Consider the following 47,457-nt stretch of genomic DNA (forward strand, 5'->3'; position numbering starts at 1 on the left):
GAGATGGAAGCGGATGCCCATGCCTTCCATGATTTCCCGGCGCGTTTCGACCACGTGCTTCTCGAGCTTGAAAGGCGGAATGCCATAGGTCAGCAGGCCGCCGATGCGCGGATACTTGTCGAAGACATGCGCCTCGACGCCGTGGCGAGTTAGCCGGTCGGCACAACCCAGGCCGGCCGGTCCGGCGCCGACGACGGCGACTTTCTTCCCGGTCGGCTGAACGTGGGACAGATCCGGGCGCCAGCCCTGCTTGATGGCTTCGTCGGTGATGTATTTCTCGACCGAGCCGATGGTGACCGCGCCCAGGCCGTCGTTGAGCGTGCAGGCGCCTTCGCATAGACGATCCTGGGGGCAAATGCGTCCGCACATCTCCGGCAGGGCGTTGGTCTGGTGGCACAGGTCGGCGGCCTCGAACAGGCGCCCCTGGCGGACCAGGCGCAGCCAGTCGGGGATGTAGTTGTGCACCGGGCACTTCCACTCGCAATACGGGTTGCCACAGTCGATGCAGCGCGCCGACTGGTCTTCGGCGCCGTCTTCATCGTACTGCCCGTAAATCTCACCCCACTCGCGCACGCGAATCGGGATCGGCACCTCTTCAGGATTGGTGCGCGGGCTATTCAGAAAGTGCAAATTGCTTGGTTTGTCCATAACTTTTTTAAATTAAATGTCCACAGATGAACACAGATGAACACGGATAAAACAGTTCGCCTGGATGGTTTGACCGAAGAACCGATTGGTCGACTGATCAGCCAAGGCCGATTCGAGCCTCTTGTTTTCCCATCTGTGTTTATCTGTGTTCATCTGTGGACAAAAAGGTTTTGATTTAGCTTAGGCCGCGTTACGCAGCGAGGCGATCAGGTCGTCGAGGTCGGCGGCCTTGGGCTTGACCAGCCAGAACTTCGGCAGCATGCGGCGGAAGTCGTCGAGGACTTCGACGGCGTGCCGGCTGCCGGTGAGTTCGTGGTGACGCATGATCAGGTTACGCAGGTGGTGCACGTGGTTTTCCATGCTCTCGGGCGCGATGTGGTGGATGTCGATCAGCTCGTGGTTGTAGCGGTCCACGAAACCGCGGTCGAGATCGAGCACATAGGCGAAGCCGCCGGTCATGCCGGCACCGAAGTTGATGCCGGTCTTGCCGAGCACGACCACCATACCGCCCGTCATGTATTCGCAGCAGTGGTCGCCGGCGCCCTCGATGACGGCTACCGCGCCTGAGTTACGTACGGCGAAGCGCTCGCCGGCGGTGCCTTCGGCGAACAACTCGCCGCCGGTGGCGCCGTACAGGCAGGTGTTGCCCATGACCGGTGTTTCGCAGGCGGTATATTGGATGCCCGAAGGAACGCGCAGGACGATGCGCCCGCCGGTCATGCCTTTTCCGACGTAGTCGTTGGCCTCGCCGGTGAGCGTCAACTCCAGGCCGCCGGCATTGAAGGCGCCGAAGCTCTGCCCGGCCGTGCCGGTGAACGCCAGGCTGAGGGGGGATTCGGCCATACCCTGGTTGCCGTGATGGCGGGCGATAAAGCCGGAAAGACGTGCGCCGATCGAACGATCACTGTTGCGAATGGCGTACTCGAAACGCCCGCCCGCCAGGTTTTTGACCGCCCCGGCGGTATCGTCCTCGATCTTCTGCGCCAGCTCACCCTTGTCGTGCGGCGGGTTGCGTTCGGCGACACAGAAGCGCTCGGCGCCCGATTCCAGGCCGGTTTCGGCCAGCAGCGGCGAGAGATCGAGACGGTTCTGTCGCTCGGTCAGCCCCTCGATGCGTTCCAGGTACTCGGTGCGGCCGATCAGGTCCTCCAGTTTCGACACGCCCAGTTCGGCCAGGATGGCCCTGACGTCCTCGGCGACGAAGCGGAAGAAGTTGATTACCATCTCGGGCAGGCCGATGAAATGCTTTTTGCGCAGCACCTCGTGCTGCGTGGCCACACCCGTGGCGCAGTTGTTGAGATGGCAGATGCGCAGGTACTTGCAGCCGATGGCGATCATCGGCGCGGTGCCGAAGCCGAAGCTTTCGGCCCCCAGGATGGCGGCCTTGACCACGTCCACGGCGGTCTTGAGGCCGCCGTCGGCCTGGATGCGCACCTGGCCCCTGAGGTCGTTGGCCATCAGCACCTGGCGGACTTCCGACAGGCCCAGCTCCCACGGCGCGCCGGCGTACTTCACTGAAGTCAGCGGGCTCGCGCCGGTGCCGCCGTCGTAGCCGGAGACCGTGATCAGGTCGGCATAGGCCTTGACCACGCCGGCGGCGACCGTGCCGATGCCCGGCTCGGATACCAGTTTGACCGAGACCAGCGCCTCGGGGTTGACCTGCTTGAGGTCGAAGATCAGCTGCGCCAGGTCTTCGATGGAATAAATGTCGTGGTGCGGCGGCGGCGAGATCAGGCCCACGCCCGGCGTGGCGTAGCGCAGTCGGGCGATCAGCTTGTCGACCTTGTGGCCGGGCAGCTGGCCGCCCTCGCCGGGCTTGGCGCCCTGGGCGATCTTGATCTGGATGACTTCGGCGTTGATCAGGTATTCCGGCGTCACGCCGAAACGGCCCGAGGCGATCTGCTTGATCTTGGAACGCTTCTCGGTGCCGTAACGCAGCGGGTCCTCGCCGCCTTCGCCGGAGTTCGAGCGCGCCCCGATGCGGTTCATGGCGATCGCGATCGCCTCGTGCGCCTCCGGTGACAGGGCACCGAGGCTCATGCCGGCCGAATCGAAGCGCTTGAAGATCGACTCGACGGGTTCGACCGCGTCGAGTTCGATCGGCTCATTCGGGCTGGTGATCTTCAGCAGGTCGCGCAGGGTCGCCGGCTCGCGGTCGTTGACCAGGCGGGTGTATTCATCCCAGGCGGCGCGATCGGTGTTCTGGGTGGCGCGGTGCAGGGCGGTGACCACGTCGGGATTCCAGGCGTGATACTCACCGTGGTCGACGTAGCGGTAGAGGCCGCCGTGCTCGATCGGCACGCGCTTCTCCCAGGCCCAGCGCGCGAGCTTGCGCTGGTCGTCATGCAGGTCGGTGAAGGTCGCGCCCTGGATACGGCTGACCGCCCCGGGGAAACACAGATCAACGACCTCGTCGGCCAGGCCGACAAGTTCGAACAACTGCGCACCGCGGTAGGAGCCGATAGTCGAGATCCCCATCTTCGACAGGATCTTGTAAAGGCCCTTGCGGATGCCCCGGCGGTAGGCGCGCCCGAGCTGCAGGGCTTCGTCGCGCGGATGCTCGAACTCGCCGGCGTTGGCCATGGCCTGCAGGGTCTGGTAGACGAGATAGGGATAGACGGCCGTTGCGCCGAAGCCGATCAGGCAGGCGAAGTGGTGCGGGTCCCGGGCCGTGGCGGTCTCCACGATCAAGTTGCAAAGCGGGCGCTGGCCGGTTTCGAGCAGGTGATGGTGGATCGCGCCGGTGGCCAGCAGGGCGTGGACCGGCAGGTGATCGTGCTTGAGGTAGCGATCGGAGATCAGCAGGATCAGGGTGCCGTTGTTCACCGCTTCCTCGGCCTGCCGGCACAAATCGCGCAGCGCTTCTTCGAGCGGCTGGTCGGCCGGCACGTTGAGGTCGAGAAACTCCGAGGGCAGGCCGAACTGCGGCGTATTGATCAGCTGCCGCAGTTTGCGCTGTGACAGCACGGGCGAGTTCAGCACCACGCGGTCGGCCAGCTCGGGACCGGGCTCGAACACATTGCCCTTGCGGCCGATACCGGTCTCGAGCGACATCACGATCTTCTCTCGCAGGCTGTCGATCGCGGGATTGGTCACCTGGGCGAACTGCTGCCGGAAGCAGTCGAACAGTGAGCGTACCTTGGTCGAGAGTACGGGCATGGGCGTGTCGTCGCCCATCGAGCCCACAGCCTCGGCCTGGGTATTGGCCAGCACTGCGACGACCTCGCGCCGTTCTTCGCGCGAGAAGTTGAACATCTTCTGGTAGCTGGCCAGGGTGTCGGTATCGAAAGGCTCGGCGGCCATGTGCACGTCGACCAGCTCCGAGTCGAGGTACTTCACGCCCGATTTCAGCCAGTCCTGCCATGGATGCAGATTCTTGAGCTGCTTGTCGACGCCGCGATGGTCGAGCAGTTCACCGGTGGCCAGGTCCGCGACCAGGATCTGTCCCGGCCCCAGCCGGCCGCGGGCGGCGACCTGTTCGATCGGCACGTCGACCACGCCGGTCTCGGACGCGACGATCAGACGATTGTCGGTGGTCTTGGTCCAGCGCGCCGGTCTGAGTCCGTTGCGGTCGAGCGCGCAAACCGCGTGCCGGCCGTCGCACATCACCAGGCCGGCCGGGCCGTCCCAGGCTTCCTGGTGGAAGGCGAAGAATTCGTGGAAGGCACGCAAATCGGCATCGAGGTTGTCGTCGGTTTGCCAGGCCGGCGGAATCAGAATGCGCACCGCCTGGGGCATATCCATGCCACCGGCGACGAGCAGCTCGAGCATGTTGTCGAGCGAGCTGGAATCCGAACCCTGCATGCCCACCGGCGGGTCGATTTCGCCCAGCTCGGTCAGTAGTGGTGAGGCCAGCAGCTTGCGCCGGGCGCGCGCCCAGTGGCGGTTGCCACGGATGGTGTTGATCTCGCCGTTGTGGGCCAGCATCCGGAAGGGCTGGGCCAGCGACCACTTGGGCAGGGTGTTGGTGGAGAAACGCTGGTGAAAAACCGCCACCGAAGTGGCCATGCGCTTATCGGCCAGGTCCGGGTAGAAGGTGGCCAGGTATTCGGGCATCACCATGCCCTTGTAGCTGATCGTGCGGGCCGAAAGGCTGGCGATGTAGTCCGGCTTGTCACCGGCGGACTGCTCGCAGCGACGGCGGGCCAGCAGGAGTCGCCGCTCGAAATCGTCGTCGTCGATGGTATCGGCCGGGGTGACAAAGACCTGCTCGATGCGCGGGAGCGTGGCGCGGGCGGTCTCGCCGCAGGCTTCCGGGTCGACCGGCACTCGGCGCCATCCGGCAACAGCGAGCTCTCGGCCCATGATTTCGTTTACGAGAACCGCCTTCTGATCGGCGGCTCGATCGTCGTGATGGTCGAGGAAAATCGTGCCGACGGCGAACTGCTCGCCCAGCTCGATGCCCGCCTCCTGGGCAACCGCTCGCAGGAACTCGGTCGGCATTTTCAGCAGCAAGCCACAGCCGTCACCGGTCTTGCCGTCGGGCGCGACCGCTCCACGATGCGTCAGGCGCACCAGGGCTTGAACCGCATCAGCCACGGTGTCGTGACGGGCGGCATCATCCAGTCGGGCGATCAGCCCGAATCCACAGGAATCTTTTTCGAAATCAGGATGATGCAGTGTCTTCAAGCAAGCCTCCAGCCGCGTTGCCCCGTCGAGGGCATACGTTGGCGTATGTTCGGGGAACCCAATAGGATACCGTGTTCGATGTTCTGATGCGTCGGGATTGCCGCATTTGCCTTGATAGTGGCCTCTGGAAGCCCAACAATCAATATCGAAACTCATTCAAGCAGGTCCCTACACCCATGTCTCTAGACCCCGCCGTTCGGGAAAAGATCGAATCGCAGATTGCCTCGCACCGCGTGGTGCTCTACATGAAGGGCACGCCGAAGATGCCGCAGTGCGGCTTTTCGGCCCGCACCGCCGGCATCCTCGACCAGCTGCTGGAAGGCGATTACGCTACTTACAACGTGCTCGAGGACGACAATATCCGCGAGGGCATCAAGGTCTTCGGTGACTGGCCGACCATTCCGCAGCTGTATGTCGACGGCGAGCTGGTCGGTGGCAACGACATCATCGGCGAGATGTTCAACACCGGCGAGCTGCACGAAATGTTCGGGCTGGAAAAGCCCGACCGCACGCCGCCGGAGATTACGATTACCGACAAGGCGGCCGGAAAGATTCGCGAATTTCTGGAGGCTTATCCGGGCAATCACCTGCATTTCGCCATCGATTCGGGTTGGGACGCCCAGTTCCAGGTCGGACCGAAGGAAGGCAGCGAGATCGAGACCGAGTCGAATGGCATTACCGTGCTGATGGATCTCGCCAGCGCACAGCGCGCCAAGGGTGCGACCGTCGACTGGGTCGAGACCGTCCAGGGCGAGGGTCTCAAGCTCGACCTGCCGGGTGCGCCGGCGCCGGTCAAGCAAATGACGCCGGCCGAACTTCAGGAACGCATCAATTCAGGCGAACGCATCCTGGTAATCGATACCCGCAACGAGGCCGACCGCGGCGAAAAGCCGCTGGATTTCGCCGAGCCCCTGGATGCCGACTTGATGGCCAAGCTTAAGGACGGCGATCCCAACCAGCCGCTGGTGTTCGTATGCAATGTCGGCCAGACCTCGCAGCAGTACGCCGAGCACTACCGCAAGCAGGGCTACACGCAGGTTTATAACCTCGAAGGCGGGGCGCAGGCGATTCTCGGCTGATTGCAGCCGGCGGCCTGCTTTAATCGGTTGGCACCTCGTATGGGTGCGACTGCTCGTCGCGGTGCGGGTTTCGACACTTCAAAGGCTGTTTCGCCCGGCCTGCTTCGCAGGCTCTTGCGGCGAATTCCTTTTACCTCGCGCGGTAAAAGGAATCCAAAAGCGCGCTGAAAAGAGTACGGATGCGCCGCAGGACCAACAAGACGCGCAGGCTTCAGTATTTTGTTTCTAACTTCGCTCCTGCTCCGTCTAGACACTTGGTGTCTTCGACGTCCCTTGGGCGTAATCTGCATTCTGACGGCCCGACCTCGATCAACCCGGCTTTGGCTGTGCCATTGGAGATGACGTCAGGTGAATGCGCCCTGGCTTCAAACCCTTAGCACGGACGTCGAAGCCTCGCTTTCGAGGTCGTGAGGCTGGGTGCGGGCCAGTCCAATCGGACGTCGTAAGCCCGCCTGTGTCTCAGAGATTTCAAACGAAACCCCAGACAAAATACTGAAGCCGCTCCCCGGTGGGACTCCCGAAACGAGTCCGCCATCTTTTCAGCGCGCTTTTGGCTACTTTTTTCGCGCGAGAAAAAAGTTGCTCGCCGCAAGAGCTTGCGAAGCAAGCCGGGCGAAACAGCAGTTGACTTGTCGGGGCCACCACTGCGTGCAGCGGTAAAGAACAACCTAGCGCCAGGTAACCGGACGCCTCATAGAAACATCCTGCGGAGCAGGCGGGCGGAACCGCTTTTGACTTTGATTTGTCGAGGCCAGCCAACCCGGCGGTAGCAAAACACTGCCCAGCGGCACAGGCATCAACGAGCCAGCCTGCTGGGCAAGCGCAACGGGCGCATGATCACCGGCCGCCCGTGGCGGCGCGGTTGGGCGTTTGCGTTTTCGGTCAGCCTCTAGCGTGCTGTCGATGCCATCGCCGTGTGATCGCAAGTATCGACAGGATCAGCAGCACCGCGAAGGGCAGGCCCAGCGTGGGCACCGGAAGCGGCGCCGGACTGGTGCCGCGCAGGCCGACACGATCCGGACTGGAGGGCGAATTGCTGAAGATCAGAATCTCGCCAGTAAACGATCCGGACCATGATGTCGGCGACATCCTTGCCTCGATCATGCAGCTTTCCCCGGGTGCGATCGTGGCCGGTAGCGGGTAACAGCTGCCGCCGGTGATCTCGAACGGTGGTTGGGGGTTGTCGATGTCGTCGATGACCAGGTCGGCGTCTCCGGCATTGCTGATCGTGATCGACCGGGGTTCACTGGACGTGCCGAATGCCTGCTCCCCGAAATCGACGTTGTCGAGGCTCAGGACTGTTTCCGCCTGCGTGCCGTTGCCTTGCAGTTCGAATTGGTGAGGCCCGTCGGGAGCGTTGCTCTTGAGCGCGATTGACTGGGAAGCCTCTCCAGTTGCCGCGGGGCTGAAGCTGTAGCCGAGCGTGCAGGTGGCGCCCGGGGTCAGTGTGAACGGTGCGCTTCCGCAGGTGCCGTCGGCTGCGGCGAACGGCGCGATTGGTGACGTTGCGCTTTCGACTCGTAGCTCGGCGTCTCCGCTGTTCTCGATGGAGACGCTGATTGGGCTGCTTCCGGTTCCGACTTCCTGATTACCGAAATCGAGCACGCCCGGGTCGAGCACCAGGCCGGCCTGGATGCCGTTGCCCTGCAGCTGAATCTCGTGCGGCGCATCCGGTGCATTGCTCTCGAGCGTAACGGTCTCGGTTGCGGGTCCGGGTGCATCGGGGGAGAAGGTATATTCGAGCGTACAACTGCTGCCCGCCGGCAGACTGAACGGCGGTGTGGCGCAACTGCCATCGGCTGTGGAGAACGACGCGCCCGCGGCGCTGATGCTGTCCACTTCGAGATCCGCGGGGCCGCCGTTCTCCAGCAAGATGCTAAGTGGGTCGCTGGTGGTACCGACTTCCCGGTTGCCGAAATCGAGGGAATCCGGGGTCAGCCCGATCGACGGGTAGCACTGGGCCAGGTCGGTCTCGGAAAATGCGATCTCCGTGGACCCGCGCACCTCTGCACTGCCGGGGTGGAGTGCCGCTGCCGCCGCCGCGAACGCCTGATGGAGCGTAATCGTTTCCCCGATCGAAGTCAGAAAGACCCCCGATTCCTCTCCATCCAGACTATTGCCTTCGGTAACTTCCGCTGGGCCGAACGCAAGCGGCATCTCCACACCGTTCACCTCGATGCCGCCGGGGCCGGTGACATCGACACTATAGTCGTAGCTTCCGGGAGGCGGATCGAGACTGGCGGAGGCTTCCGCCAGCGGATTCTGGCCACCGATGATGGCGCCCGCGGCTGCCTGACCCGAGGCGGTCACGGACAGACTGTGTTCGTGCGCATACTGATAGCAGACCGGGTCACCCACAACCTCGCCTTCGTCTGCTTCGATCTCCCAAATGCCGATTTGCTCGGACTCCAGCGTACTGGCTATTTCCGGGGAGGCTTCAGAAGTTTCGATGTTGACTTCGAAATCAATCGAAAAGAGGACATCGTCGGGATTGGCTCTCATCGAATCCTGACCGGGCGCCGGCTCGTGCTGTCCGTTACGGATCAGTTCGGACCGATGATCGATGAGCTTGAGCGTGGCAGCTTGGGCGCTACCTGCGAGCGCAGCGGCGGCGATGACCGGCAGCAGGGCCGGTACGATTCGAAACGTCATGGTGATGTTCCCCCTGTTCTCGATTGTTTTTCTGGTAACCGCCGGCGGCAGTTGCAAAAAGTCTAGCACCACCCTGGCGTGATGTCTCCCGGCGCCAGTCAGAGAGAAAACTCGGCGACCACCGGTGCATGATCGCTGGGCCGTTCGTTTTTGCGCGGCTCCTTGTCCACGTAGCTGGTCGTGCAGGTCATCTTCAGGGCGTCGGAACAAAGCACCAGGTCGATGCGCAGACCTAGGCCGCGGCGGAAAGCCGCGGCGCGGTAGTCCCACCATGAAAACGTGTCTTCAGGCTGTTCGAACAGGCGGAAACTGTCGTGCAGGCCGAGATCGAGCATGGCCTTGAGCGCGTCGCGCTCGGGTGTCGAGCAGAGTATCTTTTCGTGCCAGGCCTCGGGGTCGTGCACGTCGCGATCGTCCGGGGCAATGTTGAAATCTCCCATCACGACGAGTTTGTCGTGGCGGGTGAGCTCGTCGGCGATCCACTTGCGGACCGCCTCCAGCCAGGCCAGCTTGTAGTCGTATTTGTCGGAGCCGACTTCCTTGCCGTTGACCACGTAGAGATTGATGACGCGCACGTTGCCGACGGTGCCGGCGATGACGCGCTTTTGTTCGTCGGGAAAGTCGGGGATCTCGGTCATGACGTCGAGTGGTTGCTCGCGCGCGAGCAGCGCGACGCCGTTGTAGGTCGGCTGGCCGGCGTAGGCGACGTGATAACCGGCTTCCTCGATGGCCTCGACCGGGAAGTTCTCGTCGGTCAGCTTGGTCTCCTGCAGCCCGAGCACGTCCGGGTGCTGGTGTTCCAGCCATTCGAGCACCTGCGGCAGGCGCACCTTGAGTGAATTGAGGTTCCAGCTTGCGATTTTCATGGGGCAAAAGTGTACCCGATCATGTGTTCAGAGACTCCCTAGTGACCGCAGCGTTTCAGAGTCGCTTCCAGATCCCCGGCCAGGGGTAGCCGATGGTCGTTAGGGTGCAGGGCCACGCGTAACGGCAGCCGGCGGGCGAGCAGGCGATTGAATGCATTGGAGACTTTCAGTACCGGCCCTTGCCACGCGCTGGCGGCCTCGAATCCGATCAGGGCGCTGCGTCGGAATTGGCCGGTAGCGACGTCGAGATAGCCGCTCATGGTTTCAACGCGAGCGAATCCGGTCGGCCGGATTTCGGCGGCGGTCACCGGCCCCAGCGCCCAGGCCGGTGGCACATAAAGCTCCGGTGCGGGCAGATTATGGTCGTCGAACCATTGCTGATTGCGCGTCATCAGATCGATGATTTCTGAGGATGTCAGGGCCAGGTGCTCGGCGCAGTCGCGCGAGATGAACAGGCTATGCAGTCGGTGCTTGAGCCCGCGGATGTGGCGGGCGCGGTGTGCCCAGCCGTGGCCGGCGAGCGGATGGCCCTCCACCGCCCAGGCGCGCAAACGGTCCAGGGCCGAATCCGTCCACTCCTTGCCGGGCACGACCAATAGCGTGACCGGGCCCGGACAATGCCGTTCGATCAGCTCGAGTTGTTCGGCCACCCGATCGAGCGTTTCGGGCATGACGTCGTGGATGGAGATGTCAGGCCGCACGGGCCACCTCGACCAAGGTCTCGAGCCAGGCCCGCCGGCCTTCATCCCGGATGGCGGCGTAGGCGGCCACGCCTTGATCGGCCCGCGCATGCCGCTCTTCCTTTGGTAATTCGACCAGGGCGTCCAGGGCACGCACCATGGCGTCGGAATGGTCCGGGTCGAAGCGATACAGCACCGGATCGAGCTGCGGCCATTCGCCGATGCCGCAGTGCGTCGACACCAGCGCGGGCCGGGCGCAGGCAATGGCTTCCAGCGCCACCGTACCGAAGGATTCGACATCCGACGGCAGGACCAGCGCGTCGTGTTCGGCCAGCAAGTCCGGTATGGATTCTCGCCGGACCCAGCCGAGGTGGCGGATGTTTTCGTGCTCGCGCGCGGCGGCTGCGACAGTCTCGGTGAGCGGGCCCTGGCCGGCGAAGCTGAACGTGAGCCCGGGGCGCCTGGCCGCGGCATCGAGCAGGCGATCGATGCGTTTTTCGGCGGCCAGGCGGCCGACGAAGAGAATCTTTTCCACCGGGCCGGACTTTGGTTCCGGCGAACGGTCGAAGCGCCCCGGCAGCAGGGTGGCCGCCAGTTCGGCACGGCGCGCGCCCAGATTCCTGGCCAGTTCCACCATGCTGCCGGAATGGGCCAGCGTCAGGGCGGCGCGCTCGAACAGCTTGCGGTTGCGCGATTCCAGGTAGCGCGTCGCCACGGCGGTCATCAGGCGGCCCCAGTAGAGTTCGCTGAGCGCCTCGAAGTGGGTGTGGAAGCCGTAGATGAAGGGAATGCCGCGGCGTCGCGCGAGCCTCGCGCCGGTCATGCCGTAGGGGCCGGGCGTGGCGATGATGACGATATGGGGCTTGAGTCGGTCAAAGTCGCGCGCCATGCGCCAGCCGGCCGGCAGTGCGGCTTGCTGTGTCCTGTCGCCGGGCAGCGGAAAGCTTATCAGGGGTTTCGGACCGTGCCCGGGGGCGATCAGTTCGATGGCTTCGACCGAGTCGCCGATTTGCTCGATCAGGTCGCCGTAATAGGAACCCACGCCGTTGCGCTCGATCGCCGCGTCGCAGCAGATCAACACGCGCAGTCGGTCGGCGTCAGTCACGGGAGGCGAATCGGTCGCGGCTGAAGTCATGACGGGCAAGGATATCGGCAAATTGCTCTTTCAGCCATGCCGGGTCGAGCTTGCTGTCGCTGAGCTCGTGTTTGTGCGCTGAGCGGTGCTGTCGCGACTCCTGCGCGCGAGCTTGCAGCCGCTTCGCGAACGACGGGGCGGGATCGACCTGAAGCCGGTCCAGGGTCTGCGTGACGGCCGCTTCGAGATGCGCCCGGATTTCGACATTGTTGAGCAGGGCGATGCGATCGGCCGGCAGGCGGTCGGCCTTCTCGAACAGGTTGTCGAAGTAGAAGGCGAACAGTTCGGCGAAATGTTCGTTGAAGCGTTGCGGCGCGCCATCGCTGGCGAAGAATCGCAGTGAGTCGGAAAGGGTGCTCAGCTGCGAGGACAGCGCGCGTTCGGGTTCGCGCAGGCAGACGATGAATCGAGCATCGGGGAAGGTTTGCGACAGGCTGCCGACCATGCCGGCGAAGGAGGCGTTCTTCGACAGGAAACGGTGCTCCTGGCCGTGTACATACAGGTGACGCTGAACGGTGCGGTGGTAGTAATCGAGCTGCCTTCTCCGGAAGTGGACATCGTCATCGGTGTCCAGCCGGGCCATGCGCCACAGGTCCGGGCTGTCGGGGAACAGCACGACCAGCACGAAGCAGGTCATCGGCGGCAGCAGGCAGAAGAAGTCTTCCTCGGGCTGGTCGAGACGCACCGGGTGGGTGTCCTCGAAGCCGCCGGTCAGGCGCCGGGTGAGGAAATCGACCAGACGGCCCAGTGGACGGCCCACGCGCGCGTCGAGGCGGCCGATCCCGCGCCAGAGTTTGCGCCACGTCACTGACAGGGCGAAGAAGCATTCCCAGGTCGAAAAAGTGGTGGTGCGTTTGTCTTCGGCCAGCACGCCGTGAAGAAAGGTCGTGCCGCTGCGGGGTACGCCGACGACGAATAGCGGCCGTTCCACTGAAACTTTCCGGTAGCCGCGAAACAGGATCTCGTCGAGCGCCAGGCCGAGCCAGTGATACAGATTGAGCAGGAAAAGCCCGGGGATGACCAGCAGCATGATCAGGGCGCGGCGAAGCGAGCGGCGGCCCATGCCGTTGGCCGGTGGCCGGAGCGCGCGTGCGCCCAGGCGCAGAAGCCGCCATTGCGATTGAAGGAACAGCCGCCCCATGGCCAGTCAATCGAGGCCCGGCAGCATTTCCCGGGCTTCGTGTCGGCAGCGGTTGATGGCGTCTTCGAGCTGCTGCGTCATCTGCGGCGAGCGGGCGTCGCCTTCGCGGTCGACGACGATCGGCTCGCCCCAGTAGATCAGGACCTTCGCGAACGGGGTTGGCAGGTCCGTCAGATCCCAGGAGCGATGCAGCGGAATGTGGCGGCTGCAGGCCATGGCGCAGGGAAAAACCGGCAGGCCGGTCACCCGGGCCAGTTCCAGCACACCGGGTTTGGCCTTGTGGACCGGGCCTCGCGGGCCGTCGACAGCAATCACCGGAGACCAGCCCTGGCGCGCCAGGCGCATCAGGCCGCGCAGGGCGCGGGAACCGCCGCGGCTGGAGGAGCCCCGGGTCGTGGCGAAGCCGGACTTGCGCAGGACGTAATCGAGCAGTTCGCCGTCCTTGCTGTGGGAAGCCATCACGGCCAAGTGATAGAAGCGGCCGAAGCAAACCAGGCCAAGCTCGTCACCGTGCCACATGGCAACCACGAATGGCTGCCCGCTTTCAAGGCGCTCGACCAGGGCGGGCGGCTCGTGACGGCGCAGCCGCCAGCTTGCGCTCAAGATGCGGTAAACGCCGAAGATCAGGCGTGGAAGAATCGTGCGGCGAAACATGATGCTGCGCATCATACCCCGGGGCACCCGCTCGGACAGCGGGCACCCCGGAGTTCCTTTTTTACTCTTCGGAATCCTCTTCCGCGGATTCGTCGGAATCGTCCTCGAAGTCGCCGGCCACGGCGTAACTGAGTTTCTCCGGTGAGAGGTGCTCCCGTGCGGCTTCACTGACGTCCTCGGCGGTCAACTCGCTGACTTTCTGCTCGAATTCCGCCCGATAGAACATGTCGCGATCGAGATAGAGATGGTTGTTGAGCAGCGACATCAACTGGCCGTCGTCGCTTCTGGCCAGTTCGAGTTGCTGCAGATAGCCGCGCCGGGCCTTGGCGACTTCTTCTTCGTCGAAGCCGTTTTCGACGGCATCGTTGAGTTCCTCGAACAGCACTTCGACCAGGCGCTCGCGGTTTTCGGGCGCATACATGGCGTAGACGAAGAACGAACCCCGCTCGTCGATGCTGTCGGCATTGACGCTGCCGCCGACGCCGTAGCTCAGCCCTTCGGTGTCGCGAATGCGATCGGCCAGGCGGGAATTGAGGAAACCGCCGCCGAGCAGGTGGCCGGCCAGCGACAGGGCGGGATAGTCCGGATGATCGTCGCTCATCGGGATGGGCTGGGTGCCCAGCAGGCCGGCATTGGCCTTGTCGTCGAGCTGTGCCTCGAGCGCGGCCTGTTCCGGCTCGTGGTAGGGACGATCGTAGCGTTCGAAGGCAATCTCCTGCGACCATTCGCCGAACAGGGATTCCAGCTGACCGCGCAATTCGTCGGCATCGAAATCGCCGACGAAACTGATGGTCGTGCCCGGCCCGAAGCCGTAGAAGCGATCGTGGAAGTCTATGAGTTGTTCGCGCTTGACCGACTCGATTCGTGCTTCCGCCTCGTCCCAGCTCGGCGTGTATTCGGGATGTTCAGGTGGATGCTGATTGGCATGGCGGTTAAGCAGGCGGGAGGCGACCGACATCGGGTTGTCGCTGGCCTGGTCGAGCTGCGTCAACTGCTGGCGCCGCAGCTCCTCGAGCTCCGAGGGTTTGAAGGTCGGGTTACGCAGTACGTCGGCGGTCAAGTTCAGCAATTCGCCGAGATTCTCCCGCGTGCTTTCCATGCTGGCGGACACGCTGTTGCCGCCGCCGATCGACAGGGTCGACTGCAGTTCGCTGACGCGGTCGCGGATTGCCTGGCGGTCGTGGTTCTCCGAGCCGCGCATGAGCATGCTGGCGGTCATGCCGGGCACGTTGTCCAGGCCGGTCAGGGTCTCGAGCGTGCCCATGCGTGTGACGATGCGGCCCTGGACGCGGTCACCCCGCGTTTCCTTGGGCAGCAGAACCACCTGGGCGCCGTTGGGCAGTTCGAAGCGGACCAGTCGCTCTTCGATGTTATCGGCCGTGGGGTCGAAGGATTCGCCCTGGCTTTGGCCTTCACCGCCTTCGTAGTCGGCGAGCAGCTTCTCCGCCTCCGGCGCTTCGGGGATTTCCGCGCGCTGCGGATCGTCCTCGGGGAGGAACTGGCCGATGGTGCGGTTGTCGCGGACCAGGTAGGTGTTGGCCACGCGCACGACGTCGTCGACCGTGACTTCGTCGAGACGGTCACGGTTGAGGAACATCAACCGCCAGTCGCCGGTCGCGGCCCATTCACTGAGCTCGATGCCGACGCGGTTGGAATCGTTGAGAGCGACTTCGACGTTGCGCTTGAGCGCGTTCGCCGCCCGTTCGACCTCTTCCTGCGTCGGCGGATTCTCCTCGAGGGCGTCCACGGTTTCGATCATCGCCTTGCGTGCAGCGGACAGGTCGTCATCCTTGTCGACCTGCGCGTACGTCATCAACAGGGCGGGCTCGCCCAGCGATAGCGTGTAGGTGCCAACCTGGCTGGCGAGTTCCTCGACGACCAGCGCCTGGTGCAGGCGACCCGAGGGTGCTTCACCGAGCACGTGGGAGAGCACCTGAATGGCGGCGAAATCCTCGTGCACCGCCGACGGGATGTGCCAGGCGCCCATCACGGACTGGAACTCGCCCGAGCGACGCACGTTGACGCTGCGTTCGCCATCCTGGGTCGGCTCGCGGGTATAGGTGGGCCAGAGTTTCATGTCGCCGGTGCGCTCGGGCGCGGGGATGGCGCCGAACTCCTCCTCGACCAGGGCAAGGGCCTTGTCCGTTTCGAAGTTGCCCGAAAGAATCAGCATGGCGTTGTCGGGCTGGTAGTAGCGGCGATAGAAATCCTGCAGGCGCTCGACCGGCACGTTCTCGATATCGGCGCGGGCGCCGATGGTCGAACGTCCGTAGCCGTGCCACATGTAGGCGGTGGCCATGACGCGCTGCATCAGCACGCGGAACGGACTGGTCTCGCCGATCTCGAATTCGTTGCGCACCACCGTCATTTCCGATTCCAGGTCCTCGCCGTCGATCAGGGAATTGACCATGCGGTCAGCTTCCATGCGCAGGGCCCATTCGAGGTTTTCCTCGCCGGCCGGCAGGGTCTGGTAGTAATTGGTGCGGTCGTACCAGGTGGTGCCGTTGGCCCGGCCGCCACGCTCGGAAATCTCGGCCTTGATGTCCTGGTGGTCGGGCGTGCCGTAGAACAACATGTGCTCGAGCAGGTGGGCCATGCCCGTCTCGCCGTAGCTCTCGTGCTTGGAGCCGACGAAGTAGGTGATGTTGGCGGTGGTCGTCGGCCGGCTGCGATCGGGCATCAGAAGTACTTTCATGCCGTTGTCGAGCCGGTACTCAGTGATGCCTTCGACGCTGGCGACGTGCTCGATGCCTTCCGCCTCGGCGGCGGCAAGCACGGGCAGGGCGGCCAGCATCAGCGCAAAAAGAAGTCGTCTGCAGTTACACGCAAGCTGCTGCATGGGGGTGCTCCGTCGTATTGGGGTTGTATTGCTTGGTCGACCATCATGCCGTAACGGCCGAGGAATCGAGTGTGACAAAAGTCACGCATTGTGCCGGAATGGTCTTTGTAGTCAATTGCCCGCGTTCTCGCCCCAGACTTCCTCGAGCCGCTCGTCGCGCCCGCAGCGCCAGCGGTAGTACTTGTAGCGAACCGAGTTCTTCTCGTAGTAGTTCTGGTGATAGGCCTCGGCCGGGTAGAAGGCCTCGAAAGGTTCGATGGTGACCTCGATGGGCTGCTCGAATCGTGACTGCCGGGCCTCCAGGCTCTCTTGCGCAAGTTGTTCCTGGCGCTCGTCGTGCGCGAAGATTGCCGGGCGGTAACTTTCGCCGCGGTCGCAGAACTGACCGCCGCCGTCGAAGGGGTCGACGTTGGGCCAGTAGATGTCCAGCAATTGCTGGTAATCGACCTTTTCCGGGTCGTAGACCACCTGGACGACCTCCAGGTGCCCGGTGCCGCCCTGTACGACCTGCTTGTAGGTAGGATTCTCGACGTCTCCGCCGCTGAATCCGGAGATCGTCTCGACAACGCCGTCGACCTCATCATAGGGCGGTTCCATGCACCAGAAACAGCCGCCGGCGAAGGTCGCGCGCGCGAGCTCGTCGTCTTGCTGAGCGAAGGCCGGGCCGGCGTACAGCGCTCCGGCGACGATGATCGCGGTCAGGGCGGGGAAGCGGCCGAGGTTCATGACGTCCTCATCTCCGGAAGATCTTCACCCTCAGGCACGAACTCCAGCGCCACCCCGTTGTTGCACCAGCGTTGTCCGGTCGGTTCGGGGCCGTCGTCGAACACGTGCCCCTGGTGGCCGCCGCAGCGCGCACAGTGGTACTCGGTACGCGGCCAGATGAGGCGGAAGTCCTTCTTGGTGTCCATGTGATCGGGATGGATCGGCTGGTAGAAGCTGGGCCAGCCGGTGCCGGATTCGTACTTGTGCTCGCTCGAGAACAGCGGCAGGAAACAGCCGGCGCAGATGAAGGTGCCGGCGCGTTTTTCGTCGTTGAGCGCGCTGCTGCCGGCGCGCTCGGTGCCTTCTCGGCGCAGCACCCGGTACTCGTCGGCGTCGAGAATCTCGCGCCAGCGCGCGTCACCCAGATCGAGCGGTTCGAACGACATCGGTATCGAAGTCATGGCCTCTCCTGCGAAACTGCGAATGGACAGGCCGCCCAGCCAGAGCAGCGGCAGCGAACCCGCCGCCAAACCCAGCAGGCGCCTGCGCGAACGATTGCGGATTCGAGATTCCATATCCGCATTGGATCAGATTTTGTGTCAGTAGTTCGTCAATGCGCTTTGCTCGCTTCAAACAAGACCTCTCGCAAAGGCGCAAAGGGCGCAAAGGGAAAAACAATTCATGTCAATTCATGGGGTTCCAGAAAGTCAGGTTGTCCTTTTCCATTCCCTGGGCTTTCCTATGCGTTCTTTGCGCCTTGGCGACTTTGCGAGAAACCTTTCCGAGGTCAGGCCTGCCATTCGCCGCCCGCCGGAAATATCCACGAGCCGGAGTGCTACAGCATGAACGCCAGCAGCATCGCGGTGCCGAGAAACGAGAAGAAGCCGGCCACATCGGTGATGGTGGTCAGGATGATTGACGAGGCGGTGGCCGGGTCCTGACCCAGCCGGGTCAGTACCATCGGTACCAGTGCGCCGGCGATGCCGGCGGCGAGCATGGACATGATCATCGCCACGGCGATGACCAGCGCCAGCCCGAGGCTCTGGCTCCAGACGAAAACGGCCAGACCGCAGGTGACCGCCAGCGCCAGGCCGTTGAACAGGCCGACCATGATTTCCTTGTTCAGCACCGAGCGCCATTGGCGGATGCCGACCTCGCGCAGCGCCAGGCCGCGCATGGTCACCGCCAGGGCCTGGGCCCCGGCGTTGCCGGACTGTCCGGCCACGACGGGAAGCAGCACGGCCAGCGCGGTGAACTGGGCGATCAGGTTTTCGAACAGGCCGACCACCGAGGCGGCGAGAAACGCAGTGAGCAGGTTGATGTGCAGCCAAGGCAGCCGACGCCGGATGGCGAAGCCGGGCAGCGACAAGGCGCGTTCCTCGGGGCTGACACCGACCATCTTCTGGATGTCGGCGGAAGCGACGTCCTCGATGGCGTGGAACAGGCTGCGATAGCGCACCACGCCGGCTAGCCGGCCGTCGGCGTCGACGACCGGCACCGAGTCCTTGCGAGAGCGCTCGAGTAACTCCACCAGCTCTTCGCGGTTGGTCTGGATGGTGACGGTCTCCCCGGCCGGTTGCACGTATTCGCGCACCGGCTCGTCCGGTCCTGCCAGCGCCAGGTCCTGGATATCGACGCGGCCGGCCAGCCGGGAGTCGGGCGTTACCACAAACAGCGATCGCAGCCCCCGGACTGGTGAATCCTGCAGGCGCTTGAGCGCCTTGCCAACGGTCATGTCCGCCTTGACGGTGAGAAACGATCGGTCCATCAGTCGCCCCGCCGACTCGTCGGGGAACGACATCAGTCGCTCCAGGTCATTTCTGCTCGTCGGGGTCACCGCGGCGAGCAGTTCGTCGCGCTCGCTCGCGGGCAGTTGTGCCAGGACGGTGATCGCGAGCCTGGGTGCGGCCCGCTCGAGGATTTCCAGCCCTGACTCGCGCGGCAGGCTGGTAAACACGGCCAGTGCCTTGGGCGGGCTTAGATATTCCATGGCCACGGCGAGGGCGGTGGGATCAAGATCGGCAACGATCGGTTCGAGATGGTCCTCCGGGAGGGCCTCGAGTTCCTCGGCCGCGACAACCGGGTGGCGTCGGACAAACTCGTTTTCGATGCCGGTGCTCATCGTCGAGTCCCCGGCATGCCGAAAAGATCGCCCAGGCAGATGCCCATGATTCGGAAATACTGCCTGGCCAGGTCGCTGATGCCATCGGCCAGTCCCGGATCCGACCGATGCGCCGTACCCAGTTTCGCCATCAGCCGGGCACGGGTAATCGAGCCGAGCAGGTGGCCCAGCTCGTCGACGACCGGCAATTCAGCTTGTTCGAGCCACTCGCTGAAGTCACGCGCGCCGGCGAGTGTCGTCTCGGCGCGCAGCGGCTTGATGCTGACGAGGAATTCCCTGAGACGAGAACGGTCCGACCGCGCCGCCAGCGCCCGACCCAGGTCGAGCCGGCCCAGGTAGTGGCCCTCGTCATCGACCAGCCAGACAATCCGCTCGATTTCGGACTCGTCGCCGCGCATCAGTTCCACGGCTTCGCCCAATTGCATGTCGGCATCGAGGCGCATCGCCGCCGGATTGAGCGACGCACCCACGGTGTCGGCCGGAAAGATCACGAGCCGTCGTAGTACGCGACGGGTACGTCGGCCAGGCAGGGCATCCAGGATGCGGGTGCGGCGGCCGGCATCGACGTGCAGCAGAATCGCCAGCGCGTGATCCAGCCCGGCGGCACCGAGCCAGGCCGCAATGCGTTCGTCGGCCTGGCCGGCAAGTACGCGGATGCCGATACCGTGGGGCAGGCGGGCGATCACGGCAGCGGCGACTTGATCGGGAAGTCCGTCGAGGGTGTGCGCCGTCTCTTCGCCGCCGCGCTGGGCGAGCTGGGATGCCACTTCAGCGGGATACCGGCGTGCGTAGGCGAGTTTCAGCGGATTGGCCGGTGTCATTGCGTCAATCTCCGCGCGAGTTGTCGGTCAGCTGCAGCACGCGGCCACTGGTCAGGCGTGCGGCCGGTATCGAGACCAGTCCTTCGTCCGTTGCCAGTGTCAGGCCGGTGCGATGGATCTCGACGATTTCTCCCTCGTCCTCGTCGATGCGCAGGCGGTCCCCGGTCGAGTAACGGGCCAGTTCCGACTGCGCCATGAGATTGGCCACGTATTGTTTTGCCCCGAGGGCGAAGGCGATGGACAAGCCGCCCAGCAGCGCGGCGAGCACGATCAGCGACAGCTGGGTGATGAACGAAATATCGATACCGATCTGCTGCAGGCCGGTGACGAACGCGATCAGCACCACGCCGACCTGGGCAAGCCGCGGCAACAGCGCATTGGCGTCGCCCTGTGCCATCAGGCTTGCGATGAGGGTGCGTGTGAGCGTGCCCAGCACGGTGCCGGCGCCGATGATCAGCAGGCCCAGGATGAAACGCGGCACGTAGGCCAGCAAGGCATCGAGCCAGCCGCTCAACGGGTCGATGTCGAGCAGCCTCACGGCAACGATGATCGCCAGGGCCAACACGACAATGAAGACGAACACCGATGCGGCTTGTTGGAACACCGGCGATATGCGAGTGCGATCGCCGCCGCTGTATCGGGCCGCGACACGGTCGGTCAATGAGAGCAGGCGGCGGGTCATCACCGCGGCGAGCTTGCCCAGCCCGATGCCGAGTACCAGCACTGCGACGGCGGCCAGTTCGGGGTAGGCCTGGATCAGGTCTCTGAGCATCGTTCCTCTCCGCCGTTTGCCAGTTGTCGGCGACCGCAGATTGCGGCCGAGCCCCTGATTACAGCATACACGCCGGGTGCAGGTGCGGCATCACTGGCCAGATAACGCTGATTTGTTCAGGCGGCAGCGGAGAAGGAGATCAGTCCGGGACGTTTCGCAGCTCAGACTTCGACGTCGGCCAGGTTGCCCTTTTCCTCCAGCCAGGCGCGGCGATCAGATGCTCGCTTCTTGCCCAGCAGCATGTCCATCAGCGCGTCGGTTACGGCCGGATCGTCGACGGTCAATTGCAGCAGGCGGCGGGTGTCGGGGTCGATGGTGGTCTCGCGCAGCTGCAGCGGGCTCATCTCACCCAGGCCCTTGAAGCGGGTTTCGGTGACCTTGCCCTTGAGCTTTTCGGCCTCGATCAGGGCGAAGATGCCCTGGCGCTCTTCGTGGTCGAGGGCGTAGTGGGTCTGCTTGCCGACGTCGATGCGAAACAGCGGCGGCATGGCCACGAACACGCGACCTGCGTCGACCAGCGGGCGGAAGTGCTTGAGGAACAGCGCAGAAAGCAGGGTGGCGATATGCAGGCCGTCCGAGTCGGCGTCGGCCAGGATGATGACCTTGCCGTATCGAAGCTTGCTCAAATCGTCTGAACTGGGGTCGACGCCGATGGCGATGGCCAGGTCGTGGACTTCCTGCGATTGCAGCACCTGGGCCGGGTCGGTCTCCCAGGTGTTGAGGATCTTGCCCCGGAGCGGCATGATCGCCTGGAACTCGCGATTGCGCGCCTGCTTGGCACTGCCGCCGGCCGAGTCGCCCTCGACCAGGAACAGTTCCGTTTCTTCCAGGTCGGTCGAGGCGCAGTCGGCCAGCTTGCCGGGCAGGGCGGGGCCCTGGGTCACCTTGCGCCGCGCGACCTTCTTGCGCGCTTTCTGGCGCTTGAGGGCATTGTCGATGGCCAGCTTCGCGATCGCCTCGCCGTCGGTCACATGCTTGTTCAGCCACAGCGCGAAAGCGTCCTTGACCACGCCGGAGACGAAGCTGGCGGCCGAACGCGAACTCAACCGTTCCTTGGTCTGGCCGGAGAACTGCGGATCGTCGAGCTTGATCGACAGCAGGAAGCTCAGCCGCTCCCAGATATCTTCCGGCGCAAGCTTGACGCCGCGCGGCAGCAGGGTGCGGATTTCGCAGAACTCGCGCAGGGCCTCGATCAATCCCGTGCGCAGCCCGTTGGTATGGGTGCCGCCGGCGGGGGTGGGAATCAGGTTGACGTAGGACTCCTGGGTCAGCTCGCCCTCGGGCACCCAGGTCAGCGCCCACTCGGCCTCCTGGTCGGCGCCGGAGAATTCGCCCGTGAAGGGATTTTCGGGCACGCGTTCGAGACCCTCGAGGCTTTCGGTCAGGTAGTCGGTCAGGCCGTCCTCGAACTGCCAGGTCTCGGTCTCGTCGTTGGCGCGGTCGTCCAGCCGAACTTCCAGCCCCGGGCAGAGAATCGCCTTGGCCTTGAGCAGGTGCTTGAGCCGCGGGCGCGAGATGTTGGGCGAGTCGAAATATTGTGGGTCGGGCCAGAAATGAACCTTCGTGCCGGTGTTGCGCTTGCCGACCGAGTCGATCACGGTCAGCGGCGTTTCGGTTTCGCCGCCGGCAAAGACGATTTCGTGCTCTTCGCCATTGCGCTTGATCCGGCAGACCAGCTTCTGCGACAGGGCGTTGACCACCGAGACGCCCACGCCGTGGAGGCCGCCGGAGAACTTGTAGTTCTTGCCCGAGAACTTGCCGCCGGCGTGAAGCCGGCTGAGGATCAGTTCAACCCCGGGCAGCTTGTGCTCCGGATGCGGGTCGACCGGCATGCCGCGGCCGTCGTCGGTGACCTCGACCGAGCCGTCCTTGTGGAGTACGACTTCGATGAGCTTCGCGTAGCCGGCCAGGGCCTCGTCGACTGCGTTGTCGACGACTTCGGCGACCAGGTGGTTGGGCCGGGTGGTGTCGGTGTACATGCCCGGCCGGCGCCGGACCGGCTCCAGGCCCTGGAGGACTTCGATATCGGACGCCTGGTAGGCGTTAGTCATGGACGATGCTTCCCGGTGCGAATCACTGGCGCCTCATTATGGCGCAATCGCACCGGTTCAGTCGGAGTAATCCTGGAAGCTTCGGAACCAGTTGCGGTTGTGCTTTCGCGCCTCGTCCCGACGCTTGTACAGTTCCTGCAGTTGCTCGGACCAGGTTGTCTGGTCGGCTTTGCTATCGAATACGATGCGTCCGCCCTCGGCATGCCAGGATCCGTGGCTCACTTCGAGCAAATCGACCAGCGCCTGCAAATGCTCCAGCGGTTCGAGTTGTTGCCGATGCACCGCCTCGCCGGGCGCCGTCACATTGCCGAGGAAGGGGAAGACAAGCCGCTCCAACTGCTGCGTGGATAGATTCGTCTCTCTCGCGAGCCGCTGGAAATCGGCCTTGATTTCGCGATGACGTTCGCGGGCGTGGTCGGCCCGACGGGCCACGACTTGTCGGTATTCGTCCATCACCAGTCGGAGATTCGACAAGTCGGGATGTTCGGCCAGCACGTACGGATTGAGAGCGAACATGACGTCCCCAAAACTCGTGCTCGGCGACTTCGACTCCCCGCCGATCCGCGCAATATGTTCCAGAGCGCGTTCGTGGAACCGCGCAACCCGGTCCAGGTCGCCATCGAATCGGCCCAGTGGCGTGGCCGCCGAATCTTGAAGCCGCTCGCGCGGCGCCTGGCCCAGATGAATCTCGGCTAGCAGGGCATATCGGGCGCCGAGTTCGCCTAACAGGCGAGCCGTTTCTTCATTCGCATTGTCGAACTGGTTTCGGCACTTGCTCGCCGATGCCCCGGGAAGCTCGAACTCAATGGTCTGGGTGGCCGTCCGTTCGGCGCGTTCTCCGTCGCGGCAGGCGGGGATGAAGTGCCACCGTTCGACGGCATCGATGGCGGCCCGGTCGAAGACACCCGCCGGCTCGCTTTCGACGACGCTGATATCCTTTGGTATCCCCTGAGTATCGATGGTGAATTCAAGGTCCACCGAACCCGAAAGGCAGTACATCATGGCCGAGTGCGGGTAGTAGGGTTGTGTGCGCGACAGAGGAGTCACTTCACGGTCTTCTTCGGAGCAGTCGAATTCATTCGTGACGGAAATATCAGCAACTACGGCGAATGCCGGGAAGCAAACGAGCAGGCCGATCAATCGAGTGGCATGGATCATTTCTGTCTCTGCTATCTGGAACCAACGCAGGGTCAAATTAGCATCGGTCGGCACGACCTGCAAAATTCCGGCCTTGGCCGGGAATTGATGAGGCCGGCATGAAGATCATCCTCAGCCGCAAGGGCTTCGACTCCACCTCCGGCGGCGTGCCCAGCCCGATCCTGCCCGACGGGCGGATCGTGTCGCTACCGATTCCCGATCCGCGCTCGCCCGTTCGGTATGGCGAGATCGGCAGTGAAGGACGGGACATCGGCGCGCTTGTTTCCAATCTGACCGGTGGCCGCATCCGGCGCAATTCGCGCGCTCATCTCGATCCCGATCTGATTGCAGCCGACCGCCCGAGGCCAGCGGGTTGGCAGCCGGTATTCGGTCAGGAGGGCGCGGCCCAGGGACACCTGCGCAACCAGGGCGTGGGGCCGGGTGACGTGTTTGTCTTCTTCGGGCTGTTTCAGCAGACCCGCCGGCACCGCGGCCGGCTCGTGTTCGACGCCCGGGCGCCGCGCCAGCATCTGCTCTGGGGATGGATGCAGGTCGACCGGGTGGTGTCGGTGGCTGATTGCCCGGACGACATTCGAGGTTGGGCGGCGGATCATCCGCACTTGCACCATGACCGCAATCGCAACAATGTGCTCTACCTGGCGCGCGATCAGCTGTCCGGTTTGGGGACAAAGACATCGTTGCCGGGCAGCGGTGTTTTCAGTCGCTATCGTCGCGCACTACGGCTGACCCGCCGGGGCTCTCCGCGGCCGACGCTGTGGCGCGTACCGGCCTGGCTGAACCCCGGGCCCGGCCTGCCTGCCCTGAGCTATCACGAAGATGCCGGCCGCTGGCACACGCACCGTGGCGTTACGCAGCTCCAGTCGGCCTTTCGGGGCCAGGAGTTCGTCTTCTCGATGCAGGACTACGCGGCGTCCGCGGCCTGGCTTTGTGGCCTGATTCGCCGGTGGGGCTCGATCGGAACGTGATGCCGATTGCGGGATTGTGGCAGACTTCCTGAACGGTCCCTGGTCATGCTCTGGAGTTCGCCATGAAGCACACATTCAGTCTGATTCTGACGGGGTTGCTGGTTCTATCCCTCCAGTCCACCGTTGCACGAGAGGATGCCTCCGACGGTGCGGAGGCGCCTGCTGCGTTCGACGCCGAACTGGCGGCGGCGCTCGGCGCCGACGCCTACGGCATGGCGCGCTACGTGATGGTGCTCCTGAAGGCCGGCGACCGAACGGGCATCGACGACGCCAGGGCCGCCGAACTACAGAGGGGGCACCTCGAAAACATCCGGCGCCTGGCCGAAGCAGGCCATCTGCTGCAGGCCGGTCCGTTCATCGATGGCGGCGACTTGCGCGGAATCTTCATCTTCGATGTCGAGACGGTCGAGGCCGCACGTGAACTGACCGCGAGCGACCCGGCCATCGAGGCCGGGTTGCTGCGGGCCGAATACAAGCCGTGGTACGGATCGGCGGCCATTCGCAAGATCGGCGAAATCCACGAGCGCATCGCCCGCGAAAATCCTTGAAGAGCCTCTGAATAGCTCTGCACGGAGCGCGTTTCAGAGGCTCCGTGTTAATCGATGATCTGCGCCTGCCCGCGATGGCTTTGGGTATCGAACGACTGCACCTTGAGCATCACGAGCTGGTCGAGTTGCTCCGGCTTGGCGCCGCTGACTTCCAGTATCGAATCGCCGATTCGGGCCTCGGCCCGTCCGGTGTCGGCGTCGATGGTGGTCAGGTAGGCATTGATTTCCTCGCCCGCCTCGAAGGTCGGGTGGGCGCTGCGGAATGTCCAGGTCTTGAACAGGCTCATATCGTGTTCGCTCCCTTGCTGATGCGGTCGGAGGTGTATTCACGGCCGAAACCGGTAATGGCGGCGAACAGGAAGATGAAGACCAGCAGCCATCCATGGAAAACCCAGGGCCACGCGGCAATCGGGCTGACGACCAGATCCTGCGTGAACCACGGGTAGACGTCGACCAGCTCGTTCATCTGGGTGAAGGCGACCAGGACGCCGCCCGACCAGGGGAAGATGTAGCCCAGCGCCGAGGTATTGGCGTCGAGGATGTTGGCGCGTCGGTAGCCGTTGATGTTGAACTTCTTGCCGATCTTGGCGATGTAGGGGGCGATCGCGATTTCGGCCGCGGTGTTGATGGTCACGGCCGCGTTGATGCCGGCGGTGACGGTGACCATGGTGAGCTCGGCCGAGCGCACGGTCTTGGCGACCGAGCGCAGCAGCCAGTCCTGCATGGCCTGGAAGCCGCCGCCGCGAATCATGATCTGCGCCCCGGCGATCACCAGCAGGATCAGCACGCTCAGCGTCACGAAGCCGAAGGCGCCGTCGTAGATGCTGCCGCCCACGCTGGCCGACTCGGCCGTGGCAATCAGCGGCCAGCCGGAGAACGTCTCGGCTGCCCAGCTGCCCTCGGGCACGTTGAACACCAGCATGTCGCTGCCCGGCGCCAGACCGAAGACCACGTTGATCACGACCGCCACGATCAGGCCCCAGGAGATGGCCTCGATGATGTGGCGCCCGGCGATGGCGGTGAAGATCACCGTGCCCATCGACAGCAGGTGAAGCAGGCCGACGGGATTGCTGGTTTCGGCGAACAGCGCGCGCGCACTGGCGTCGACGTTGCTTTCGGGCGTCATGCCGGCGGCCACGATGTAGGCGATCAGCGCAAGGATGGCCGCGGTTATGGCGTACTTGAAGCGGCTGGCAACCACGCCGCCGACGTCCGAATCCTGGGTGACGGCGCTGACGATGGTGGTGTCGGAAACCGGCGCGAGGTTATCGCCGAATACCGCCCCGGACAGGATGGCGCCGAGCATCAGCACCGGGTCGGCGCCCAGTGCGACGCCGGCCGGGAAGAACAGGGCCACGAAGGCGATGACGGTGCCGTAACCGGTGCCGATACCCGTGGCCAGCAGGCCGGCCAGGATAAAGGTGATGGCCGGGAACAGCGTTGGTCCGACCCCGGTCACCTGGGCGAGCCAGCCCAGTCCGTCGACGAAGCCGCCGACCTGCAGCGTGGCCGAGAACATGCCGGCCCACAGCCAGGCCACGATGGCGGTGACCGCGACCGGCTGCGCCATGCCCTCGAAAATGGCGTCGGCATAAGTCTTCCAGGGCCCCTTGACGAACAGCATGCCGATGATCAGGCCGATGAGCATGCCGGCGATCAGCCCGGCGGTGTCGCCGATGGCGAGAACGCCCGACTGGAAAATGGCCCAGGCGATGAAAAAGGCGATGGGCAGGGCGCTCAGCGCCTTGCCGCCGCGGAACTCAATGGTGGTTGATGTCGCCGACGTCTGGCCGGCTGATTCAGGCTGGTTCATGAAGCGCTCCCTCTTGGCTGCTTCTTGACGACAGATTGGAAACGGAATCTACCCGCGGAGAATAGCCTTGATCGAAGGCGCGGTTCAAGGCCACGAGTCGCAAGGACGTTAAACTGACTGGCGATTCCTCAAGCTTGATTGAACCCGGGGAGAGGTGTATGTGGATCGACCTGCTGCTGGTCGTCGTCGGAATCGGCCTGCTCACACTCGGCGGCGAGGTGCTGATCGCCGGCGCACTCGGGCTGGCGCGCCGCCTCGGCATCAGCACCTTGCTGACCGGGCTGGTGGTGGTCGGTTTCGGCACTTCAACGCCCGAGCTGGTGGTCAGCGTGGATGCCGCACTGATCGATCAGCCGGGCATCGCGCTGGGCAACGTCGTGGGCAGCAATATCGGCAACGTATTGCTGATTCTCGGTCTTTGCGCGGTGGTGCGGCCATTGCCGGTCACGCCGCTGGGCCTGTCGAGAGACGGTGTCTCCGGCGTGGTGGCCAGCGGACTGTTCATCGTGCTTGCCGGCGGCATTGCGCTTGGCCGGATGGATGGCTTTATCTTGCTGGCCGGTCTCGTCCTGTATTTAGCCTGGGCCTATCGTACGGAAAGCAGGGCGCAGGCGCTTCAGGACGGATCAGGCGATACGGCGGCCGCTGTCCCGGGAAGCGCGGACCGGTCCGTTGCTTTCATCGTGGCCGCAACGATCGGCGGGCTGGTGCTGCTCATCGCCGGCTCCCGGGTGCTGCTGGTCGGCGCGGTCGCGCTTGCCCGCGACCTGGGCATCTCGGAGGCCGTCATCGGCCTGACCCTGGTAGCGGTGGGGACGTCGCTGCCCGAGCTGGCGGTGTCCCTGCTCGCCACGCTTCGCCGGCAGGTCGAGGTAGCCGTGGGCAACATTCTGGGCAGCAACCTGTTCAACCTGCTCGGGATTCTCGGCGTGTCCTCGCTGCTGCAGGAGCTGCCCTTGCCGCAGCGGATGGTGGTGTTCGACCAGTGGGTGTTGCTGGCCTGCAGCGTGGCTGTCCTGGTCTTGCTGTGGACGGGGCGGCGCCTGAGCCGGATCGAGGGCGCGCTGTTTCTCCTGGCCTACGCCCTATACCTGATCGTGACCTTCCTCGTATTTCCCTCCTGACGGCGTTCGCGGAGTATTCAGGTGGGACCGATGGCACATGCGGTTGCCGGTCCACCAGCGACACAATGGGGCCAAACGTAAATTGACTTCCAGGGAGATTGTCATGCAACGAGCGGTATTACTGCTGACGACTTTGCTGCTGACCACGCTGTGCACAACCGCGCTGCATGCGCGCGATGTTCAGGTCATGGTGCTGGGCACTTACCACCTGGCCAATCCCGGGCTGGACCTGCACAACGTCGAGGTCGACGACGTCACCTCCGAGTCGCGGCAGCGCCAGCTCGAGGATATCGCGACGATGCTCGCCGCCTTCGGCCCCGACCGGGTCGCCGTCGAGGCCCTGTCCCAACGCGAGGATCTATCGCTCGCGGCGTATTCTGAATTCGAGCCGGAAGTGCTCGAGGAGACTCGCAACGAGCGCGTGCAGATCGGCTTTCGCCTGGCGCACAGGCTGAATCATGAGCACGTCTACGGGATCGACGAAAAGGACGAGGAGAAGGATTACTATCCCTTCGACCAGGTCGCCGAGTTCGCCGAGGCCAACGACCAGATGGCCGCCATCGAGGCGATGAACCGCATGGGATCGTCTTACGTGCAGACCGTGGGTCGGCTGCATGCCGAAGGACATATCGGCAACGCCCTGCACTGGATCAACCAGCCCGCCATGATCGAGCGGATGCAGGGCATCGGCTATTACGGCATGCTGGACGTCGGCGATGCGAACCGACAGCCCGGGGCCCTGCTCAATGCCCGCTACTACGAGCGCAATGCCCGCATTTTCGCCAAGCTCATGACGGTGGTGGAGCCGGGTGAGCGCGTGCTGGTCGTCTACGGTTCGGGCCATAGCTACTGGCTGCGGCATTTCGTGTCCGAAACCCCGGGCTTCGAGCTGGTCGAACCGAACGACTACCTTTCGGCGCTGGTCGGACAATAGATTACAGGAGAACCGCATGACCGAGCAGCGACGAACCGCACTGGTCACCGGCGCCAATCGGGGCATTGGCCTCGCTATTGCCCGCGGTCTGGCTGAACGCGACATCCATGTGCTCGCCGGTGCACGTAGTGTCGACAAGGCGCAGGAGGCTGTCGGCCAGATCGATGGGAAGGTAACCGGGGTCGCGCTGGATCTGAGCGAGCCCGGCGTTGTTGGCGAAGCGGCCAGGCAGCTGGCCGACCAGTACGGACCGATCGATATCCTGGTCAACAATGCCGGTGTGCTGGTCAAGGACGACTTCGAGCAGCTGGGGCTGGCCGATTTCGTCCATTCGCTGCAGGTTCACCTGATCGCCGCTTTCGAACTGATCCAGACGCTGGGCGTGCCGATGCGCGAGCGCGGCTGGGGGCGCATCGTCAACATGACCTCCGGCTGGGGCGCTTTCGCGGAGAACCTCGAAGGTCCGCCTGCTTATGCCGTCAGCAAGGCCGGGCTCAATGCCCTCACCGTCAAGGCGGCCCAGGCCCTGGGCGAGAACGTGAAGGTCAATTCCGCCTGCCCCGGCTGGGTGCGAACCGACATGGGCGGTGATCAGGCGCCGAATTCTGTCGAGCAGGGCGCCGATACGCCCCTCTGGCTGGCCACGTTGCCTGACGATGGGCCGACCGGCGGCTTCTTTCGCAATCGCCGGCCGATCGACTGGTAGCTGCTCACTCCGCCCATAGGCCCATCTGATCGCCGCTTCTCGCGGGCACCCGGAACAGTTCGGTATTCAGCGGTGGCCGGTGGTCGCGGTCCAGGCCGTGGCGCCTTCGCGCGATCCGGAACCGGTTGGCGATCAGTTCGGCGACCTGTCCCGCGCCCGTCTGACGCCGGCCCCAGGCCGGATCGTAGTCGCTACCGCCGTGCAGCTGTCTTACCAGGCTCATGACATGATCGGCGCGATCGGGGTAATGGTTGCGTAGCCACTCGCGGAACAAGTCCTTGAGTTCATGCGGCAAGCGCAGCACCACATAGCCGGCTCTTGTCGCCCCGGCGTCGGCCGAAGCTTCCAGGATGGCCTCGATTTCGTGATCGTTGATGGCCGGGATTACCGGCGCCACCATCACGCCCGGTTCAATGCCGATGCCGTGCAGTTCCGAGAGGATGCGCAGCCGGGCTCCCGGCGAGGCCGTACGTGGTTCGAGGGTTCGCTTGAGGCCGTTATCCAGTGTCGTGATGCTGACCGAGACCGACACCAGGTGCTCACGCGCCAGCTCACCCAGGATGTCGAGATCACGCAGGATGGTCACGCCCTTGGTCAGAATGCTGACCGGATGACGGTATTCGGCCAGCAGTTCGAGCAGGCGCCTCGTCAGACGCAGTTCGCGCTCGATCGGCTGGTAGGCGTCGGTGTTGATACCCAGCACGATGGGCCGGCATCGGTAGCCGGGCTTTCGCAGTTCCGTCTCGAGCAGTTCGACCGCGTTTTCCTTGTGAAACAGCCGGGTCTCGAAGTCCAGCCCGGGGGAGAGATCCAGGTAGCTGTGCGAGGGCCGTGCAAAGCAGTATACGCAGCCGTGCTCGCAGCCACGATAGGGGTTGACCGACTGCTCGAAGGGGACGTCTGGTGAGCGATTGCGCGAAATGATTGAACGCGCTTGTTCCGGCCTGACCTGTGTCTTGAGCGTGGGCAGATCTTCCAGCTCTTGCGTCCAGCCGTCGTCGAAGTTTTCGCTGCGGCTGCTGGCAAATCGGGTTTCCGGGTTGGACTTGGCTCCGCGGCCCGTTGCTTTCACAAAGGTGCTCATGCGAATACTGTAAATCAATACAGTTATCCTTGCATCCTGGAATCATTGCCCGTTTATTTTCCGTGCGTTCGACGGGGACGTTAAAGTAGGCGTATTCGACTAGGACAGGGGATAGTGCATGGCCGACATCAAGCCGTTGAGCGTTGACCAGGTCTACCGGAGTTGCCCGGTGGAAAACCTGGATTTCGAAACCACGGATTCACTCGACCCGCTTGGCGAACCGGTCGGGCAGGATCGGCTGCTCCAGGCCATGCGCTTCGGAACGGGTATCCGCAACCACGGTTTCAACCTGTTCGTGCTCGGTCCCCGCGGCGTCGATCGCCACTCCCTGGTGCGCCGATTCCTGGAGAACCGGGCGGCCGACGAGGATGCGCCACCGGACTGGTGTTACGTCTACAACTTCTCCGATCCGGACTGCCCGAGTGCCATTCGGCTCGAGGCCGGTGAAGGCCGGAGTCTCAGGCGCGACATGGACGGTTTTATCGAGGAGTTGCGCACTGGTGTGGCGGCGGTGTTCGAGAGCGAGGAATACCAGAGCCGGATGCAGGACATCCAGGACGAGTTCGAACAGCGCCAGCAAAAAGGCCTGAGTGCCATCGGTGAGGAGGCCAGTGAGTCCGATATCGCGCTGGTCTCCACCCCCGGCGGGTTCACGCTTGCGCCCATGCGCGACGGCGAGGTGCTGGATCCGGACGAATACGAGAAATTGCCTGACGACGAGCGCGAAAAGATCGAGGAGAAGGTGGCCGAGCTGCAGAAGAAACTGCAGCAGGAGATCCAGCGCATACCCGCGCTGCGCAAGGAGCTTCGTAACCGCGTCCGGGAACTCAACGAGGAGATGATCCTGTTCGCGCTGGGTGGGCCGATTCGAGAACTCAAGGAACACTGGTCGCACGAGCCGGACGTAACCCGACACCTCGATGCCGCCCGCGAACACGTGGTCGAAAATGCCGAGGCTCTGCGGGGTCGTCGCGGCAGTGGTCCGCCCGAGGGGTTTCTGGAACGATTCCGGGTCAACCTGCTGGTCGATAATGCCGAGGCCGAGGGCGCGCCGGTCGTCTACGAGGACCTGCCCACGCATCATCACCTGGTCGGTTGGATCGAGCACCAGATGCGTGATGGCGCCCTCTACACCGATGTCTCGATGATCCGCCCCGGTGCGTTGCACCGCGCCAACGGCGGCTACCTGATTCTCGATGCGCGGCGCGTGCTCTCGCACCCGATGGCCTGGGAGAGCCTCAAGCGTGTGCTTTTTTCCGGCGACGTGCGCATCGAATCGCTCGAACGGCTTTATGGCCTGGTCAGCACGGCCAGCCTCCAGCCCGGCAACATCCCGCTTTCGGTCAAGGTGGTCCTGGTGGGTGAGCGGCTGCTCTACTACATGCTGGCCCACTACGACCCGGATTTCCTCGAGCTGTTCAAGGTCGAGGCGGATTTCGCCGACGACATCGACCGCAACGACGACAACCACATGCTCTATGCGCGCATGCTCGCCTCACTGGCCCAACGCGCCGACACGCCGCCGCTCGACCGAACGGCGGTGGCCAGGATGATCGAACACGCCAGCCGCCTGGCCGATGACCAGCGCAAGCTCTCCGCGGATGACCGTGTCTTGCGTGATGTGCTTACCGAAGCGGGCTACTGGGCCGGTGAGGCGAATTCCGGAACCGTTACGGTTGACCATGTCCAGCGGGCCATCGACGAGCGGAACGTGCGGGCCGGCCGACTGCAGCAGGCCAGCCTTGAGCAGATCGGCCGGGGCACGGTCATGGTGTCGACCAGCGGCGCGACCGTGGCCCAGATCAACGGGCTGTCGGTACTCCAACTCGGCGATTTCCGATTCGGCAGGCCGGCGCGCATCACGGCGACCGCGCGTCCGGGGCATGGTCAGGTGGTTGATATCGAACGCGAGGTCGAGCTGGGCGGGCCGATTCACAGCAAGGGCATGCTGATCCTGTCGCGCTTCATCGCCAGCCGCTACGCACCCGAAAGCGAGCTGTCGCTTTCGGGCAGCGTGGTCTTCGAGCAGTCTTATGGCGGCATCGAAGGTGATTCGGCCTCCCTGGCCGAAACCTGCGTGCTGCTTTCGGCCATCGCCCGCGTGCCGTTGAAGCAGTCCCTGGCGGTGACCGGCTCGGTCAATCAGCATGGCCGGGTCCAGGCCGTCGGTGGCATCAGCGAGAAAGTCGAAGGTTTCTTCGACGTTTGTCGACAGGCCGGCGAGCTCGATGGTCATGGCGTTCTGGTGCCGGCGGCCAATGTCGAGCACCTAATGGTCAAGCCCGAAGTGCGCGGGGCCGTGGCCGAGGGTCGGTTCCGGATCTACCCGGTGAGCAGCGTCGACGAAGCGCTCGCGCTGCTGACGGGTCTGGATGCCGGGGAGCTCGACAAGGACGGCGGGTTCCCGGAAGACAGCTTCAACCGTCGGGTAGCCGATCGCCTGAAGGCGTTCGCACGAATTGCCCGCAAAGCCCGCGGCAGGCAAGCCGGCGACGGGAAGGACAATGGGCAAAAGCTCTGACAACGGCCTGACCGACAGTCTGCGACCTTCGCGCGTCGTTGTCCTGATCGACGCGTCCCCCGATGCCCTGCGTGCGCTGGAGACCGCCGCGGAGCTGGCCGGCCGCCATCAGGTGCCACTGCTCGCCGTTTCGGTCGAAGAGCCGGATCGCGCGCGTAGCGCGGCTTTTCCCTTTGCAGGGGAAGTGGGTGCGGTATCCGGGGCGATACGGCCGCTCGACGAAACCCTCCTGGGGCGGCGGCGTGACAGCGGCCCGGCCTCCATTCGACGGGTCATCGAGGACACGGTGCGCGGAGCCGGAGTGGCCTGGGAACTGGTCGTGGTTCACGGGCGCCTGGTCGAGGAGGTGCTGGCGTTGTCCGGGCCCGGGGACTTGTTGATGCTCGGCAGGGTGGGCTGGTCGGCCCGGCTCGGACGCAGGCTCGGTGGCGCACCGCTGGTGTTGGCCCGCAATGCGGCGGGCGCCGTGCAGATCTGTTCAGCGGAGCCGGTGCGCCGGCCTGGGCGTATTGCAGTGCTGATTGAAGAGGTCGGCTCGGCCCAAACCCTGTTGAAGTCGGCAGCCGCGCGGGCGCGAGCGATCGATCGCGATCTGCTCGTTCTACTGGCGCCCCAGGCCGACGAGGATGAGTTCAAACGCCTGACGGAGACGATCGGGGATATGGGCCGCCTGTGGCGATTGCGAGTCCTTCAGGACATGGGTACCGGAGAAGTGCTGCGCATCCTGGCCGAGGAGCGTGCGGTCGAACTCGTGGTCGCACGCAGCGGTGCCTGGCTGAACTCGCCGGCGGCCGACCGCCTGCTCACCCACTGGCGAATGCCCGTAATGGTCATGCCGTCGGGCTGAAGCCGGGGTCAGTCGAGCACGATTTCGCCGGCCGGCTCGCGCAGGTTGTAGCGCGACGCCATGGCCGCGCCGTAGGCGCCGGTGTTGGCGATCAGCAGCACGTCTCCCTCGCTCGATTGCGGCAGCAGGCGATCCATGCCCAGGATGTCGCCGGTCTCGCAGATCGGTCCGACGACGTTGTAGACATGGTTACCCGGCTCGTCGATGCGGCTCAAGTTGACGATTTCATGCCAGGCGCCGTAGAGCGCCGGGCGGATGAGCGAGTTCATGCCGGTGGCCACGCCGACGTAGCGAACGCCGCCCTTGCTCTTGGTCTGGGTCACGCGAGCCAGCAGCACGCCGGCCGGCGAAATCACGTAGCGACCCGGTTCGATCCAGACCTGGACCGAGCGGGGCAACTGTTTTTTGAGTTCGGCCAGGCCACCGTCCATGGCGGTGGTGTCGAGCGGCAGTTCGTCGGACCGGTCGGGTACGCCCAGACCGCCGCCGAGATTGATGATTTCGACGGTATCGATGCGCCGCGCCGCTTCGCCCAGCGTTTCCAGGCTGCGATGCCAGTTGTCGGGATGCATGATGCCCGAGCCGGTGTGCGCGTGCAGGCCGCGGATACGGATGTCATGGGCGCGGCACAGGGTCTGCGCACGCTCGAGTTCGCTCAACGGGATGCCGAACTTGGAATTGCTGCCGGCGGTGCGCACCAGCTTGTGATGACCCAGTCCCGAGCCCGGGTCCAGGCGCAGGAAGATCGACTGGCCGGCCAGGTCGTGACCCCAGTGCTCGAGCACGTGCAGGTTGTCGACCGTCAGCGGCAGGCCCATCGCGACCGCCTGGCGGTATTCCTCGCGCGGTGCGAAATTGGGCGTGAACAGCATCCTTTCAGGCTCGAGACCAGGTGCCTGTTCGAGGGCGTGGCGGGCCTCGGCGAGCGAAACGCACTCGATACCCAGGCCGCCGGCCACGACTGTGCGCAGCACCTCCGGATGCGGATTGGCCTTCATCGAGTAGAGCACGCGATCGACCGAGTTGAGCCCGCTCAGCCTCCGGCAGGCTTCGCGCACCGTGGGCAGGTCGTAGACATAGGCGCTTTCGCGGCCTTGCATGAGCTGCAGGAGTTCGTCGCGCCGGTGCTGCCACCAGGGCGGGATGTGCACCGGCGCGGTCTCGTCGCGGAACAGTTGCTCGAAGGTTGGTCCGAATACCGAGTCGCCGCCGACGCCGCCGGGAATGACCTGCTGATGGAGCTGCTGCACCAGGCGATCGGCATGGCGCGATTCGACCACGAAGGTCAGGTTGAGATCGTTGGCGGCCTGGCTGACCTGGAAGATGCGCCGTTGCTCGAAGACCTCCAGCGCCGGTCCGAGCCGGTGCAGGATGGTGCGAATGCCCAGCCCCACCAGGCTGACGGTGGCGCAGTCGGTCAGCACTTCGACCCGGCACAGTTTGCCGAGCTCCCGGGTCAGCTCGTCCAGGACGGCCTGGTCGGCCACGTTGGCGCCGGGGTCGAGGGTGAGGGTAACGTTGGATTCGGAAGTCGATACCTGGTCGACAGACAGGCCGAGTTGACGAAAGACATCGAAGACGGCCGCCAGAAAGCCGACCTGCTGCCACATGCCGATATCTTCGAGTGAGATCAGCGTGATCGGCTTGCGTTGCACGATGGCCTTGACCTGCGCGCCGTGCTCGTGGGCCGCCGAGGTGATGCGGGTGCCTTCGATATCCGGCCGGTCGGTCTGGCGCATCCGGATCTCGATGCCCTGCTCGTGGGCCGGAATCAGTGCCGCCGGATGCAGCGCCTTGGCGCCCATGGCCGCCAGTTCCTGGGCTTCGCGAAAGCCGACCTGCTTGAGCAGCCGCGCCCCCGGCACGCGTCGCGGATCGGCTGAAAACAGGCCGGGCACATCCGAAAAGATTTCCACTTGGCGGGCGCCCAGCACGGCGGCCAGCGCCGTGGCCGAGGTGTCCGATCCCCCGCGCCCCAGGAGGACCGTCTCGCCGGCGGCGTTGGCGGCGATGAAGCCGGGCATGACCCAGACATCCGACTTGTTCGCCAATGCGGCGGCCCGTTGCGGGTCGGTCCGGGGTATGCACCGGGCAGACAGATAGCGGGCGCGACGGCTTCGGCCCTCGCTTTCATCGCTGCGCAGCAGCTTGCGACTGTCGAGCCATGCGGCCGATACACCGTCCAGCCCGAGGCGGGCAATCGCCAGGTGGCTGGACAGGACCTCGCCAAAGGCAAGCAGCCGGGCCTGGTCGGCGGGGGATTCGATGTCGAACTGCTGCGCCAGAAAGTCATGCAGTTCGGCCAACGGGTTATCCAGTGTTGCCTCGGGCAGGCCGCAGGCGACCAGTGCGGCGGTGTGGCGCTGCACGACTTCGGCCAACAGTGACTCGCGATCCGCGTCCTTGCCGGCGTCGATGTGGGCCTGCAGTAAATCGGTAATACCTCGCAGCGCGGATACCACCACGGCTACTTTGCGTTCCTGCCGGGCCGCCAGCCTGACCTGCTCGACAATGCGGGGCCAGTTCTCGGATCGTGCCACCGAGCTGCCGCCGAACTTGAGTATGCGCCACTCGCTGGCTTGGACGCTGTTGTCCGGTTTCATTACGATATACCGTTTAAGTAGATTCTGATGGAGACAGGGGTGGATTCGCCGTGTCTGGAAAAATCGGCTATTCTGGCCGAAAACACAATAGGGGCCGGCCCGCTTGCGGGACGTGAATCCCCGGAATTTTACGCGATAGAGCGATCATGAACAGCGTCACGCAAGACTCGGGGAGCAGGCGTTCGGCATCGGTCAGCGACATCGGGCGCGTCCGCCGGGAAAATCAGGATGCCGTCCTCGCTGACGATGAACTGGGCCTGTGGTTGGTGGCAGACGGTATGGGCGGGCATGCCGGCGGGGCACGCGCCAGCGTTATTGCGCGAGATACCGTACGCGAACGAATCTTGCGCGGGGCCGGTCTCGTGGACGCGGTCACGGCGGCTCACGAAGCGATTCGATCCGAGCAACTCGATAACCCCGAATTCAATGATATGGGAACCACTATCGTCGCCCTGGTGGAACGGGAAGGTCGTTACGAAGTTTGCTGGGTTGGTGACAGCCGAGCTTACCGGTTTTCTCCGGGCCACGATCGCTTTCAACAGCTGACCAGCGACCACAACGTGGCCGGCGTTCTCGTCGCTTCCGGGGCGCTCACGCCCGACGAAGCTACCCGCCACCCGCAGCGGCACGTCCTGACCGATTGCCTCGGGCTGGCCGGCGAACAGGGGCCTCGTATCGATGTGCTCGAAGGCGAATGGCAGCCCGGCGACATGATCCTGCTTTGCTCCGACGGGCTGTCGGGTGAGCTCGGTGACGGCGAACTCGAGCGAATCGTCAGATCGGCGGGGGCAACCGGTGCCCGGGGGCTGGTCGATACCCTTCTTCAGGACGCCCTGGCCTCGGGAGCCCATGACAATGTGTCGGCGGTTGCGGTGGCGGCACCGCCGGAGGCACAACGTTCGCGCTGGAAGTGGCCATTCGGACGACGCTGAGGATAGAATGGCAAGGATTCGGAGGGAGTAGATATGAGTAGCGAAAGCGGTCGATCAAGTCGCAAGGATCAAGGCCCCCAGGGCACTCAGGTATTCAGCCGAGATGAAGTCAATCAGCTTCTGGGAGAGGCTTCCGGTGAGCCGGGTTCGGGTTCCCGTGCCGAGCTGACCGGCGTGAGTAGCGGAGTCAGCGGAGAGTCCTTCGCGCTGAGTAGTACGCGCATCATCGTGGGTCGGGCGGACAGTTGCGACCTGCGGCTCGAGGATTCCAGCGTCTCTTCGGAACACGCCCGGCTCGTCAGGGACTCGGCCGGCTGGCGTGTCGTCAACCTGCTATCGACCAACGGCACATTCGTCAACGACCGAAAGATCTCGAGTTCGGCTATTTCCAGCGGAGACCGTGTTCGCTTTGGCCGGGTCGAATTCCGTCTCTACGACCCAGACCAGGCAGATGCGCCGGAGAGCGGAAAAACCAGCTGGCTGCCCTGGGTGGCCGCAGTCGTTGCCGTTGCGGCCATTGCAGCCGCTGTCGTCTGGGCGATTCAGTGAGGCTGTCAGGTCAATAAGCTTGCCGCCGGGGCAGGCGGCTTCCGGCGGGTATCCGAAGTCGATCAGCCGGGAGCGCCCTTGTACGTGCCGATGACGACCACCGTCTTGCCGGACGCGCGAATCATGCCTTCTTCTTCGAGGTTCTTCATGACGCGACCGGCCATTTCCCGCGAGCAACCCACGATTCGGCTCAATTCCTGACGCGTAATCTTGATCTGCGTGCCTTCCGGGTGTGAAATCGCGTCCGGCTCGCCGCACAGGTCGATCAGTGTCTTGGCAATCCGCCCCTGGGTATCCAGGAAGGCGAGGTGGTAGACCTTGCGCCGGGTGTGGAGCAAACGCTGGGCCAGTTTCGAGCCGATGGCCGTGAGGATGTCGATGGCGTGCGCGCGCAAATCGCTGTCCAGTGCCTGGCGGAGACGTTCATAGGAAACCTCGGCGACCTCGCATTTGCTGCGGGTGCGTACCAGGGACTCGCGCTTTGTCGGTTTCATGAACAGCCCCATCTCACCGATGAAATCACCGGGGTTGAGGTAGCTGAGAATGAGTTCCCGACCGTCGTCACCTTCGGTCGATACCGATACCGAGCCCTCGATGATGTACAACAGGGTATCGCTGGGATCGCCCGGGCGCATGATCGTTGTCTTGGCCGGATAGTGCTGGCGCTGACAGATGGCGAGAAATCGATCCATGGCCTCTCGGTCAATCGGGTAGAACTGGAAATCTCTCATCGCGTCTTCTTATGGTTTTGGTGGTGAATGCTTCCCTTTCCAGCGGCCGCCCTTCATGCGCCGTCCCGGGCATGGGGTGCGGCCTCTTGCCCGCAATTTTGCCCCCGGGTCGTGACGCGCGTCAAACGCGTAACACTGTCTTGGAAGGCAGTGTAGCGGATTTCGGGGTGGAAACGGGACTGGTCAATGGTTGATAATTGCGTGCTTTTACCGGCGCCAGGTACAGGATTCTTAAATTATGGTTTCACGCCGCATCAAGCTGCACGGCTTCAACAATCTGACCAAGGCGCTCAGCTTCAATATCTATGATCTTTGTTTCGCAACGTCCTCAGGGCAGCGTCACGACTACATCGCCTACATTGACGAGGCCTACAATGCCGAACGGCTCACGCAGATCCTGACCGACGTCTCGAACATCATTGGAGCCGATATTCTCAATATCGCCCGCCAGGACTACGAGCCCCAGGGCGCGAGCGTAACGATGTTGATCGCCGAAGAGCCGGTCGACGATGCCGGCGATGCGGTTTCGGCGGCACCCGGTCCTTTGCCGGAGTCGGTAGTCGGGCATCTCGACAAGTCTCATATCACGGTACACACCTACCCGGAAAGCCACCCGCACGACGGCATCTGTACATTCCGGGCCGATATCGACGTGGCGACCTGCGGCGTGATCTCGCCGTTGAAGGCACTCAATTACCTGATCCACAGCTTCGAATCGGACATCGTCACCGTTGATTACCGGGTGCGCGGTTTTACCCGCGACGTACGCGGCCGCAAGCATTTCATCGACCACAAGATCACCTCGATCCAGGATTACTTCAGCCGCGACACGAAGAAGGCCTACGAGATGATCGACGTCAATGTCTACCAGGAAAACCTCTTCCATACCAAGATGCGGCTGAAGGATTTCGACCTGGACAACTACCTTTTCGGCATCAATGCCGAGGATCTCGAAAAGCGCGAGCGCAATCGCATTGAAAAGCGCATGCGACAGGAGATGCAGGAGTTGTTCTATGGGAGGAATTTGTAGGGCCGCGATCGGGGCGAGACCTGTTGTCGCTCGTGCGACTTGCTCAGCCGCGAACGATTCGCGGCTGAGTTCCCTGTGGTGCTCGGGCCAGTCGGGCTCCGCCTCAACTCACACTGGGCCTGCCGGCCCAGTGCTCAAACATCGGCGGAGCTTTTTCCGACTGCCCCTGCGCTCCTCGGCGGCGTCGAAGTCGCGACAACAGGCCTCGCCCCGATCGCTACGGGTTAGTTAGGCATTGTCTTGAAGCGGATCGTCGATGGCGCTGACGATCCATTCGCGCAGTTCAGCGGCTTCTTCCGGGCTCAGCCCCGTTCGACTGGCCAGTTCGGCGGCGGTGATCGAGGGCGCTTCGCTTCGGCTGGCGAGGTAGCGATTGTCGGCCAGCCACTGTTCCAGTGCGTCGGTCGTGTCGGTACGGAAACGGCTGACGCGGCCTTGCCGCAGACCTTCCATCAGCGCCCGTGGGTGACCGTCGACTTCCTCGAGCAGGTCGAGCACCCGCGGCATGAAGGTGTCGGTGATCTGCCCGAAGGCGGCCAGGGCGCCGGCATCCACCGGCCGGTGATGTCGCGCGCGCCAGTTGTCGAGGATCAGCGCCGCGGCATTGCAGCGCCGCTCGAGCATCTTGCGCTCACCGGCATTGAGCAAGTCGGCGTCGTCGCTACTGTCGAGAAAGCCCGTCAGTTCGCCCACACGCGACAGTTCCAGACGCATCAGGCGCGCGGCCAGCGCCAGGTCGTCGTGAAGCAGGTGGAACACCTCGATCATGCCCGTTCCCAGCCAGGGCCTGATCGGCCCGATACCGGCCTCGCGTGCCCAATCCTCCGGGGAATGCTCACCTGGATCGGGGACGTCGCGCCGGCGGCGTTCGCCGGCCGGCATGGACAGCCTCAGCGGTTCGATCTGGCCGCGGCGGACTTCGGCCATGTCGACGGTGTGCGGCTGCGGGCCCTTGTCGACCCAGGCGGCCCAGGCCGTGGCTTCGTCGCTCTGTGCCGTCAGGTAGAACATCTGGCGTCCGCCGGCGGCGATTTCCTGCACCGATTCGACCACCAGCTGGTAGCGATCCGGATCGGAAGTGGTCAGAACTTCGTCCATGAATACCGGAAGCGGCTCGCGATTGCGCTCGGCCTGTTCGATCCAGGCCAGCCTGACGGCCAGCAACAGCTGGGTGCGGGTGGCGGTGGACAGCTCGGCCAGTGAGCGCGGCTGTTCGGCGCGGGCGTCGAAGGCCTCGAAGCGCTCGCCGCGAAATTGCAGCCGATAACGATGATGCGTGAAGCGCTCGAACCAGTGGGCAGCACGCCGGAGGGCGGCCGGTTCATTGTCGGCCTGATGGGCGATGCGCACGTCCTCGATCAGGGTCTGCCCGGCGGCGGCGAGCATGTGCTGGTCGAATTCGTCGGCCAAGGCTTCGCGCTGCTGCTCGTACTCGCCGGTCAGAGACTGCAGCTCCCGCCGGCGAACCAGGTCCTCATGTCGGGTGTGGATGGTGGCGATGTGCCGGTTGAGTTCGTCGCGGCGCTTGGCTTTTTCGGCCAGTTCCTCGTGGCGCTGGGCCAGGGCCTCGCGCTGCTGTTCCCGGGCCTGGTTGAGCAGTTCCTTGTCGGCGTCGAGTTTCTGCTCGAGTCGGGACACTTCCAGTGAGCGGTCGCGGCGCTTCTGCTCGAGTTGACGCCACTCTTCGTGTTGTTCGATTCGTTGAACGAGGGTGTCGCGGTCGTCGCTGTCGATGCCGGCCTGCTCGAATACCTGGGCGTGGCGATGCTGCAGCATTTCGACATCGGCTTCCAGTTCGCCCAAGCGATTGCGTTGTGCCTGGATTTCGTTGTGCAGCTCGGCATTGGTGCGCATGCGTGGCGTGAGCTGGTGCAGCACGCTGGCCAGGCTGCGACTGGAGAGATCCTTGATCTCGTCGAAGCCGTAGCGCTTGAGCAGTTCGGCCGCCTGGTTTCGGCTTTTGGCCTGGGCCGAGCGGTCGTGTTCGAGCTCGTGCTGGTATTGCGCCACTGCGCGGTCGGCCTGTTGCCAGTCGTGCAGTTGCCGCGCCCAGAGCAGAAAGCTCGTCTCCAGCCGCGTTTCCGACTTCAGGCCCAGCGCTTCGCCTGCCGCCAGCAGTTTCGCGCGTGCTTCTTCGAGTCGTGCTCGCTCCTCGTTGAGCCGTTCCCGCAGCTCGCCGGCGTGATTGTGTTGCACCTGCCGGCTGGTTGCCGACTCCAGTTCCTGCTCGAGTCGCTCGAGCCGGGTCTCGACTTCTTCCTCACTCCAGCCCAGCGGGGGTTCCACGCCGGTCGCCAGGAACCGGGCCCGCGCCGTGCCCAGGTAGCGAAAGCGCAGGATGAAGCGACCGAGCATGAATGCCGGTACGCCGACGGCAAGAAGGATCAGCAGGATAAGTTCGCTGAAGGGTTCGACCGAGCGCGGGCCGAGCAGGCGCCAGCCGGCCATTGCGCCGGCCAGTGACAATCCGCCCCAGAGCAGGCCTTCCAGGCCACTGAGGCGGGCATGTTCGATCCATTCCGACAATGCGTCGCGAGCGTCGCGCAGGATTTCGGGCGCGTCGGCGGCATCCGAGCGCGGCACATGCAGGCGTGCCAGTTCGGCGCTGATCGAGCGCACTTTCTCGCGCTGGTCGAGGACGCGATCGACTTGTCGTTCGAAGTCTTCGAGCTGATCGAGCGGCAGTTCGGGCTGGGCATCGGCATTCAGGCGGCCGAATCGTTCGCCGGCGGTTTTTCGCTGGCGCATGGCCTGGTCCAGTGCCGCGGCGTGCTGGTCGATCCTGCGCTCGATATCGGCCAGTTCGTCGCGGCGGTCGGCCAGTTCGGCTTGTACGGCCTCGAGCTGCTGCGGATCGACGCCGCCGCCGGCAGCCAGCCGTTCCTCCGCGATATTGAGTGACTCCCTGGTCAGCCCCAGGTCCTTGCGTCGCTGGGCGATCTGTTCCTCGATCTGGTCGAGCCGGGTCAGCTCGTCCCCGCGCAGGCGGTCCATGCCGCCGGGAAATTCCTCGATGAGGGTGTTCTCGAGCGCGGTTCTGGCAGCGATGGCGTCAGCCAGGGCAAGGCCATCCTCGCAGGCACGCAGCTCGCCAGCGGCAAGGCCGGTTTCCTCGAGTTCGCGCTGCAGCGCGTCGAGCGTGTCGAGTTCGTCCTGGAGCTCCGCGTATTCGTCCTGCTTGTCCTCGATCGCCCGAACCAGGTCGCCCAGTTCCCGTGCCCGCTTTTGCGGTCGTGGCGAACGGGTCAGCGGTGGCTCCGCGAGGACGGCGTCGAGATCGTAACCGCCGGCCAGCAGCGTACGAATCTGGGTCGCGATGTGCGCATCGGTGTCGCCGAAGCGGGACAGGTCCTCGGAACTGATGAGGTAGGCGCCGATGCTCTCGCTGCCGGGGAGTGATGGCGGTGGTGCCGGCTCGCTGCCCTCGAGCCAGGTGACCTGCTCGCCGTGGCGCTCGCACTCGAGCGTGTGTTCGCCCACGCGCCAGCGCGCATGAATGTGGCAGAAACCGGGGGTGAGTTCCGGGTAGAGCAGGGCGCGCACCGCGCGCACGATGCTCGATTTGCCCGAGGCATTCGGGCCGGTGATGAAATTGATCGCGTCGGGCTCGAAGCGGATCGAGACCGGCCCTTCCAGCCCCGCCAGGCTGCGAATGTCGATTCGCTCCAGCTTCATCCCGCTTCCTCGCGCTGGGCAACGAGGCGGGTCAGGGCGAGCCGCCCGGCCCGGCGCAGCCAGGCGGCGATGGCGGCGTCATCGGGCTCGCTTTCGAGGTCGCGAAACTCGCGGGCCTGCAGCACCGGCGACATGGACTCCCGGGCCAGGCGCACCAGGCGTTGGTACTCCTCGTCCTCGGGTGATTCCAGCGCCAGCAGGCGGCGCGCGAGCAGGCCGCTGGGGTCGGACTGGCGCGACAGGCGTTTGAGGTCCAGCCTCGGCACGACCACCGACTCGATCTTGTCGACGAAACAGGCCATGCCGTGCTCTTCCCAGGAGCGACCATCGGCGGCCAGCTCGGCGGCGGCAGAACCCAGGCTTGCAGCGGCAGGGGTCTGTCCCGTGAGCGTGATGCGCAGCCCGACCGCGGTCGGGGGGTGGTCGTATTCGGCCAGGGGGCGAAGATTTTCGCGCACGGCGCTCAGCACGGTCTCGCCCAACGCGGCAGCGTCCTCGAGCGCACTGCAGTCGACGTCGAGTGCTTCGTAGCGCAGTGGCGCCATGGGCAAATGGTCGGCGGCGATGTCCCGGCCTTCGACCTGTACCAGCCATGGTCCGCGTTGCCCGGTTTCGGAAGCGCGCAACGCCGAGATCGAGCCGAGGTAGCCGATCGGGCGATCGTCGTCGAGGTTATCGGGGCGGTGAATGTGGCCCAGCAGCCACGCATCCACCGGAGCCTCTTCCAGTTCGCGGCGGGCGACCGGTGCATGGGGGCTGTCGACCTTGTCGAGATCGCAATGCAGCAGGCCAATGACGGTTCCCTTCTCTCGCGCCTTGGGCATGCTCTCCAGCGGGCTGTGGCGAACCTGCGGGCGCGGAAAGGACCAGCCCAGGATGGTGACTTTGTCGACTTTTTGCGTCTGCCATTGTCCGTCCCGGCCCAGCAGTTCCAGATGCTCGATTTCACCGGCGAGTCGCGGCAGGATCTCCGTGTCGTGGTTACCCGCGACGGCCAGAATGCGGATGCCGGCCGCGGCGAGTTCCTCCACGCCGGCCTTGAGCTGGCCGTAAGCAACGAAGAAATCCCGACGGTGGTCGACCAGATCGCCGGCCAGGATCACGGCATCGACCTGGCGGCGAATCGCCTCGTCGACCGCTCTAGACCAGGCCACTTCGGGACCCAGCTCGTCGCGACGGCCACGCAGATCCTCGGGAATCGCCGCGGGCGGGCGTCCCAGGTGCATGTCACCGATGGCAAGCAGCGTGGTCACGTGTCGGGGCCCTCAGAAACGACGGTTCAACATAAAGGATTCGGCAAGGAGCGACAAGATCGAACCCGAACGGCTGACGTGAATCAGCCGGTCGCCCGTTCCGCTTCGAGCGCCTCGGCGGCTTCCATCCACTCACTCTCGATCGAATCGAGCGTTTGTCTGAGTTCGGCCTGGCGCGCGAGCAACTGTTGCAGCCGGTCGGCCTGTTCTTCTTCGTAGAGACCCGAATCCGCCAGCTCGGACTCGATGTCGACCAGCGCGCGGTTGGTCTGCTCGAGCTGGCGGTCGAGCTTGTCGACGCGGTTTTGCAGTGGTTTGATGCGCGCCCGGCGGGCGGCCTGGTCGCGGCGCCGGGCCTTGCGGGCGCCGGCGGTATGCGGCGTTGAGTCCTCCGGGCTTGAGGAAGCGGGTCCGTCCGTTGCGCTTGAGCGCTCGGCCAGCCAGCGCCGGTAGTCGTCGAGGTCGCCCTTGAATCGGCGCACACCGCCGTCGGCTACCAGCCAGTAGTCGTCCACGGTGTTGCGCAGCAGGTGGCGGTCGTGGGAGACGGTCACCACGGCGCCCTCGAAGCCCTGCATCGCGACGGTCAGGGCGTGGCGCATGTCCAGGTCGAGGTGGTTGGTGGGTTCGTCGAGCAGCAGCAGGTTGGGCGCCTGCCAGACCAGCAGGGCGAGTACCAGCCGAGCCTTTTCGCCGCCGGAAAAGGGGGCGACCGGACCGGTAGCCATGTCGCCGCGAAAATCGAACCCGCCAAGGAAATCCCGGAGCTTCTGCTCGCGCTCGTCCGGGGCGATACGCTGCAGGTGCGTGACCGGGCTGGCCGCCGAATCAAGCTGTTCGAGCTGGTGCTGGGCGAAATAGCCGATCCTGAGATTGCGCGTGCGCGTGATCTGACCGGCCATGGGTTCCAGTTCGCCGGCCAGGGCGCGCACGAAGGTCGACTTACCGGCGCCGTTGAGACCGAGCAACCCGACGCGATCGCCCGGTGCCAGGCTGGTCGAAATGCCGTCGAGGATGACCGTCTCGCCGTAGCCCAGCCGCACGTCGTCGAGATGAATGAGTGGGTTGGACGCGCGCGGCGGCTCGGGAAAGACGAAGTCGAAGGGAGAGTCGGCATGCGCGGGTGCGACCTTTTCCATGCGTTCGATCGCCTTGAGCCGGCTCTGGGCCGCACGCGCCTTGTTCGCCTGGGCACGAAAGCGGTCGACGAATTTCTGCATGTGGGCGATCTGGCGCTGCTGCTTCTCGAAGGTCGCCTGCTGCTGGGCCAGGCGTTCGGCGCGCTGCTGCTCGAAGTCGCTGTAGCCGCCGGTGTAGGTGTTCAGTTGGCGGTGTTCGATGTGCACGATGCGATCGACGACATTGTCGAGAAAGTCGCGGTCGTGCGAGATCACGACGAGGGTGCCCTCGAATCGCCTGAGCCAGCTCTCGAGCCACACCACGGTTTCCATGTCGAGGTGGTTGGTGGGTTCGTCGAGCAGTAGGAGATCCGACGGTGTCATCAGGGCCCGCGCCAGGCTCAGGCGAATGCGCCAGCCGCCCGAAAAGCTGCCCACCGGCTTTTCGTGCGCTTCGGTTGCGAAGCCAAGACCGTTGAGCAGCGAGCCGGCTCGCGAGCGCGCCGTGTAACTGCCGGCTTCGTCGAGGCTTGCATGCGCCTCAGCGATGGCGTGGCCGTCCGCCTTGGCTTCCGCCTTCTCCAGCATGGCTTCAGCTTCCCTGAGGCGCTGATCGCCGTCGATCACGTACTCGATGGCCGCCTTGTCGAGATCTTCGATCTCCTGGGCCATATAGCCGATGGTCCAGTCGTCGGGCAGCGAGGCTTCCCCCTGGTCCACGGACATTTCGCCGAGAAGCAGGCTGAACAGGCTGGACTTGCCGCTGCCGTTGGCGCCGACCAGCCCGACTTTCTGACCGGGATGGATCGTGGTCGAGGCGTCCTCGAGCAGCGGCTCGGGGCCGTGGCGGAGGGTGATGCCGGAGAGTTGGATCATTTCGTTGGCTGGTTTGCTCGTTCGCTTGTTCGCTCGTTCAGGCTTATGGTGGTCTCAGAAGACCACTGACGGCCCGGCGGCGTATGGTATCGCAGTAGAGCCTGTCCCGATTTCTGTGTAACCGCCCGCCTTCATAGTTGATCGGTGACCCGATCTTCGAATTGGATAATAAATTGGTTCAGCGCGGCCTTCCACT

The 47,457-nt window shown here is 64.3% G+C and carries 35 protein-coding genes (1 of these 35 cut by a window edge); 11 read left to right on the forward strand and 24 right to left on the reverse strand.

Annotated elements, in window-relative coordinates; translation table 11 throughout:
* Positions 1–648: the 5' portion of an FAD-dependent oxidoreductase gene (locus tag ACDC66_RS02550; protein ID WP_376695100.1), read on the reverse strand. 810 nt of this gene lie to the left of the window's left edge; 648 of the gene's 1,458 nt are visible here — the first part of the coding sequence; the start codon lies at positions 646–648; the stop codon falls past the left edge of the window.
* 180 nt (positions 649–828) lie between these two features.
* Positions 829–5,277: a glutamate synthase large subunit gene (gltB, locus tag ACDC66_RS02555; RefSeq protein ID WP_376695101.1), complete on the reverse strand. Its 4,449-nt coding sequence runs from the start codon at positions 5,275–5,277 to the stop codon at positions 829–831.
* Between the two features lie 176 nt (positions 5,278–5,453).
* On the opposite strand from gltB, the gene grxD reads away from it, so the two are divergent.
* Positions 5,454–6,356 (forward strand): Grx4 family monothiol glutaredoxin, encoded by a 903-nt coding sequence (gene grxD / locus ACDC66_RS02560; RefSeq protein ID WP_376695102.1) that lies wholly within the window; start codon positions 5,454–5,456, stop codon positions 6,354–6,356.
* 882 nt (positions 6,357–7,238) lie between these two features.
* Here the strand turns inward: grxD and ACDC66_RS02565 are convergent.
* From ACDC66_RS02565 to ACDC66_RS02630, 14 genes are all read right to left on the reverse strand, one after another.
* Positions 7,239–9,008 (reverse strand): choice-of-anchor D domain-containing protein, encoded by a 1,770-nt coding sequence (locus ACDC66_RS02565; protein WP_376695103.1) that lies wholly within the window; start codon positions 9,006–9,008, stop codon positions 7,239–7,241.
* Positions 9,009–9,106: 98 nt separating this feature from the next.
* The gene (gene xth, locus ACDC66_RS02570) at positions 9,107–9,874 is read right to left on the reverse strand and encodes an exodeoxyribonuclease III (RefSeq protein ID WP_376695104.1); all 768 of its coding nucleotides are present in this window, start codon (positions 9,872–9,874) and stop codon (positions 9,107–9,109) included.
* Positions 9,875–9,912: 38 nt separating this feature from the next.
* The gene (locus ACDC66_RS02575; RefSeq protein ID WP_376695105.1) at positions 9,913–10,575 is read right to left on the reverse strand and encodes a polysaccharide deacetylase family protein; all 663 of its coding nucleotides are present in this window, start codon (positions 10,573–10,575) and stop codon (positions 9,913–9,915) included.
* Positions 10,565–11,659, reverse strand: a complete 1,095-nt coding sequence (locus tag ACDC66_RS02580) for a glycosyltransferase (protein WP_376695106.1) — start codon at positions 11,657–11,659, stop codon at positions 10,565–10,567. Before ACDC66_RS02580 ends, ACDC66_RS02575 begins: the two co-directional genes overlap by 11 nt.
* A complete protein-coding gene (locus tag ACDC66_RS02585; protein ID WP_376695107.1) occupies positions 11,652–12,830 on the reverse strand; it encodes a sulfotransferase in 1,179 nt (392 codons plus the stop codon). Before ACDC66_RS02585 ends, ACDC66_RS02580 begins: the two co-directional genes overlap by 8 nt.
* Before the next feature lie 6 nt (positions 12,831–12,836).
* On the reverse strand, positions 12,837–13,499 hold the full coding sequence (locus ACDC66_RS02590) for a lysophospholipid acyltransferase family protein (RefSeq protein ID WP_376695108.1): 663 nt from the start codon (positions 13,497–13,499) through the stop codon (positions 12,837–12,839).
* A gap of 46 nt (positions 13,500–13,545) precedes the next feature.
* Complete coding sequence (locus ACDC66_RS02595) at positions 13,546–16,323, reverse strand: M16 family metallopeptidase (protein WP_376695109.1); 2,778 nt, start codon at positions 16,321–16,323, stop codon at positions 13,546–13,548.
* Between the two features lie 111 nt (positions 16,324–16,434).
* Positions 16,435–17,049: a peptide-methionine (S)-S-oxide reductase MsrA gene (msrA, locus tag ACDC66_RS02600; protein WP_376695110.1), complete on the reverse strand. Its 615-nt coding sequence runs from the start codon at positions 17,047–17,049 to the stop codon at positions 16,435–16,437.
* Positions 17,046–17,603 carry a peptide-methionine (R)-S-oxide reductase MsrB gene (gene msrB / locus ACDC66_RS02605; RefSeq protein ID WP_376695111.1) on the reverse strand — a complete coding sequence of 186 codons (558 nt, stop codon included), beginning with the start codon at positions 17,601–17,603 and terminating at the stop codon, positions 17,046–17,048. The genes msrA and msrB overlap by 4 nt, the downstream gene beginning before the upstream one ends.
* Positions 17,604–17,863: 260 nt before the next feature.
* The gene (locus ACDC66_RS02610) at positions 17,864–19,150 is read right to left on the reverse strand and encodes a magnesium transporter (RefSeq protein ID WP_376695112.1); all 1,287 of its coding nucleotides are present in this window, start codon (positions 19,148–19,150) and stop codon (positions 17,864–17,866) included.
* On the reverse strand, positions 19,147–19,971 hold the full coding sequence (locus ACDC66_RS02615; RefSeq protein WP_376695113.1) for a CBS domain-containing protein: 825 nt from the start codon (positions 19,969–19,971) through the stop codon (positions 19,147–19,149). The genes ACDC66_RS02610 and ACDC66_RS02615 overlap by 4 nt, the downstream gene beginning before the upstream one ends.
* A gap of 4 nt (positions 19,972–19,975) precedes the next feature.
* Entirely contained in the window at positions 19,976–20,743 is a 768-nt protein-coding gene (locus ACDC66_RS02620; protein ID WP_376695114.1) for a mechanosensitive ion channel family protein, read from the reverse strand.
* Between the two features lie 161 nt (positions 20,744–20,904).
* Entirely contained in the window at positions 20,905–22,794 is a 1,890-nt protein-coding gene (gene parE / locus ACDC66_RS02625; RefSeq protein WP_376695115.1) for a DNA topoisomerase IV subunit B, read from the reverse strand.
* Between the two features lie 57 nt (positions 22,795–22,851).
* Entirely contained in the window at positions 22,852–23,952 is a 1,101-nt protein-coding gene (locus ACDC66_RS02630) for an energy transducer TonB (protein WP_376695116.1), read from the reverse strand.
* 98 nt (positions 23,953–24,050) lie between these two features.
* Between ACDC66_RS02630 and ACDC66_RS02635 the strand changes: the two genes are divergently transcribed.
* The gene (locus tag ACDC66_RS02635) at positions 24,051–24,917 is read left to right on the forward strand and encodes an Nmad3 family putative nucleotide modification protein (RefSeq protein WP_376695117.1); all 867 of its coding nucleotides are present in this window, start codon (positions 24,051–24,053) and stop codon (positions 24,915–24,917) included.
* Between the two features lie 62 nt (positions 24,918–24,979).
* Positions 24,980–25,465, forward strand: coding sequence for a YciI family protein (locus tag ACDC66_RS02640; RefSeq protein WP_376695118.1), 486 nt, complete (start codon positions 24,980–24,982; stop codon positions 25,463–25,465).
* Between the two features lie 47 nt (positions 25,466–25,512).
* On the opposite strand, the gene ACDC66_RS02645 is transcribed toward ACDC66_RS02640, so the two are convergent.
* Complete coding sequence (locus ACDC66_RS02645) at positions 25,513–25,752, reverse strand: DUF7513 family protein (RefSeq protein WP_376695119.1); 240 nt, start codon at positions 25,750–25,752, stop codon at positions 25,513–25,515.
* On the reverse strand, positions 25,749–27,278 hold the full coding sequence (locus tag ACDC66_RS02650) for a Na+/H+ antiporter NhaC family protein (protein ID WP_376695120.1): 1,530 nt from the start codon (positions 27,276–27,278) through the stop codon (positions 25,749–25,751). Before ACDC66_RS02650 ends, ACDC66_RS02645 begins: the two co-directional genes overlap by 4 nt.
* 158 nt (positions 27,279–27,436) lie before the next feature.
* Here ACDC66_RS02650 and ACDC66_RS02655 point away from each other — a divergent pair, with 158 nt between their 5' ends.
* From ACDC66_RS02655 to ACDC66_RS02665, 3 genes are all read left to right on the forward strand, one after another.
* Entirely contained in the window at positions 27,437–28,402 is a 966-nt protein-coding gene (locus ACDC66_RS02655; RefSeq protein WP_376695121.1) for a calcium/sodium antiporter, read from the forward strand.
* 103 nt (positions 28,403–28,505) lie between these two features.
* Positions 28,506–29,336, forward strand: a complete 831-nt coding sequence (locus tag ACDC66_RS02660) for a DUF5694 domain-containing protein (RefSeq protein ID WP_376695122.1) — start codon at positions 28,506–28,508, stop codon at positions 29,334–29,336.
* A 16-nt stretch (positions 29,337–29,352) separates the two neighbouring features.
* Positions 29,353–30,042, forward strand: a complete 690-nt coding sequence (locus ACDC66_RS02665; RefSeq protein ID WP_376695123.1) for an SDR family NAD(P)-dependent oxidoreductase — start codon at positions 29,353–29,355, stop codon at positions 30,040–30,042.
* Positions 30,043–30,046: 4 nt separating this feature from the next.
* Here ACDC66_RS02665 and ACDC66_RS02670 read toward each other — a convergent pair whose 3' ends face one another.
* The gene (locus ACDC66_RS02670; RefSeq protein WP_376695149.1) at positions 30,047–31,126 is read right to left on the reverse strand and encodes a PA0069 family radical SAM protein; all 1,080 of its coding nucleotides are present in this window, start codon (positions 31,124–31,126) and stop codon (positions 30,047–30,049) included.
* 118 nt (positions 31,127–31,244) lie between these two features.
* Between ACDC66_RS02670 and ACDC66_RS02675 the strand changes: the two genes are divergently transcribed.
* Together ACDC66_RS02675 and ACDC66_RS02680 are read left to right on the forward strand one after the other, a co-directional pair.
* Positions 31,245–33,647, forward strand: coding sequence for an AAA family ATPase (locus tag ACDC66_RS02675; protein WP_376695124.1), 2,403 nt, complete (start codon positions 31,245–31,247; stop codon positions 33,645–33,647).
* The gene (locus ACDC66_RS02680) at positions 33,631–34,494 is read left to right on the forward strand and encodes a universal stress protein (RefSeq protein ID WP_376695125.1); all 864 of its coding nucleotides are present in this window, start codon (positions 33,631–33,633) and stop codon (positions 34,492–34,494) included. The genes ACDC66_RS02675 and ACDC66_RS02680 overlap by 17 nt, the downstream gene beginning before the upstream one ends.
* 8 nt (positions 34,495–34,502) lie before the next feature.
* Here ACDC66_RS02680 and ACDC66_RS02685 read toward each other — a convergent pair whose 3' ends face one another.
* The gene (locus ACDC66_RS02685) at positions 34,503–37,097 is read right to left on the reverse strand and encodes a bifunctional aspartate kinase/diaminopimelate decarboxylase (protein WP_376695126.1); all 2,595 of its coding nucleotides are present in this window, start codon (positions 37,095–37,097) and stop codon (positions 34,503–34,505) included.
* Between the two features lie 146 nt (positions 37,098–37,243).
* On the opposite strand from ACDC66_RS02685, the gene ACDC66_RS02690 reads away from it, so the two are divergent.
* Both ACDC66_RS02690 and ACDC66_RS02695 read left to right on the forward strand, forming a co-directional pair.
* Positions 37,244–38,029 (forward strand): PP2C family protein-serine/threonine phosphatase, encoded by a 786-nt coding sequence (locus ACDC66_RS02690; RefSeq protein WP_376695127.1) that lies wholly within the window; start codon positions 37,244–37,246, stop codon positions 38,027–38,029.
* A gap of 33 nt (positions 38,030–38,062) precedes the next feature.
* A complete protein-coding gene (locus ACDC66_RS02695; RefSeq protein WP_376695128.1) occupies positions 38,063–38,578 on the forward strand; it encodes an FHA domain-containing protein in 516 nt (171 codons plus the stop codon).
* Positions 38,579–38,640: 62 nt separating this feature from the next.
* Here the strand turns inward: ACDC66_RS02695 and crp are convergent, their stop codons facing one another.
* Positions 38,641–39,309, reverse strand: coding sequence for a cAMP-activated global transcriptional regulator CRP (gene crp / locus ACDC66_RS02700; RefSeq protein WP_376695129.1), 669 nt, complete (start codon positions 39,307–39,309; stop codon positions 38,641–38,643).
* Between the two features lie 238 nt (positions 39,310–39,547).
* Here crp and speD point away from each other — a divergent pair, with 238 nt between their 5' ends.
* The gene (gene speD / locus ACDC66_RS02705) at positions 39,548–40,339 is read left to right on the forward strand and encodes an adenosylmethionine decarboxylase (RefSeq protein ID WP_376695130.1); all 792 of its coding nucleotides are present in this window, start codon (positions 39,548–39,550) and stop codon (positions 40,337–40,339) included.
* Between the two features lie 228 nt (positions 40,340–40,567).
* On the opposite strand, the gene ACDC66_RS02710 is transcribed toward speD, so the two are convergent.
* From ACDC66_RS02710 to ACDC66_RS02720, 3 genes are all read right to left on the reverse strand, one after another.
* Complete coding sequence (locus ACDC66_RS02710) at positions 40,568–44,014, reverse strand: AAA family ATPase (RefSeq protein WP_376695131.1); 3,447 nt, start codon at positions 44,012–44,014, stop codon at positions 40,568–40,570.
* Complete coding sequence (locus tag ACDC66_RS02715; protein WP_376695132.1) at positions 44,011–45,267, reverse strand: metallophosphoesterase family protein; 1,257 nt, start codon at positions 45,265–45,267, stop codon at positions 44,011–44,013. The genes ACDC66_RS02710 and ACDC66_RS02715 overlap by 4 nt, the downstream gene beginning before the upstream one ends.
* Positions 45,268–45,350: 83 nt before the next feature.
* The gene (locus tag ACDC66_RS02720; protein ID WP_376695133.1) at positions 45,351–47,261 is read right to left on the reverse strand and encodes an ATP-binding cassette domain-containing protein; all 1,911 of its coding nucleotides are present in this window, start codon (positions 47,259–47,261) and stop codon (positions 45,351–45,353) included.
* Positions 47,262–47,457 lie beyond the last annotated feature (196 nt).

Origin of the sequence: Wenzhouxiangella psychrophila (genome assembly GCF_042310375.1) — a bacterium.
In the GTDB taxonomy this organism is placed as follows: Bacteria; Pseudomonadota; Gammaproteobacteria; order Xanthomonadales; family Wenzhouxiangellaceae; genus Wenzhouxiangella.

Excerpts from the sequence above, each read along its gene's own strand:
- grxD (WP_376695102.1), top strand. The coding sequence starts at position 5,454 with ATGTCTCTAGACCCCGCCGTTCGGGAAAAGATCGAATCGCAGATTGCC.
- ACDC66_RS02565 (WP_376695103.1), bottom strand. The coding sequence starts at position 9,008 with ATGACGTTTCGAATCGTACCGGCCCTGCTGCCGGTCATCGCCGCCGCT.
- xth (WP_376695104.1), bottom strand. The coding sequence starts at position 9,874 with ATGAAAATCGCAAGCTGGAACCTCAATTCACTCAAGGTGCGCCTGCCG.
- ACDC66_RS02585 (WP_376695107.1), bottom strand. The coding sequence starts at position 12,830 with ATGGGGCGGCTGTTCCTTCAATCGCAATGGCGGCTTCTGCGCCTGGGC.
- ACDC66_RS02590 (WP_376695108.1), bottom strand. The coding sequence starts at position 13,499 with ATGATGCGCAGCATCATGTTTCGCCGCACGATTCTTCCACGCCTGATC.
- ACDC66_RS02595 (WP_376695109.1), bottom strand. The coding sequence starts at position 16,323 with ATGCAGCAGCTTGCGTGTAACTGCAGACGACTTCTTTTTGCGCTGATG.
- msrA (WP_376695110.1), bottom strand. The coding sequence starts at position 17,049 with ATGAACCTCGGCCGCTTCCCCGCCCTGACCGCGATCATCGTCGCCGGA.
- msrB (WP_376695111.1), bottom strand. The coding sequence starts at position 17,603 with ATGGAATCTCGAATCCGCAATCGTTCGCGCAGGCGCCTGCTGGGTTTG.
- ACDC66_RS02610 (WP_376695112.1), bottom strand. The coding sequence starts at position 19,150 with ATGAGCACCGGCATCGAAAACGAGTTTGTCCGACGCCACCCGGTTGTC.
- ACDC66_RS02615 (WP_376695113.1), bottom strand. The coding sequence starts at position 19,971 with ATGACACCGGCCAATCCGCTGAAACTCGCCTACGCACGCCGGTATCCC.
- ACDC66_RS02620 (WP_376695114.1), bottom strand. The coding sequence starts at position 20,743 with ATGCTCAGAGACCTGATCCAGGCCTACCCCGAACTGGCCGCCGTCGCA.
- parE (WP_376695115.1), bottom strand. The coding sequence starts at position 22,794 with ATGACTAACGCCTACCAGGCGTCCGATATCGAAGTCCTCCAGGGCCTG.
- ACDC66_RS02630 (WP_376695116.1), bottom strand. The coding sequence starts at position 23,952 with ATGATCCATGCCACTCGATTGATCGGCCTGCTCGTTTGCTTCCCGGCA.
- ACDC66_RS02635 (WP_376695117.1), top strand. The coding sequence starts at position 24,051 with ATGAAGATCATCCTCAGCCGCAAGGGCTTCGACTCCACCTCCGGCGGC.
- ACDC66_RS02640 (WP_376695118.1), top strand. The coding sequence starts at position 24,980 with ATGAAGCACACATTCAGTCTGATTCTGACGGGGTTGCTGGTTCTATCC.
- ACDC66_RS02645 (WP_376695119.1), bottom strand. The coding sequence starts at position 25,752 with ATGAGCCTGTTCAAGACCTGGACATTCCGCAGCGCCCACCCGACCTTC.
- ACDC66_RS02650 (WP_376695120.1), bottom strand. The coding sequence starts at position 27,278 with ATGAACCAGCCTGAATCAGCCGGCCAGACGTCGGCGACATCAACCACC.
- ACDC66_RS02655 (WP_376695121.1), top strand. The coding sequence starts at position 27,437 with ATGTGGATCGACCTGCTGCTGGTCGTCGTCGGAATCGGCCTGCTCACA.
- ACDC66_RS02660 (WP_376695122.1), top strand. The coding sequence starts at position 28,506 with ATGCAACGAGCGGTATTACTGCTGACGACTTTGCTGCTGACCACGCTG.
- ACDC66_RS02665 (WP_376695123.1), top strand. The coding sequence starts at position 29,353 with ATGACCGAGCAGCGACGAACCGCACTGGTCACCGGCGCCAATCGGGGC.
- ACDC66_RS02670 (WP_376695149.1), bottom strand. The coding sequence starts at position 31,126 with ATGAGCACCTTTGTGAAAGCAACGGGCCGCGGAGCCAAGTCCAACCCG.
- ACDC66_RS02675 (WP_376695124.1), top strand. The coding sequence starts at position 31,245 with ATGGCCGACATCAAGCCGTTGAGCGTTGACCAGGTCTACCGGAGTTGC.
- ACDC66_RS02680 (WP_376695125.1), top strand. The coding sequence starts at position 33,631 with ATGGGCAAAAGCTCTGACAACGGCCTGACCGACAGTCTGCGACCTTCG.
- ACDC66_RS02685 (WP_376695126.1), bottom strand. The coding sequence starts at position 37,097 with ATGAAACCGGACAACAGCGTCCAAGCCAGCGAGTGGCGCATACTCAAG.
- ACDC66_RS02690 (WP_376695127.1), top strand. The coding sequence starts at position 37,244 with ATGAACAGCGTCACGCAAGACTCGGGGAGCAGGCGTTCGGCATCGGTC.
- ACDC66_RS02695 (WP_376695128.1), top strand. The coding sequence starts at position 38,063 with ATGAGTAGCGAAAGCGGTCGATCAAGTCGCAAGGATCAAGGCCCCCAG.
- crp (WP_376695129.1), bottom strand. The coding sequence starts at position 39,309 with ATGAGAGATTTCCAGTTCTACCCGATTGACCGAGAGGCCATGGATCGA.
- speD (WP_376695130.1), top strand. The coding sequence starts at position 39,548 with ATGGTTTCACGCCGCATCAAGCTGCACGGCTTCAACAATCTGACCAAG.
- ACDC66_RS02710 (WP_376695131.1), bottom strand. The coding sequence starts at position 44,014 with ATGAAGCTGGAGCGAATCGACATTCGCAGCCTGGCGGGGCTGGAAGGG.
- ACDC66_RS02720 (WP_376695133.1), bottom strand. The coding sequence starts at position 47,261 with ATGATCCAACTCTCCGGCATCACCCTCCGCCACGGCCCCGAGCCGCTG.